The 57671-nt window shown below is 68.9% G+C and carries 52 protein-coding genes, 1 tRNA gene and 1 pseudogene (1 of these 54 running past the window's edge); 39 read left to right on the top strand and 15 right to left on the bottom strand.

All coding sequences use genetic code 11. The features are described 5' to 3' along the window. The 3 genes from KF709_00270 to KF709_00260 form a co-directional block, all read right to left on the bottom strand. On the bottom strand, positions 1-795 hold the 5' portion of the coding sequence (locus KF709_00270; protein ID MBX3172823.1) for a branched-chain amino acid transaminase. The gene continues 129 nt to the left of window position 1, outside the view; 795 of the gene's 924 nt are visible here — the first part of the coding sequence; it begins with the start codon at positions 793-795; the stop codon falls past the left edge of the window. Positions 796-863: 68 nt separating this feature from the next. Beyond that, positions 864-1652 (bottom strand): SDR family oxidoreductase, encoded by a 789-nt coding sequence (locus tag KF709_00265; protein MBX3172822.1) that lies wholly within the window; start codon positions 1650-1652, stop codon positions 864-866. A 2-nt stretch (positions 1653-1654) separates the two neighbouring features. Further along, positions 1655-2044 carry a cupin domain-containing protein gene (locus KF709_00260; GenBank protein MBX3172821.1) on the bottom strand — a complete coding sequence of 130 codons (390 nt, stop codon included), beginning with the start codon at positions 2042-2044 and terminating at the stop codon, positions 1655-1657. Between the two features lie 151 nt (positions 2045-2195). Between KF709_00260 and KF709_00255 the strand changes: the two genes are divergently transcribed. The 6 genes from KF709_00255 (at position 2196) to KF709_00230 (ending at position 8806) form a co-directional block, all read left to right on the top strand. Then, positions 2196-2624 carry a DoxX family protein gene (locus tag KF709_00255; GenBank protein MBX3172820.1) on the top strand — a complete coding sequence of 143 codons (429 nt, stop codon included), beginning with the start codon at positions 2196-2198 and terminating at the stop codon, positions 2622-2624. Between the two features lie 95 nt (positions 2625-2719). Continuing rightward, a complete protein-coding gene (locus KF709_00250) occupies positions 2720-3001 on the top strand; it encodes a hypothetical protein (protein MBX3172819.1) in 282 nt (93 codons plus the stop codon). A 96-nt stretch (positions 3002-3097) separates the two neighbouring features. Next, the gene (locus KF709_00245) at positions 3098-5632 is read left to right on the top strand and encodes a carbohydrate binding family 9 domain-containing protein (protein MBX3172818.1); all 2535 of its coding nucleotides are present in this window, start codon (positions 3098-3100) and stop codon (positions 5630-5632) included. Between the two features lie 56 nt (positions 5633-5688). After that, positions 5689-6102 carry a cobalamin B12-binding domain-containing protein gene (locus KF709_00240; protein MBX3172817.1) on the top strand — a complete coding sequence of 138 codons (414 nt, stop codon included), beginning with the start codon at positions 5689-5691 and terminating at the stop codon, positions 6100-6102. Between the two features lie 35 nt (positions 6103-6137). Beyond that, positions 6138-7751 (top strand): acyl-CoA carboxylase subunit beta, encoded by a 1614-nt coding sequence (locus KF709_00235; protein ID MBX3172816.1) that lies wholly within the window; start codon positions 6138-6140, stop codon positions 7749-7751. After that, positions 7748-8806 carry a saccharopine dehydrogenase NADP-binding domain-containing protein gene (locus KF709_00230; protein ID MBX3172815.1) on the top strand — a complete coding sequence of 353 codons (1059 nt, stop codon included), beginning with the start codon at positions 7748-7750 and terminating at the stop codon, positions 8804-8806. Before KF709_00235 ends, KF709_00230 begins: the two co-directional genes overlap by 4 nt. Before the next feature lie 156 nt (positions 8807-8962). Here the strand turns inward: KF709_00230 and KF709_00225 are convergent, their stop codons facing one another. Next, positions 8963-9250 carry a hypothetical protein gene (locus KF709_00225; protein ID MBX3172814.1) on the bottom strand — a complete coding sequence of 96 codons (288 nt, stop codon included), beginning with the start codon at positions 9248-9250 and terminating at the stop codon, positions 8963-8965. Positions 9251-9350: 100 nt separating this feature from the next. Here KF709_00225 and KF709_00220 point away from each other — a divergent pair, with 100 nt between their 5' ends. Both KF709_00220 and KF709_00215 read left to right on the top strand, forming a co-directional pair. Continuing rightward, positions 9351-9896: a DinB family protein gene (locus KF709_00220; protein ID MBX3172813.1), complete on the top strand. Its 546-nt coding sequence runs from the start codon at positions 9351-9353 to the stop codon at positions 9894-9896. A gap of 25 nt (positions 9897-9921) precedes the next feature. Next, positions 9922-12489 (top strand): U32 family peptidase, encoded by a 2568-nt coding sequence (locus KF709_00215; GenBank protein ID MBX3172812.1) that lies wholly within the window; start codon positions 9922-9924, stop codon positions 12487-12489. Here KF709_00215 and KF709_00210 read toward each other — a convergent pair. Next, on the bottom strand, positions 12409-15102 hold the full coding sequence (locus KF709_00210; GenBank protein MBX3172811.1) for a PAS domain-containing protein: 2694 nt from the start codon (positions 15100-15102) through the stop codon (positions 12409-12411). The genes KF709_00215 and KF709_00210 overlap by 81 nt on opposite strands. A gap of 67 nt (positions 15103-15169) precedes the next feature. Here KF709_00210 and KF709_00205 point away from each other — a divergent pair, with 67 nt between their 5' ends. Then, positions 15170-17299: an ATP-dependent DNA helicase RecQ gene (locus KF709_00205; GenBank protein ID MBX3172810.1), complete on the top strand. Its 2130-nt coding sequence runs from the start codon at positions 15170-15172 to the stop codon at positions 17297-17299. Between the two features lie 285 nt (positions 17300-17584). Here the strand turns inward: KF709_00205 and KF709_00200 are convergent, their stop codons facing one another. Both KF709_00200 and KF709_00195 read right to left on the bottom strand, forming a co-directional pair. Continuing rightward, positions 17585-18625, bottom strand: a complete 1041-nt coding sequence (locus KF709_00200) for a hypothetical protein (GenBank protein ID MBX3172809.1) — start codon at positions 18623-18625, stop codon at positions 17585-17587. Then, positions 18625-19647: a DUF4956 domain-containing protein gene (locus KF709_00195; protein MBX3172808.1), complete on the bottom strand. Its 1023-nt coding sequence runs from the start codon at positions 19645-19647 to the stop codon at positions 18625-18627. Before KF709_00195 ends, KF709_00200 begins: the two co-directional genes overlap by 1 nt. A gap of 121 nt (positions 19648-19768) precedes the next feature. Here KF709_00195 and KF709_00190 point away from each other — a divergent pair, with 121 nt between their 5' ends. The 6 genes from KF709_00190 to rpmA all read left to right on the top strand — a co-directional run bounded on the left by KF709_00190 (position 19769) and on the right by rpmA (position 26713). Continuing rightward, positions 19769-21376: an alkaline phosphatase family protein gene (locus tag KF709_00190; GenBank protein ID MBX3172807.1), complete on the top strand. Its 1608-nt coding sequence runs from the start codon at positions 19769-19771 to the stop codon at positions 21374-21376. 67 nt (positions 21377-21443) lie between these two features. After that, positions 21444-22664, top strand: coding sequence for an acyl-CoA dehydrogenase (locus KF709_00185; GenBank protein MBX3172806.1), 1221 nt, complete (start codon positions 21444-21446; stop codon positions 22662-22664). Positions 22665-22938: 274 nt separating this feature from the next. Then, positions 22939-24612, top strand: coding sequence for an Rne/Rng family ribonuclease (locus KF709_00180; protein MBX3172805.1), 1674 nt, complete (start codon positions 22939-22941; stop codon positions 24610-24612). A gap of 38 nt (positions 24613-24650) precedes the next feature. Beyond that, the gene (locus tag KF709_00175; GenBank protein ID MBX3172804.1) at positions 24651-26018 is read left to right on the top strand and encodes a hypothetical protein; all 1368 of its coding nucleotides are present in this window, start codon (positions 24651-24653) and stop codon (positions 26016-26018) included. A 101-nt stretch (positions 26019-26119) separates the two neighbouring features. Continuing rightward, complete coding sequence (gene rplU, locus KF709_00170; GenBank protein ID MBX3172803.1) at positions 26120-26437, top strand: 50S ribosomal protein L21; 318 nt, start codon at positions 26120-26122, stop codon at positions 26435-26437. A gap of 18 nt (positions 26438-26455) precedes the next feature. Beyond that, entirely contained in the window at positions 26456-26713 is a 258-nt protein-coding gene (gene rpmA, locus KF709_00165) for a 50S ribosomal protein L27 (GenBank protein MBX3172802.1), read from the top strand. Positions 26714-26927: 214 nt separating this feature from the next. Here rpmA and KF709_00160 read toward each other — a convergent pair whose 3' ends face one another. The 4 genes from KF709_00160 to KF709_00145 form a co-directional block, all read right to left on the bottom strand. Then, positions 26928-27290 (bottom strand): hypothetical protein, encoded by a 363-nt coding sequence (locus KF709_00160; protein ID MBX3172801.1) that lies wholly within the window; start codon positions 27288-27290, stop codon positions 26928-26930. Positions 27291-27512: 222 nt separating this feature from the next. Continuing rightward, entirely contained in the window at positions 27513-28814 is a 1302-nt protein-coding gene (locus tag KF709_00155) for an amidohydrolase family protein (GenBank protein ID MBX3172800.1), read from the bottom strand. Beyond that, positions 28814-30244 (bottom strand): amidohydrolase, encoded by a 1431-nt coding sequence (locus KF709_00150; protein ID MBX3172799.1) that lies wholly within the window; start codon positions 30242-30244, stop codon positions 28814-28816. Before KF709_00150 ends, KF709_00155 begins: the two co-directional genes overlap by 1 nt. Positions 30245-30335: 91 nt before the next feature. Then, positions 30336-31034: a glycerophosphodiester phosphodiesterase gene (locus KF709_00145; GenBank protein ID MBX3172798.1), complete on the bottom strand. Its 699-nt coding sequence runs from the start codon at positions 31032-31034 to the stop codon at positions 30336-30338. 4 nt (positions 31035-31038) lie between these two features. Between KF709_00145 and KF709_00140 the strand changes: the two genes are divergently transcribed. Genes KF709_00140 through KF709_00130 form a run of 3 tightly spaced genes read left to right on the top strand, consistent with a single transcriptional unit; the run spans position 31039 to position 32748 of the window. After that, a complete protein-coding gene (locus KF709_00140) occupies positions 31039-31593 on the top strand; it encodes an RNA polymerase sigma factor (GenBank protein ID MBX3172797.1) in 555 nt (184 codons plus the stop codon). Continuing rightward, positions 31586-32188: a zf-HC2 domain-containing protein gene (locus KF709_00135; protein MBX3172796.1), complete on the top strand. Its 603-nt coding sequence runs from the start codon at positions 31586-31588 to the stop codon at positions 32186-32188. Before KF709_00140 ends, KF709_00135 begins: the two co-directional genes overlap by 8 nt. Beyond that, complete coding sequence (locus KF709_00130; GenBank protein ID MBX3172795.1) at positions 32188-32748, top strand: hypothetical protein; 561 nt, start codon at positions 32188-32190, stop codon at positions 32746-32748. The genes KF709_00135 and KF709_00130 overlap by 1 nt, the downstream gene beginning before the upstream one ends. Here the strand turns inward: KF709_00130 and KF709_00125 are convergent. After that, entirely contained in the window at positions 32708-35335 is a 2628-nt protein-coding gene (locus KF709_00125; protein MBX3172794.1) for a PAS domain-containing protein, read from the bottom strand. The genes KF709_00130 and KF709_00125 overlap by 41 nt on opposite strands. Beyond that, positions 35332-36468, bottom strand: a complete 1137-nt coding sequence (locus KF709_00120; protein MBX3172793.1) for an ABC transporter substrate-binding protein — start codon at positions 36466-36468, stop codon at positions 35332-35334. The genes KF709_00125 and KF709_00120 overlap by 4 nt, the downstream gene beginning before the upstream one ends. Before the next feature lie 125 nt (positions 36469-36593). On the opposite strand from KF709_00120, the gene KF709_00115 reads away from it, so the two are divergent. Continuing rightward, a tRNA-Leu gene (locus KF709_00115) sits at positions 36594-36677 on the top strand. Further along, positions 36651-36764, top strand: a pseudogene (locus KF709_00110) (DUF2384 domain-containing protein). Before KF709_00115 ends, KF709_00110 begins: the two are co-directional and overlap by 27 nt. Here the strand turns inward: KF709_00110 and KF709_00105 are convergent. Continuing rightward, positions 36720-37109 (bottom strand): DUF983 domain-containing protein, encoded by a 390-nt coding sequence (locus tag KF709_00105; GenBank protein MBX3172792.1) that lies wholly within the window; start codon positions 37107-37109, stop codon positions 36720-36722. The pseudogene KF709_00110 and the gene KF709_00105 overlap by 45 nt on opposite strands. Positions 37110-37151: 42 nt before the next feature. Between KF709_00105 and KF709_00100 the strand changes: the two genes are divergently transcribed. The 19 genes from KF709_00100 (at position 37152) to KF709_00010 (ending at position 56661) form a co-directional block, all read left to right on the top strand. After that, positions 37152-38318 carry an aminotransferase class V-fold PLP-dependent enzyme gene (locus KF709_00100; GenBank protein ID MBX3172791.1) on the top strand — a complete coding sequence of 389 codons (1167 nt, stop codon included), beginning with the start codon at positions 37152-37154 and terminating at the stop codon, positions 38316-38318. 1 nt (position 38319) lies between these two features. Beyond that, a complete protein-coding gene (locus KF709_00095) occupies positions 38320-39285 on the top strand; it encodes a D-glycerate dehydrogenase (GenBank protein ID MBX3172790.1) in 966 nt (321 codons plus the stop codon). Between the two features lie 72 nt (positions 39286-39357). Continuing rightward, positions 39358-40602, top strand: coding sequence for an NADP-dependent isocitrate dehydrogenase (gene icd, locus KF709_00090; protein MBX3172789.1), 1245 nt, complete (start codon positions 39358-39360; stop codon positions 40600-40602). After that, a complete protein-coding gene (locus KF709_00085; GenBank protein MBX3172788.1) occupies positions 40602-42074 on the top strand; it encodes a leucyl aminopeptidase in 1473 nt (490 codons plus the stop codon). The genes icd and KF709_00085 overlap by 1 nt, the downstream gene beginning before the upstream one ends. Positions 42075-42103: 29 nt before the next feature. Beyond that, positions 42104-43924 carry a hypothetical protein gene (locus KF709_00080; protein MBX3172787.1) on the top strand — a complete coding sequence of 607 codons (1821 nt, stop codon included), beginning with the start codon at positions 42104-42106 and terminating at the stop codon, positions 43922-43924. Positions 43925-43974: 50 nt separating this feature from the next. Beyond that, on the top strand, positions 43975-44859 hold the full coding sequence (locus KF709_00075) for a YicC family protein (protein MBX3172786.1): 885 nt from the start codon (positions 43975-43977) through the stop codon (positions 44857-44859). Next, on the top strand, positions 44856-45536 hold the full coding sequence (gene gmk, locus KF709_00070) for a guanylate kinase (GenBank protein ID MBX3172785.1): 681 nt from the start codon (positions 44856-44858) through the stop codon (positions 45534-45536). The genes KF709_00075 and gmk overlap by 4 nt, the downstream gene beginning before the upstream one ends. 92 nt (positions 45537-45628) lie before the next feature. Further along, the gene (locus KF709_00065; GenBank protein MBX3172784.1) at positions 45629-45844 is read left to right on the top strand and encodes a DNA-directed RNA polymerase subunit omega; all 216 of its coding nucleotides are present in this window, start codon (positions 45629-45631) and stop codon (positions 45842-45844) included. A 27-nt stretch (positions 45845-45871) separates the two neighbouring features. Continuing rightward, positions 45872-47071 carry a bifunctional phosphopantothenoylcysteine decarboxylase/phosphopantothenate--cysteine ligase CoaBC gene (gene coaBC, locus KF709_00060; protein MBX3172783.1) on the top strand — a complete coding sequence of 400 codons (1200 nt, stop codon included), beginning with the start codon at positions 45872-45874 and terminating at the stop codon, positions 47069-47071. After that, positions 47068-48090 (top strand): hypothetical protein, encoded by a 1023-nt coding sequence (locus KF709_00055; protein MBX3172782.1) that lies wholly within the window; start codon positions 47068-47070, stop codon positions 48088-48090. The genes coaBC and KF709_00055 overlap by 4 nt, the downstream gene beginning before the upstream one ends. Beyond that, complete coding sequence (gene dnaB, locus KF709_00050) at positions 48053-49489, top strand: replicative DNA helicase (protein MBX3172781.1); 1437 nt, start codon at positions 48053-48055, stop codon at positions 49487-49489. The genes KF709_00055 and dnaB overlap by 38 nt, the downstream gene beginning before the upstream one ends. A gap of 4 nt (positions 49490-49493) precedes the next feature. After that, positions 49494-50903, top strand: coding sequence for a DNA repair protein RadA (gene radA, locus KF709_00045; GenBank protein ID MBX3172780.1), 1410 nt, complete (start codon positions 49494-49496; stop codon positions 50901-50903). Next, complete coding sequence (gene ispD / locus KF709_00040) at positions 50900-51604, top strand: 2-C-methyl-D-erythritol 4-phosphate cytidylyltransferase (protein ID MBX3172779.1); 705 nt, start codon at positions 50900-50902, stop codon at positions 51602-51604. Before radA ends, ispD begins: the two co-directional genes overlap by 4 nt. 53 nt (positions 51605-51657) lie before the next feature. Then, positions 51658-52326, top strand: coding sequence for a threonylcarbamoyl-AMP synthase (locus KF709_00035; GenBank protein MBX3172778.1), 669 nt, complete (start codon positions 51658-51660; stop codon positions 52324-52326). A gap of 8 nt (positions 52327-52334) precedes the next feature. Continuing rightward, complete coding sequence (locus tag KF709_00030) at positions 52335-52805, top strand: low molecular weight protein arginine phosphatase (protein ID MBX3172777.1); 471 nt, start codon at positions 52335-52337, stop codon at positions 52803-52805. A gap of 1 nt (position 52806) precedes the next feature. Further along, positions 52807-53643 carry a shikimate dehydrogenase gene (locus KF709_00025; GenBank protein ID MBX3172776.1) on the top strand — a complete coding sequence of 279 codons (837 nt, stop codon included), beginning with the start codon at positions 52807-52809 and terminating at the stop codon, positions 53641-53643. Next, positions 53622-54383: a ComF family protein gene (locus KF709_00020; GenBank protein ID MBX3172775.1), complete on the top strand. Its 762-nt coding sequence runs from the start codon at positions 53622-53624 to the stop codon at positions 54381-54383. Before KF709_00025 ends, KF709_00020 begins: the two co-directional genes overlap by 22 nt. A 57-nt stretch (positions 54384-54440) precedes the next feature. Continuing rightward, positions 54441-55454, top strand: a complete 1014-nt coding sequence (gene gap / locus KF709_00015; protein MBX3172774.1) for a type I glyceraldehyde-3-phosphate dehydrogenase — start codon at positions 54441-54443, stop codon at positions 55452-55454. Positions 55455-55464: 10 nt separating this feature from the next. Next, on the top strand, positions 55465-56661 hold the full coding sequence (locus KF709_00010; protein ID MBX3172773.1) for a phosphoglycerate kinase: 1197 nt from the start codon (positions 55465-55467) through the stop codon (positions 56659-56661). Positions 56662-56735: 74 nt separating this feature from the next. Here the strand turns inward: KF709_00010 and KF709_00005 are convergent, their stop codons facing one another. Further along, entirely contained in the window at positions 56736-57659 is a 924-nt protein-coding gene (locus tag KF709_00005) for an IS110 family transposase (protein MBX3172772.1), read from the bottom strand. Between the last annotated feature and the right edge of the window lie 12 nt (positions 57660-57671).

The raw sequence follows: 57671 nt of genomic DNA, 5'->3' as shown, positions 1-57671 counted from the left end.
GATCGGCGTCACTTCGCTGGCCGTCCCACAGACGAACAGCTCGTCGCAGGTATAGAGCACCTCGCGCGCCAGCGGTTGCACCACGACGCGAATCCCCAACTCCTCGGCCAGCGCGATCACCGCGCTGCGTGTGATGCCCGGCAACAGCGTGCCGTCGATCGGTGGCGTGTAGAGCACACCACCTTCCACCGCGAACACGTTCTGTCCCGAGCCTTCGCTGATCATGCCGTCCGGGCCCAGCGCGATGGCTTCGTCGAAGCCATTGGCCAAGGCTTCCATCTTGATGAGCTGGCCACCGAGGTAGTTGCCGGCGATCTTGGCGGCGGCGGGGATCGTGTTCGGCGCCACGCGATTCCACGTGGACACGCAGGCGTCGACGCCCTGCTCGAGGGCCTTCGGCCCGAGATACGCACCCCAGGGCCAGCAGGGCAGATAGACCTCGACCGGGCTGTCGAAGGGCACCATGCCCGCCGCGCCGTAGCCTCGCAGCACCATCGGGCGCAGGTAGCACTCGGTCATCTGGTTCTTGCGGATCACCGCGCGACTCGCCTCGACCAGCTCATCCACGGTGTACTTGAGCGGCATTCGGTAGATCTTGCAGCTCGTCACCATACGCTGGAGGTGCTCGCGCAGCCGAAAGATGGCTGGGCCTTTCGGCGTGGCGTAACAGCGCACGCCCTCGAACACCGCGGAGCCGAACTGCACGGAGTGCGCCAGCAGGTGCACCTGTGCGTCCTGCCACTTGATGAACTCGCCGTCGCGCCAAATGAACTGGGTCTCGCTGAGCTTTGCCACGCTAGGGATGAAGTCAAAGGTGGAAGGACAAGGGCGACGTGGGATACGTGTCGTCGCGGGAGACGGTGCTAGAGCAAGGACCGGATCCAGCCGCCATCGACGGCAATGCTCTGCGCCGTGATGTAGCTGGCGCGCTCGCTGGCCAGGAAGGCCGCGAGTGCGGCGAACTCGGACGGCTCGCCCACGCGACCCATCGGAATCTGCTGTTCCCAGCGCGCGAACTCCTCCTCGCGCGTGCTGCGGCGGGCGCCGGCGTTGGCATCGGCGAGCTGCTCGAGTCGCTCCGTGCGCGTGTAGCCGGGCATCAGGTTGTTCACCGTGATGCCGCTGCCTGCGACTTCATTCGCCAGCGTCCGCGCAAACCCCGTGACGGCGGCCCGCACGCTGTTCGAGAGGATCAAGCCATCCACGGGCTGCTTGACGGCGATGGACGTGACGTTGAGGATGCGTCCCCAGCGTCGCTCCCGCATGCCCGGCAGCACCGCGCGCGTGAGGTTCACCACGCTTTCGAGGTTGAGCGCGATCGCCTTCTGCCAGGCCGCGGCGTCGTGCGACTCGAAGGGGCCGGGGGGCGGCCCACCCGCGTTGGTGACGAGGATGTCCACGGCCCCGAATCGCTCGACGGCCGCGCCCACGGCGCGCGTCACATCGTCCGGCACGGCGACGTCCGCGACGATGCCGAGCGCGTCCACGCCGTGCTGCTGGCTGAGTTCTCCCGCACGGCCGTAGACCGATTCCGAACGCGCGCAGCAGGCGATGTTCACGCCCTCGGCGGCCAACGCGTCCGCGATGGCGAAGCCCAGCCCGCGGCTCGCCGCGGCGACGAAGGCCGTGCGGCCCCGAATCCCGAGGTCCACGGCTATTTCTGGTGGAAGTAGCTGTCCGTGTGGTTCAGCCAGTCCTCGCGCGGCGGATTGAACACGTCCACGTCCAGCGTGTCCTCCAGCGCCTCGGCCTTGTGCCACACGTTCGACGGGATATGCAGCACCTCGCCGGCGTGCACGTCCATCGTCTCCTCGCCGTGCTCCCCGATCCAGAAGCGCAGCGCGCCTTCGAGGATGTACGTCAGCTGCTCGTTATGGTGCTGGTGCTTCGGCACCACCGCACCCTTCGCGAGATAGACGTGGGCGAGCATCATGCCCTGTCCGGTGACAAGGCGGCGCGAGATCTGGTCCGTGACGGGTTCCTTCGGCATGTCGGACCAGCGATGGAAGGTGACCGTGGTCTTGCTTGTGTTGATGGCTGACATCGCAGGGCAGGGCACGTGGTGGGACGACGCGCGGGGTGCGCACGGGAGAATCTGTGGCGGAATCTACGGCGACCCGCCCGTGCCCGCGATTTCAGCGCTCGATGTCGCTGCGACGTAGGTAAGTGACACCCACCACGAGCGAGGCCACGCGATGTCCCCCATTCCGGAACGATTCGCCCCGTACACGCACGCTGCCCTACGGATCTTCGCCGGCGCTGCGTTCTTCTCGCACGGTGCCCAGAAGCTGCTCGGCTGGTTCGGTGGGTTCGGGCCCGACGGCGGAACGGCGGAGTTGATGTCGCGCTTCGGCGCCGCGGGGACCATCGAGACGCTGGCGGGGGCCTGCATCCTGCTCGGATTCGGCACGCGCTGGGCCGCGTTTCTCGCCTCGGGCGAGATGGCCGTGACCTACTTCTGGATGCATAGCGCCCGCGTCGGCAGCATCTGGTGGTGGGAGAATCGCGGCGAGGTCGTGATGCTGTTCTGCTTCATCTTCCTGATGCTCTCGGCGGCGGGCTCGGGACCGTGGAGCATCGATGCCGCGCGGGCTGGCGGATCGCCGCAAAAAACCGCAGATTAGGACTCCGGACGCAGGTAGTCGCGCCCGCTTTCCCGTTCGTCGCCCCGCCGGCCTTGCGCCGACCCGGCATTACGACTTGCGACAGGAGGAAGCGAATGCTGCTGAACGAGGCCTCGTTGAAGTCCATCCAACGCTACTGTGTGCATAATCGCGCGCTGCTCGACGAATCGTCGGCAGCGCGCTGTGTGCATTGTGGCGCATCCTTCGCCCCGACGGACATCGCCGAGTACACGGCCGTGGAGCACGAGCAGACCCGCGATACGGCGCGCTGTCCGAAGTGTGGTGATCGGTCCGTGCTGCCGTCCGCTGCGCCGATCATGCTCGATGCGCGTACGCTCGAGGCCCTGCAGCGCTACTGGTTCTCGGGCAAGCGTTGAGCGCTTGACCGCGCCGCGCGGGTCCACTTCGCCCGCGCGCTGCGGTCCAGCCACGCAACTGCAAAACGAAACGTCGCCGTCAATCGTATTGGTGACGTGAAATCTCCGATTCTGCTCGCGACGGCCGCGCTCTTGACGTTGGCCGCGTCGCCCGATTTGTCCGCGCTTGCCCAGCAGGCAGGCCCCGCCTCGAGTGCCAGCGCATCGGCGACCGTCCCCACCGCACGCGCCGTCCGGACCGACGGCCCCATGACGCTCGATGGCCTGGACCGCGAGCCCGTGTGGCGGGACGCACCGATCACCGACGAGTTCTACCAGTTCGTGCCCGCGGAGGCCGGACCGGCGCGCTACCGCACGGCATTCCGCGTGGCCTACGACGACCGCACGCTCTACGTGTTCGTGCGCGCCTACGACCCGCAGCCGGACTCGATCATGGCGCTGCTCAGCCGCCGCGACGTCCGCACGGAGTCGGAGTGGATCAAAGTTGTGGTGGACGGATTCCACGACCGCCGCAGTGCGCTGCAGTTCATGGTGAATCCGGTCGGCGTGAAGCGCGACGCCACCGTCTATGGCGACGTGAACGAGGACTCTGCCTGGGATGGCGTCTGGGACGCCGCGGCGCAGATCGACGCCGAGGGCTGGACCGCCGAGTTCGCCATTCCGCTCAGCCAGCTCCGCTTCACGCCCAAGGACTCGCACGTGTTCGGCTTCGGCGTCTGGCGCGACGTGCAGCGGCACGGGGAACGCGATGCCTGGCCGGCGTACCGTCCCTCGCATCGTACCTTCGCCTCGCAGCTGGGCGACCTGGTCGGTATCGAGGGCATCGGGCGCAACCGCCGCCTCGAAGTGATGCCATACGTGGTGAGCAAGAATGTCACCGAGCGTCGGCCTGACGGTTGGGCGCACCCGCAGGAACAGGCTCTCGGCCTCGACCTGAAGGCTGGACTCGGCAGCAACATCACCGTCGACGCCACCATCAACCCGGACTTCGGCCAGGTCGAGGCGGATCCGGCCGTCCTGAACCTCAGTGCCTTCGAGATCCGCTTTGACGAGCGGCGTCCGTTCTTCCAGGAAGGCGTGAACCTCTTCCGCTGCGCCGGCCCCTGCGAGGGCATCTTCTACACGCGCCGGGTCGGGCGCTCGCCACAGCTGCGCAGCGCCTCGACGGATCCGCGATTCAGCCGCATCCAGGCCGCTGCCAAGATCACGGGCCGGCTCGAGGGTGGCGCGCAGTTCGGCTTGGTGGCCGTGTCGTCGGCGCGCGAGGGTGGCAGCACGGGCCAGACCATCGAACCGCAGACGACGACCGTGGTGGGGCGATTCGTACAGGACTTTCGGCAGGGTCGCTCACAGCTTGGCACGATGGTCACTGGTCTCATCCGCGACCTCGATGCGACGACGACACCGTTGCTGCGCCGCGACTCGTACACGCTGTTGCTCCAGGGCCACCACCGGTTCGCCGAGCGCTGGGAGCTGTCGGGCTACTCGGGGCGATCGATCGCGCGGGGCTCCGCGGAAGCGATGGCCCGCACGCAGCTCTCCAGCGTGCACTTTCATCAGCGTCCAGACCACGAGATCGCCTTTGATCCGACGCGGACCTCGATGGTCGGCGGCGTCTCCTCGTTGATCCTGCGGCGCTACGCCGGTCGCGTGCGCTGGGAAACCGTCACGCGCTACGCCGAGCCCAACACGGAGCTCAACGACCTCGGTTTCGTCACGCTGATCAACGACGTGATGCTGCGCAACAGCCTGACGCTCGCGGCGCTGCGGCCCGGTGGCTGGCACCGGCGCGTGAATGCCACGCTCTCGTCCGAGCAGCACTGGACCACCGGCGGATTGCCCTCGGGCAACGTGGCGCAGGTCAGCGGGTTTGCGGAGTTCACGAATTTCTGGAACAGCTCGTTCAACTATGCCGTGTCGCAGGCGGGAAACGCCCATTGCGTCTCCTGCGCCCGCGGCGGGCCGGCGTTGCGCCTCTCGCCGGAGCACAGTTTCCGACTGCGGGGCAACACGGATCCACGCAAGCCGCTGATTCTCGCGCTGGAAGGCGCGGTCAGCCGTGCGGACGAGGGCCGAAGCTGGTCTCGGCAGCTGGAGGCAGGCCTTGATGCGCGCGCCGGCACACGCACCTCGTTCTCGCTGTACGGCAGCTATGAACGCCGCGTGCGTGACGCCCAGTGGGTGCAGAACTTCGGCGCCACGTTGTCCGACACGACGCACTTCACCTTCGCGCGACTCACGCAGGACGTGGTCGGCATCACGGGCCGTGCGAACGTCACGCTCACGCCGACGCTGAGCCTGCAGCTCTACGCCCAGCCGTTCCTCGCGACGGGTTCGTTTGCGGATTGGCGGGAGCTCGACGACGCGCGTGCGGCGGACTACGCGGCACGCTTCCAGCCCTACGGTGGCGGCGCCACGCCGGGTGGCTTCAACGAGAAGCTGTTCAACTCGAACCTCGTGCTGCGCTGGGAGTACCGGCCGGGCTCGGTGTTCTTCGTCGTCTGGCAGCAGGGGCGCAGCGACGGCCGTGACCCCGGCAGCTTCGAGCCGCGACGGGACTTCGGGAATCTGTTCGCCACGCACCCGGACAACACGATCCTTGTGAAGCTGAGCTACTGGTTCAATCCGTAGGCGCGGCGCCGGCGCCGGCGCTTGGCCGCGTTGCCACGCGGCGGTAGCTTCCAGCGATGCCCAGACCTATCCGCGTGCTTGTTGCCAAGCCCGGCCTCGACGGCCACGACCGCGGGGCCAAGGTGGTCGCCGCCGCGCTGCGTGACGCCGGGATGGAAGTCATCTACACGGGGCTGCACCAGACGCCCGAGATGATTGCCGCTGCGGCCGTGCAGGAAGACGTCGACGTCGTGGGATTGAGCATCCTGTCCGGTGCGCACATGACGCTGTTCCCGCGCGTGCTCGAGCTGTTGCGGGAGCAGGGCCGTGCGGATGTCCTCATCACCGGCGGCGGCGTCATCCCCAAGGAAGACGTGCTCGCGCTCGAGGCGCAGGGCATCGGCAAGCTCTTCGGCCCCGGGACCTCCACCGGTGACTTGGTCGAGTACATCAAGGGCTGGTTCGCCGCCCGCGAAGCCCCGCAGGCGTGAGCGCCGCCGGCTCCAGCGATTCCGGCGCGACCGCGGTGGGACGCCTTCGCGAACTCGCCGACGCCTGCCGCGCACTCGAAGCCAAGCTGCGCCAGGGCGGCGGGGCCAAGCGCATCGCCAAGCAGCACGATCAAGGGAAGCTCACGGCACGCGAGCGCATCGAGGCCCTGCGTGATCCGGGAACTCCGTTCCTCGAGTTTGGCCTGCTCGTGGCCTACGACCAGTACGAGGGCGAGGCGCCGGCGGCCGGTGTGCTCACGGGGATCATCGTCGTCGAGGGGCGCGAGTGCGTCGTCGTCGCGAATGACGCCACGGTCAAGGCTGGCTCCTGGTGGCCGGAGACGATCCCGAAGATCCTGCGGGCGCAGGAATGCGCGATGCGCTGCCGCATTCCGATCCTCTATCTCGTCGACTCGGCCGGCGTGAACCTCCCGTACCAGGGTGGCGTCTTCCCGGGACAGTACGGGGCCGCACGCATCTTCTATTACAACTCGCTGATGCGGCGCTTCCTGCGGATTCCGCAGTTGGCGGCCGTGATGGGGCAATGCGTGGCGGGTGGCGCCTACCTGCCGGCGCTCAGCGATGTGATCCTGATGGTGAAGGGCACGTCCTTCATGGGCCTCGGCGGGCCGAACCTCGTGAAGGGCGCCACCGGCCAGACGGTGGACGGCGAGACGCTCGGTGGTGCCACGATGCACACCGAGGTCAGTGGCGTGGCGCACTACGCCGCCGAGAACGACGAGGACTGTCTGCGAATGCTGCGCGCGCAGGTGGCGCGGCTGGCGCCGCCCCCGCGCCGCGCGCCGCACGATCCCGCGCAATCGGCCGCCGCTCCCGCGGATGCGTTGTACGACTTGCTGCCGCAGGACCATCGGATGTCCTATGACATGCACGCGTTGCTGGGCGCGGTGCTCGACGCTGGCTCGCTCGACGAGTTCCAGCCGAACCTCGCGCGCGAGATGCTCTGCGCCGATGCGCGCATCGAGGGAATCCCTGTCGGTGTCATCGCCAACAACCGCGGGCTGATCAAGGGTCGTCCGGGCGAAGTACCGCGCTTTGGCGGAATCATCTACGCGGAGAGCGCGGAAAAGGTCGCGTTCTTCATCGAGCGCTGCGACCGCCAGGGCATCCCGCTGCTCTTCGTACAGGACGTCTCCGGCTTCATGGTCGGCAAGGAAGCCGAGCAGGAGGGCATCATCCGCGCCGGGGCCCGCTGGGTCGAGGCGATGGCCACCGCCACCGTCCCGAAGCTGGTCCTCACGGTGAATCACGCCAGTGGCGCCGGCTACTATGCGATGGCGGGGCAGGGCTTCGACCCGGACTTCATCCTCTCGTGGCCGACGGGGCGCATGGCCGTGATGGAAGGCGAGTCCGCCGTGGCGGCCGTCCACGGTCCGGCGCTTGCGAAGGCCAAGCAGGCCGGCGGCGAGCCGAGTGCGGCGCTACAGTCGGCCGTCGACGAGATGCGCGAGGACTACGAGCACCAGCTCGACGCCCGCTTTGCCGCCGCGCGCGGATACGTCGACGCCATCGTGTATCCCGAGGAGACTCGCGCGCATCTCGCACTGGCCCTGCGCGCCGCGTGGCAGAATCCCGGACCGCACCTCGGCCCCTACGTCATCCCGCCCACCGTCGGCCCCACGCGTTGAGCGATCCACTGCTGCTCTACGGAGCGACGGGCTACACCGGACGATTGATTCTCGCCGAGGCCCTGACACAGGGCCTGCGCCCGATTCTTTCGGGCCGCAATGCAGACGAAGTGACGGCGCTGGCGAACGCCCACGGGCTCGAGGCGCGGTCGGTCGGACTCCAGCACGCGACGGCGCTGGACGCCGCACTGGACGGCGTGCGCGTCGTGCTGCATTGCGCCGGCCCCTTCGCCCGCCTCGGACCACCAATGATCGCGGCCTGCTTCAGGCGCGGGGTCCACTACCTCGACATCTCCGGCGAGATTGAGCTCTTCGAGCACTGTGCCACGGCCGGGCCCAAGGCGCGTGCCGCCGGACTCGTGCTGCTTCCCGGTGTGGGCTTCGACGTCGTGCCCAGCGATTGTCTCGCCGCGCATCTCAAGCGGCGACTGCCTAATGCAGACACGCTGAACCTGGCCTTCACTGGCGGGACCGGCCTCTCGCGGGGCACGGCGACGACGATGATCGAGAACATCGGGTCGGGCGGCGCCGTGCGGCGCGACGGACGGATCCGCCGCGTCCCGACGGCGTGGAAGACGCGCGACGTGGATTTCGGGGACCGCCGTCGCCGCTGCGTCAGCATTCCCTGGGGCGACGTGTCCACCGCGTTTCACTCAACAGGCATCCCGAACATCACGGTCTACACGGCGATGTCCCGCCGGCTGCTGCGCGTCGTACGGCTGGCTCGTCCGCTGCTCCCATTGCTCGCGACGGCGCCGCTGCAGCGGCTCCTCAAGGATCGCATCGACGCGCGAGGGCTCGGACCCAGCGAGGCACGTCGGGCCGGGGCGGTGAGTCGGATGGTTGGCGAGGCCCGTGATGCCGCTGGCAGTACGGTGCGCTCGCGGCTTGTCGCACCCGACGGTTACACACTGACGGCGCGCACCGCCGTGGCGGCGGCCAGTCGCGTGCTCGCCGGTGCCGTGCCGCCCGGCTTCCACACCCCCTCGACCGCCTTCGGGGCGGACTTCATCCTCGAGTTCGCGGACGTCACCCGGGAGGACCTCGCGGAATGAATCTCGTCACGCTCAAGCTGCTGCTCGCGCTCGGCGGCATCCTCGCGTTCTTCAGCGGGGTCCGCGTCGGCTCGGAGCTCCTCCGATGGATCGGGATCGGCCTTGTGGTCTCCGCGTATCTACTGCGGTTCCTCCAACGCCGACAGCGTCAGGAGCCTACTGACCGCTCGCCAGATAGTGGCCGTGCTTGATGTCGGCGCCGCCGGCGCGCGCGCCGAGCGCCACGGCGACGCCAAACGTCAGCGCGGTCCCACCGCCAATCAGCGGCAGTAGCCAAGCCACCGGCCAGGCGACGATGGCGGCACCAAGTCCGGCCGCCAGGGCTGCGCCGAGCGACGTTGCACCGTCGACGTAGCGCAGCCGATCGCGCACGAAGCGGCGTGCCGTGCCGTATCCGAACCAGGCCGCACCCAGTGTGATGGCCAACGATAGCAGTCCAAGCATAGACTCCTCCTTGCAAGGCCCTACGCCCATCCGCCCGCCGAGGTTTCGCCGCCTCACGGTCCCCCTTGTCGTCAGGGCCCTCCGGCAGGAGATTCTCGCCATGCGTGAAGGTGACAAGCGAGTCCAGGTCTTGGAGGAGGAACTCGCCCGGGTTCGGGCCGAGTTTGAGGCCGCCTTGGCGGCCGTGCCGGAGGCCCAGCTGCACCGGACGCCGGCCGACGACCAGTGGACACCCGCGCAGATCATCTGGCACGTGGCCAAGGTCGAGCGCGGCGTGGCCCGGCTGATCGAGCGCAAGGTCGCCGAACTGGGCCCGATGGCTACGGTGCCGCCCGGACCGTCCTCGCGGATGGTGCTCTCGATGCTCGATCGCTATCCCTTCCACGATCGCAGCCAGAAAATTCGCGCCATCGAGGGCCTCCGGCCGCCCGGGGACGTGGACCTCGTCGCCGAGCGCGGGCGCTGGGCCGACGGGCGCGTGCAGTTGCTGGATGCGGCCTATGACGCCGGTCCTCGCCTCTCGCTGGTGCGCCACGACCATCCGGTCTTCGGCCCGTTCGATGGCTGGCAATGGGTCCTGATGATCGCGCGGCACGAGCAGCGACATCTGATGCAACTGCACGAAGTGGTGGCCGCCACGGCCTGACGCCCGGGGGCGTTAGATTGCCCCCGTGACCCGCGTCCCGATTCCCGAACTGCTGGCGCCCGCCGGCTCGCTCGATGCCGTGCGCGCCGCCGTGGCCAACGGCGCGAATGCCGTCTACCTCGGGGCCTCCAAGTTCAATGCGCGCGATGAAGGCGCCCAGCTCACGCTCGATGAACTGGAGCAGGCTTGCCTGATAGCGCACGAACGCGGCGCGCGCGTCTACCTGACCTTCAACATCCTGGTCAAGCCGGCCGAGATGGCAGAAGCGATGGAGTATCTCGGCGATTGCATCGATCGTGGCATCGACGCCGCCATCGTGCAGGACCTCGGACTGATCCGGATGATCCAGCGCGTGTATCCCGGCTTCGAGATCCACGGGTCCACGCAACTCACCGTGCACGATGCCTCCGGCGCCCGCGTGATGGAGCGCCTCGGCGTGGACCGCGTGGTGCTCGCCCGCGAGAACACGATCGAGGACGTGCGCGCCATCCGGGCGGCCGTGCCGACCTTGGGTCTCGAGACCTTCGTGCACGGGGCGCTCTGCATCTCCTACAGTGGCCAGTGCTTCATGTCGGGGATGATCTCCGAGCGCAGCGCCAACCGCGGCTCCTGTGCGCAGTCCTGTCGCAAGGACTACGTGCTCCGCGATGCCGATAGCGGTGAGGAACTGGACCGCGGGTATCTCATCTCCGCCAAGGACCTCGGCGCCTGGGAACACCTGCCGGAGATTGCTGCGGCGGGCGTCGGCTGCCTGAAGATCGAGGGCCGCAAGAAGAAGCCCGAGTTCGTCGCCACGGTGACGAAGGGCTATCGCGAGTTCCTCTCGCGCGTGGAGCGCGGGACCTTCGCCGCGCCGAGCTTCGAGGAAGTCCAGCCGCTCGTCCAGATCTTCTCGCGCGGCTTCACGGGCGGGATGTACGGTGGCCGCGCGGGACGCGACTACATCACGCGCACGCAGCCGGACAACCGCGGCCTGGAGCTGGGCGTCGTGGTTGGCTTCGAGAAGGGCGAGGTGATTGTTGAGGTGCGCGCGCCGATTGCCGAGCGCGACGGGCTTGGCTTTGAGCCGCCAGCGGGCGGGCACCTCGAGAGCACGGGCTTCCAGGCGGGACCCGTACGGACCCTCGCGCAGCGCGACGGCTTGTGGCGCCAGGCCATCAAGGCGCGCCGGCCGGTGCCCGTGGGTTGGACGGTCGTGCGCAACGCGCAGGTGGCGTTGCTGGAAGAGGCACGCGAGAGTTTCGCGCAGGTGGGGCAGGGTGCGCGCCGTCGGCGTAGCGGGCTCAGCGTGCGTTGCTTTGGCGCCGCGGGCGGTCCGCTCAAGGCCATCTTCACCGCAGGTGGCGATGCGGTCGAACTGCGCAGCGAGATGGCACTCGCGCCGGCCAGCAAGCGCGCGCTCGACGCCGCGCAGCTGCGCGAGCAGTTCGGGCGACTCGGGGAGTCGTCGTTCGTGCTCGGCGACTGCGACGTGTCTGGCCTCGCCGCCGGGCTGTTCCTGCCCGTGTCCGAGTTGAATCGGATGCGCCAGGCGGCCGTGGAGGAGTTGGAGCAGCGGCGTGGCTGGGCGCGCGAGGCGGATCTCGCCGCGCGCCGAGAGCGCATTGCCGAGGCGGCGGTCACGCTGCTGCGCGACGCCATACCGTCCGCACGGCTGCCCGTGGCTGCGCCGTCCCCCGAGGCTGCGCCGTTCCCCGAGGCCGCGGCGTCCCCCGAGGTCGCACCGCATCGCGAGACTGCCCCCCTGCTGATCGCCGAGGTCTGGCGTATCGCCGACGCCGACGCCGCCTTGGCCGCCGGCGCCGATGAGATCGTGTTCGACCCCTTCCTCCGCCACCCATTCCCACCGGTCTCGCAGGTGCAGGCTCTCGTTGCTCGCACCGCGGCGGCAGGCAAGCGGTTCCGCCTGCGGCTGCCCAGCGTCGTGCGGCCCGAGGAACGCAAGCGACTCGACAAGTGGCTGGCGCTCGGGACGCCGGTGCTCTCTGGCCACCTTGGCTTGCTTGCGGAACTCGCCACCACGGGGCGCGACGTGCGCGGTGACTACGCGACCAACGTGTTCAACGCGCAGACGGCGGCCGCGCAGTTCGGACTTGGGGCGAGCGGGCTCACGCTCTCCGTCGAACTCACCACCGAGGAAATCGCGCAGGTCGTGGCGCCGTGGCAGGGCGCGGGCTTCGAGGTGTTCCTGTTCGGTCGCCCCGAAGGTATGACCCTGGAGCACTGCGTGCTCAGCGCGGCCTTCGACCGCACGCCGACCCACTGCCGCGATCTCTGCACGAAGCAGCACACGGACACACGGCTCACGGACCCGGCCGGCTACGTGTTCCCGGTCGCCACCGACTATGCCTGCCGCAATCGTCTGCTGCACTCGCGCCCGGTGGAGGGCAGCGAATTCCTGCCGCGGCTCCTGGCGGCAGGCGTCCGGCGATTCCGCCTGGTCTTCAACCTGCCGGGTGACGATGTCGCGGCAACGGTCGCCGCGTACCGCGTCGCGCTGGACGCCGCCGCGTCAGGAGGCCGCCTGTCCCGCCGGCCCCGCGACGTTGTTGGCAACGAGATCACGCGCGGTCACTTCGCGAGGGCGGTCTAACTCCTCTCGGATCCGCGTGGCAAGTTCGCCGATGGCGAACGGCTTTGCTACGAGCGGCCCCGGCGCGGACTCGCGCTCCTGCCACCGCGCGGCCTCGGCGTTGTAGCCGGAGATGAATACGGCAGGCAGTCCCGGCCGTTGCTCACGAATCAGCGCGACGGCTTCCAGCCCGCCGAGGCCAGGCATCACCACATCACTCACGACCACGTCGATCCGCTGGTCGCGCACGGATGCCTGGGCCAGTCCCTCGCGCCCGTCCTCCGCCACGAGTACCGTGTAGCCGATGCGCCGGAGCAGCTTGGCCGTGACATCGCGCACCGCGCGATCATCGTCGATCAGCAGCACCACCTCACCCTCCGCGCCCCGATCCAACTGCGTCGCCTCCGGCGTGCGGGCCCGCACCGGCAGCTCGCGCGAGCGCGGCAGGTAGATCGAGAAGCTGCTCCCAGCCCCGACTGTCGAGCGCACGCGGATGTGGCCGCCGGCCTGCGCGACACTGCCATACGTCGTGGCGAGCCCGAGGCCCGTGCCGCCGCTCCGCTCCTTGGTGGTGAAGAAGGGCTCGAAGACATGATCGAGCACGGTTTCGTCCATGCCGGCGCCACTGTCCGCGACGTCGATGCGCACCCAATCGCCAACATCCATACGGAGCGCCGCCGCCGGCCCAGCCGTGAGCGCGAGGTTCTCCACCGTGATGCGCACGCGGTCCCCGTCGGCCGTTGCATCGCGCGCGTTCGTGACGAGGTTCACGATGGCCTGTTCGAACGCTCCGGCGTCCACGAGCACGGGCCACGTCGCCGGATCGCTCTCGAGCACGAACGTTCGCTCGTTGCCGAGCAGCCGACGCAGCAGCGGCGCGAGGTCGCGGAAGAAGGCGTCGAGCGAGGTCGGTCGCGGCTCGACGTTGCGCTGCCGCGCAAAGGCCAGCAGGCGCTTGGTGAGCTCGGACCCGCGCGACACGGCGCGCGCCAACTCCTCGACGTGGCCCGCCTGCGCCTCCGGTCCATCCTCGCCTGCCTTGAGCACGGCGACGTTCCCCAGCATCGCCGTGAGCAAGTTGTTGAAGTCGTGGGCCACGCCGCCCGCCAGCCGGCCGATACTCTCCAGCCGTCGCGCGGCCATCAGGGCGGCCTCGAGGCGATGCCGCTCGCTCACGTCGCGCGCCGTGAGGATCAGGTGCGGCGTGCCGTCTGGCTCCTGGAAAGGTCGCGCCGAGGCCTCGAGCTGTACGTAACTGCCGTCCGCGTGCTGCGTCCGGAACGGGACCGTGGCCGGCGCGTCCGGATCCTCCGCAAAGAAGCGTGCCAAGGCAACGCGCACGCGCTCGGCGTCCTCGGTGTGGACGATGGACAGCAGGCTGGTGCCCGGCAACAGCTCGGCGCTCCGCGCCAGAATCCGCTCGACCGCCGGCGAGGCGTAGTCGATCGAGAGGTCGGGCGAGATCTCGAGCAGAATGTCGCTGGCGTTCTCGATCAGCGAGCGGAACCACCGGTCGCGCCGCGCGAGCACGGACCGCAGCCGCTCCTCCTCCGTCGCATCGTGGGCGACGACCAAGGCGGCGACCGCGGCGCCGTCACGCAGCACCGGCGTCACGCGGATGGCGAACATCCGGGGCGCATCCGACGGCCGCAGCACCAACGGTTCGATTCGGTGCTGCGCCTCGCCGCAGAGCGCGCGCGAAAAGGCCTCGTGCCAAAAGCCCGGCGCGTTGCCGCCAAACAGCGTGTCTAGGGGTGTCCCCGCCTGCGGCTCCACGCCGAGCACGGCAACCACGATCTCACGGAAACGCGCGTTGAACGTCAGGAGCTTGCCGTCCGGTGCGACCACGAACACGGGGTCGGCGCTGCCAGCCAGGGCGGTGGCCAACAGGGCCTCCGCCTCGGACGCACTGCGCTCCGCCGTGGCCGATGCCTCGATGGCGTGGATGGCCCGCTCGTGTTCGACCTCCAAGAGCACCATCAGCGTGCCGGCACCAAGGCCGACGAGCAGCGGCAGCCCGCCGAAGCTGAGCACCTGCGCCAGGATCGGGGACGGCCCGACGAAATGCATCGCCGGCTCGATGAGCCGCAGTGCGCCGTAGGAGAGGAGCGAGATGGCCAAGGTGGCGCGGCTGATCCCGGCCTGCGGCGCCAGCCGTCGCAGAATGAGCACCCCCGCCGCCGCATACGCCACCGCCCAGGCGATCGCAACCAGCACGATGCGCGCGAGGTACATCTGCATCGACGAAAGGCCGAGGGCGCCGTCCGGAAGCAGCACGAGCAGCAGGGCAATGCCGAACGCGACGCCGAGGAGCAGCGACTGCCAGCGCGGGAGCTTCTCTCCGGGAACCGCCAGGTCCCAGGTGCCCTCCGCCAATGCGTGTAGATGCACCGCGGCGGCGATGAGCGAGGTGGCGGAGAACAGCTCGCGCAACGGCGTCAGCGCCGGAACGTTCACCGCCAGCAAGGCGAGGCCTGCCGTTGCGGCGTAGACTGCGAGCCCGAGCCATGCCCGGTACCACGCGCGTACATAACGGCGCTCGAAGGTGCCGGCCAACACACGCAGGCCCACGGCAAAGCCGAGCGCCACGACGACAAGGATGCCGGAGGCCGACACGAACAACGGGATCCGCATCGCGAAAAGGTACCGCTGGCGCGAATCCGCTGCCGAGCGACGTGCGACAGCGACTATCCTTCCTCCCGTGCCGACCTCGCTCCCTCCCGACACGCGGCTCGAGGCCGCGCGGCGCGTGCTGGCCGAGCGCTTTGGCTATCCGGACTTCCGGCCGGGGCAGACGCAGGCCGTCGACTCCGTGCTCGCGGGTCGCGATACCCTGGTGATTCTGCCCACCGGCGGCGGCAAGTCGCTGTGCTACCAGGTGCCGGCGCTCGTGTTGGACGGCCTGACGGTCGTGATCTCGCCACTCATCTCGTTGATGAAGGACCAGGTCGACGCCTTGGTGGCGCGCGGGATCCCGGCCACCTACGTAAACAGCACGCTGTCGGCCTCGGAGGTCAGCGCGCGGATGGCGGCCGTGCAGCGCGGCGAGATCCGCATGCTCTACGTGGCGCCGGAGCGTTTTGACCTCGGGCGCAGCGCCGAACGGCTGCGCGAGGTCGGGGTGACGCTGCTGGCGGTGGATGAGGCGCACTGCATCAGTGAATGGGGCCACGACTTCCGCCCCAGTTACCTGCGGGTGCGCGACGTGCGCGCACGGCTCGGCGACCCGCCGACCGTGGCCCTCACGGCCACGGCCACGCCGGAGGTGCGCGAGGACATTGCGCGGCAGTTGGCGCTGCGGGATCCCGAGGTCGTCATCACCGGATTCGACCGCACGAACCTCTCCTACCACGTCATCCCTGCCAAGAACGACGCGGCCAAGGACGAAGCCCTCGTGGACCTGCTCGGCGACCACCTGCGCTCGCAGCCCGAGGGCGTGGCCATCGTGTATGCCAGCACGCGCAAGACGGTGGAGCGCATTGCGGGCGTACTGACCAAGGCCAAGCTCCCGGCCCTGGCGTATCACGCCGGGCTCGACGATGCGCACCGCGCGGACGTGCAGGACGCGTTCATGAAGGAGCGCGTGCGCATCATCGTCGCCACCAACGCCTTCGGGATGGGCATCGACAAGCCCAACGTGCGCTTGGTCGTCCACCATGCGATGCCCGGCACCTTGGAGGCCTACTACCAAGAGGCGGGGCGGGGCGGGCGCGACCGACAGCCGGCGACGGCCATCCTGCTGCACGCGTTTCCTGATCGCTTCACCCACGAGTTCTTCATCAAGGGCGCGTTGCCGGAGCGCGAGACCGTGACGGCGGTGTTCGACGCGCTGGTGAAGCTGGCGGATGCCCGTGGGCTCGTCTCGGCCGAGGCGCCCGAGATTGCGGCTACCGCGCGTGGGAAGGTCAGCGACCGCGAGGCCGAATCGGCAATGCGTATCCTCGCGCGCGCGGGGGTGCTGGCGCGCGCGGACGCGTCACGCACGCAGGCGCAGGTGCGACTGCTGGCGACGCCCGAGCGCATCAAGGCGGAGCTGTCGGAGGGCGAGCACGGGCTTGAGCTGGCGTTGCTGCGTTCGCTGTGGAAACGCGCGCGTGGAGCCTTCGAGTCTGGGATCGTTGCTGATCTGGATGCGCTGCCCCCAGGCATTGGTGGCGCACAGGCGGCGATGGGGCTGCTCGACGCGCTCCAGGATCGCCAGATGGTCCTGTGGTCACGACTCGGCGAAGGCATCACGATGACGGACCTGGCGCGTCCGCTCGCGCAGTGGCCAGTCGACTGGACTGGCCTTGAGCGCCGGCGCGTCGGCGAACTACGCAAGCTTGAGATGGTGCAGCGCTACGCCTACGCCAAGACCTGCCGCCGCGAGTTCGTCCTGCGCTACTTCGGCGACCCGGCGGCGCGCCCGCGCTGCGACAACTGCGATGTCTGCCTGGGCATCCGCCACGAGCAACGGGTCGCGTCCACGCCATCGGTGCGAGGGAAGCGGACGCGTGCGGCCGCTCAGGGGGATCGGGATGCGGGCGGACGCGGCGCTGGCGGCAGCCGTGGCAGCAGCGGAGTCCGTGGCGGAGCGAGCCAGGCCGGCGCAGCCAGCACGCCGCTCTCACGTGATGAAATCGCGCGCCTCGACGCGCTCAAGGCCCTACGCTCGCGGCTCGCGAAGGACGAGTCGGTGCCGGCGTATGTGATCTTCCCCGACCGCGCACTGCGGGAGATCGCCCGCGCGCAGCCTACCTCACTTGCCCAGCTTGCCGACGTACACGGCGTCGGCCCGGCGCGCCTTGAGCGCTACGGTCGCGCGGTGCTCGAGGCGCTGTCCCAGGGCTGACGGGTTCGGGGTGCGGGATGCGGGGGGATTGCCACAGAGGCACAGAGACGCAGAGAAGTGCGGATGCGGGGAATACTGGCGAATGCGGGCAACCCCGAACGGCGGTGCGGGAACGGCAGCCTCAACGAGAAATGCCTTAAAGGTGGTCTCTCGCGCAGATCGCTGCGGCGCGGACCCCCAAAGAACGCGGTTGCAGGCTCCGCATCGTCTTTCGCAGTTGTCCCGCACCCGCGATGGCTCCCGGATCCGCAGGTCTCTGCGTCTCTGTGCCTCTGTGGCATATAGTCAGTTGCCTTCACGCTGACACTTATCGATGATCTCCCGCTTGAACGCCCGCGGATCATCCAGCATCGGCCACAGCTCGTCGAGATACCGCTTGGCCCGCGACATCTCCCGCTCGTCATAGTCGGGGATCGGCGTCGTCCACAGCGCGTCGATCGCCGCGCGCTGCGACTTGAAGAACGCCACCGTCGGCGCCCATTGCTCCGCCGTGCGGCAGGGCCCCCGGTGCAGGCGCTGGCGGGTCGAGGTCAGCCCCAACTGCGTGTTGGGCCGGGCGTACCGCGTGCCGACAAGCCCAGTCCAGTCGAAGTCGTACGCCACCGGACGGTAGACCATCGGCTCTGACCGAAACATCACCATGTTGTGCAGGCCAGCCACCGACCAGTCGGTGTTCGCGACCCAGTACTGGAACAGGGAGATGCGGTCGATCACCGGCGCCGGGATGTACTCCCAGGTCACGCCCGTCTGCTCCGTGAACTCAAGCTTGTGCTCGTCCGCCACTTCCTCTGCCGTCTCGAGGAAGAAAGCCGTGACCTCCACCGGCTTCATGCGGCCGGTGGAATCGACGTAGGTCACCTTGGCCAGGCGCGTGCGATGGTTCACCGAGTCGATCAGCGCGTAGGTCCGGTACGCCAGGTACTCGGTAAAGATGTAGTTCTGGTACTCGCGCGAGTTCGTGCGACAGGGCGTCACCAGCTTCACCCGCGGATTGCCCTGCAGGATGCTGCCATCGCGCGCCTCGCGCTCGGCGCGCACGAACAATGGGGGGAAGCTGCAGTTCCGGCTTTGGCGGCGGAAATGCCCACGGGCCCGGAGTTCCACCGCCATCGTGCCTTCGCTGCCGTCGGCGTCCTTCCACTTCATCTCGGCGCCGTACCACTCCAGCAACGTCGAGTCGCGCTCCGCGATCAGTTCGCGGAGGTTCGTCGTCAGCGTGACTTCGATCGGGGCATCATTGCGGAACAGGGCCTGTGCCGGCGCGTTCGAGGCCACCGTGGCCAGTGCGGCGACGCTGCAGAGGACCCGCAGAATGTTGAGACGCATCATCGCAACTCCACGCCGCGCAGCGGCGACTCCGGAATGGCGCCGAGGTCGTCGCTGACGACGCCGGCCGTCACGGTCTTGGCGAAGTTCACGCCGTACTCCAGCACGCGGATCTCGTTCTCCTTGACGGTGCCGAGGAACTTCCACGAGGAGAACAGGCCCTCGAAGCGCGGTTCGCAGAGCGCGCGCGCCTGATCCACGTCCGCCGTCTTTATGCGCAGCATCCGCTCGAAGCGCGGCCGCGGGGCATCCGACTCCTCCTCATCCGCGAGGTCGGGGTCGTTGCGCTTGCGGCGACGCCAGGCACGGTCGGCCAACGCTTCCAGTTGCTCCGGCGACATCGCTTTGAGGACCTGGTCATCGATGCGGGAGAGAAACATCCCCGTGCGATTGGCCGTGGCCAGCGCCTTCTCTAGGCGGCGCTCCGCGGTGCGGCCCTCGAGCGCGACGGGGCGGCCGAAGTCGGTGTACCAGAGGAACACCATCAAGAGGTTGAAGCCGAGGGAAATCACCCAGGACACCGACGGCGCGACGGCCGCCGCCATGCCAAGGCCGATCACGACGAAGATGCCCGCCGCATCCTTGGAGTCGTCGAGCGAGGTGCGGAAGCGCACCGCCGCGACGATGCCGCCCAGTGAGAACGCCAGCGCCAGAGAGTGCTTCACGAGCACCACGATTCCGGCCGCGACCACGGGCAGGATGAGGTACGTCTGCACCACCGACTGGTTGAAGCCCTTCTTGCGCCGCGTCAGCGTGTAGATCCAGGTCACCGGCAGGGCGCTGGCGAAGGCCGTCAGCATCGCGATGGCGGCGGCGAGCGCGGTCGGGGTGCTTGCCGGCGCCCCTTCCACCAGCGGTGGCGCGCCGCCGACGATGTCGCGCAGCGACTCGTTCCCCAACGCGCCCCAGCTCGGGGGCGCGTACTCCCGCACGCTCCAGGCCAGCGCACCAATGAGCAGGTAGTACAGCAGCGTGCGCAGGACGACATTCGTCCAGACAACCGATCGAGACAGTGCGGGCATATCCTGACGTGGGAGTGGGCGCAGGGAAACTGCGGCCATTGAATCGCGGCGGCAATGGCAACGGCGCGTCACGGCGGTGCGTTCCTGGGGTATCTTGCGTCGACCTCTCACCAGCGAAGCGATGCCATTCCTGCGATTCCCCGTCCTGATGCTGCTCTGCGTGGCCCCTGCCTTGGCCGTGCAGGGACAGGCTGCCGAGAACGCCCAGCGGCCCCGCTTGGTCGTGTTCCTGACCGTGGACCAGCTGCGGCCGGATTATCTCACGCGCTGGCGCGACCAGCTCTCCGGCGGCTTGCGTCGGCTCGTGGATGAGGGCGCGTTCTTCGAGCGCGGACTGCAGGACCACGGCATCACCGAGACGGCGCCGGGACACGCGTCAACGCTCTCCGGCCGCTTCCCCTACAGCACCGGCATCTCCAGCAACTCAGCCGGCGTCAACACGAACGACGTCTCGCTGGTGGAGGCCGAGGGGGTGGGAGCCTCACCCGCTCGCTTTCAGGGCACGACGCTGGCCGACTGGATGACCACCGCCGACCCACGCACCAAGGTGCTCTCGGTGTCGCGCAAGGATCGCGGTGCCATCCTGCCGGTGGGACGCGGCCAGCACACGGTGTTGTGGTACGCGCAGCGCTCCGGGCGTTTTACGACCTCCACCTGGTACGGCGACACGCTGCCTGCCTGGGTGCGTGCATTCAACGATGAACGGCCCGTCTTCTCGCGCTACGCCGGCAAGACCTGGACGCTGCTGCTGCCGGATTCGATGTATCCCGAGCCGGACTCCGTGCCCGCCGAGAGCGGGGGACAGGGCTTCCTCTTCCCACACCTGATGGCCACCTCGGAGGAGATCGCCAACCAGATGGTGATTGGGATGCCGTGGATGGACGAGCTGACCCTGGACCTGGCCTGGCGCGGCGTGAACGCAATGCAGCTCGGCAGCGGCCCGCAGACCGACCTGCTCGCGGTCTCGCTCTCTACGATGGATGCCGTCGGGCATCGCTTCGGTCCGGACTCACGTGAGGTACACGACTTCGTGCTGCGTCTCGATCAGATGCTGGCACCGTTCCTCGACTCGCTCGTGGCGCGCTACGGGGAGGGCGGGGTCGCCCTCGCGCTGACCGCAGACCACGCTGTCGCCCCCGCGCTCGGTGTGAAGTCCACCTTCGGGGACAACAGCAAGGCGATTCGCCTTGCCCGTGACGCGCTGACGCCGGCGTTTGATCGCCTCGTGCCGATCCTCCGGCGCGGCGACCTGCCCTACGATGCGTTCGGCTTCGACGCGCCCGAGTTTACCGTGGACCGCTCGCGCACCGTGGGGAAGAACGACGCGGTGCTCGCCGTGGCGCGCGCGTTCAAGCGTGAAGCGGAGCGCGTGCGCGGCGTCCTCCGCGTCGACGTCATCGATGACCTCGTCCGCGCGGACACGGTGAAGGACGATATCGCGCGGCGGTGGTTGCATATGTTCCGGCCCGGTGGGAGCACCATCGCCGTCGTCACGCTGGACCCGTACAGCTACTACGGGACTGCCATCGCCTCGCACGGTACGCCGCACGACTACGACGCCACCGTGCCCATCATCTTCTGGGGCCGCCCCTTCCGCCAGCTCCGCGACGACGGCAAGGCGCGTGTGGTGGATATCGCGCCCACACTGGCGGCGATGCTCGGCGTCACGCCGACGGAAGAGTTGGACGGCGTCGTCCTGCAACGGGCATTGCGCGCGCCACCCCGCTAGTTTCCGGACATCTCTGCGCCGGCCCTCGTTCGGGCCGGCGCGCCCACGTCCGGACCAGTCGCCCGCGATGCACGACGCGCTCTATTTCCAGGAGCACCACCTCGCCACGCGCGAGATGGTGCGTGAGTTTGCCCAGACCGAGGTCGCGCCCGTGGCGCGGCACTTCGACGACACCCAGGAGTTCCCCTGGGAGAACGTGAAGAAGATGGCCGAGCTCGGCCTGCTCGGCATTCCGTGGTCCGAGGAGCTCGGCGGCGCCGGCCTCGACACGCTGAGCTTCATGATCGCCATCGAGGAGCTCGCCCGCGTCTGCGCCTCGCACTCGATCACCATATCCGCGCACACGACGCTCGGCACCTCGCCCATCGTGAACTTCGGTTCAAAGGAGCAAGTGGCGCGCTATGTGCCGCACCTCGCCGCCGGTCGCGTGCTCGGCGGCTTCGGGCTCACAGAGCCCAATGCGGGCTCCGACGCGGGCGGTACGCAGACAACCGCCGTGAAGAAGGGTGCCAAGTACGTGCTCAACGGCAGCAAGCGCTTCATCACGCACGCCGGGGTCGGCGAGGTCTTTGTCGTGACCGCGGTGACAGACCCGGCGCAGGGCACCAAAGGCATCTCCAGCTTCATCCTCACCAAGGACACCTGCGATCTTGAGTCGGCGGCGCGGGTCGGCATGGGACACGAGACCTCCCTCGGCGCGATGCCCGGATTCCGCGCCGGCAAGAAGGAGGACAAGCTCGGCTGGCGGGCCAGCGATACCCGCGAGTTGATCTTCGAAGACGTCGAGGTGCCCGCCGAGAACCTGCTTGGCGAGGAGGGTAGGGGCTTCATCAACTTCATGAAGACGCTCGATGCCGGTCGCGTCGGCATCGCGGCACTCTCGCTGGGCGTGGCGCAGGGCGCGTTCGAGGAGGCGCTCAAGTACACGACCGAGCGCAAGCAGTTTGGGAAGCGCATCGCCGAGTTTCAGGGGGTGCACTTCCAGCTCTCCGACATGGCGACCGAGCTCGAGGCGGCGCGACACCTCGTGTACCACGCCGCCTGGCTCAGCCAGAACGGACATCCGTTCAGCAAGGAAGCGGCGATGGCCAAACTCTTCGCCTCCGAGCTCGCCATGCGGAACACGATCAAGGCCATCCAGCTGCACGGTGGCTACGGCTACACCAAGGACTATCCCGTCGAGCGGATGATGCGCGACGCCAAGATCGGCGAGATCGGGGAGGGGACGTCCGAGGTGCAGCGGATGGTGATCGCGCGGCAGCTGATCGCTGACCTAGGCCGGCACTAGGCGTCCGCTTGCGGCAGGCGGCGCAAACCGGTAACAATAGAGGCACCAAGCGTGTGTAGCGCCCCGCCTCGGCGGGGCGCGTTCTGTACCGGGCGGGTTCGTTGCCGCCCGGGCCTCCCGAGCCTCGCACATCCCCTGATGCTGGATCGTACGATGTCCCGACCCATCCCGACCGCGCCGTCTGCCCCCCGTGGGCAGGCCGGAATCGCGCGTCGGGCGGTGACCTCGTGGCCGATCCTGTGCGTGGTCGGGTGCAATCCCCTCCGACCCTCCCATGAAGCGCGAGATCCTGATTTCGGCGACGCAACGCGAAGTGCGCGTCGCAATCCTCGAGGACGAACAGCTCGTTGAACTGCAGGTCGACCGTCCGGAGAACAAGCGGATGGTCGGCGATATCTATCTCGGCAAGGTCGAAGCGGTGCAGCCCGGGCTGCAAGCCGCCTTCGTGGCCATCGGCACCGAGAAGAGCGCGTTCCTCCACAACTCCGACCTCGCCTACGATGAGGACGGGGACGACGACGAGGACGACGACGCCGTCGACGAGGCGGCCACCGCCGAGGCCGAGGTCGCGGAGGCCGTGGCCAGCGGCGAGGGCGTCGAGGCCGACGACAAGGATGAGAAGGAGGGGAAGGACGGCGCCGGCAAGCCCAAGGGCGGGAGGGGCCGTGGGCGTGGTGGCCGCCGCCGACGCAAGGAGCCGCCGCAGATCCAGGACGTCCTCAAGCGCGGCCAGAGCGTCGTGGTGCAGGTGAGCAAGGAGCCCATCTCCACCAAGGGCCCGCGCGTCACGGCGCAGGTGTCGCTGGCCGGACGCTTCCTCGTCTACATGCCCTTCGCCTCGCGTCGCGTCGGCGTCAGCCGCAAGATCGGCGAGCGGGCCCAGCGCCAGAAGCTGCGCGAGCAGGTGGAGTCGGTGCTGCCCAAGGATGCGGGCGGCGTCATCGTGCGCACCGTGTCCGAGGGCGTCACGCAGGAGACCTTCAAGCGCGAGCTCGACACCTTGATCGGGCAGTGGAACCGCATCAACAAGAAGCAGAAGTTCGTGGGCAACCCGCCCAAGCTCCTGCACCGCGAGACCTCGCTCACGCGCGGCATCATCCGTGACCTGTTCTCCGCCAAGGTCGACCGCCTCACGGTGGACTCCAAGCAGGTCTACAATGAGATCGTCGAGTACCTCAGCGGCATCGCGCCGGAGCTGGTGGAGCGGGTGCACCTCCACGAGGAGAAGCAGGGCCTGTTCGACAAGGAAGGCATCGAGACGGAGATCCGAGACCTCTTCAAGCGCCGCTGCGACCTGCCGAGCGGTGGCTATCTCATCATCGAGCCGACGGAGGCCTTGGTCTCGATCGATGTGAACTCGGGCCGCTTCACGGGCAAGAAGGATCCCGAGAAGACGGTCACCAAGACCAACATCGAGGCCGCCCGCGAGATCGCCCGCCAGCTGCGCCTGCGCGACGTGGGCGGCATCATCGTCTGTGACTTCATCGATATGGAGTCCAAGGCCAATCGCGACCGCGTGCTGCAGGAGCTGCGTACGCATCTGGGCCGCGACCGCGCGCGTACCAAGGCCTACGCGGTCAGTGACCTCGGCTTGATTGAGATGACGCGCCAGCGCGTGCGGCAGAGTCATTTCCACGCCATGACCGAGGCCTGCCCGATCTGCAACGGCACGGGCCGCGTGTTCACGGCGGAGACGATCGTGCGGCGGATGGAGCGGGCGGTGAAGCGACTCGCCAGCGAGGGCCGGCGCGAGGGCATCGTCGTGAAGTTCTATCCCGACACGGCGATGTACGTGCTCGAGGAGGAGAAGGAGCTCATCAAGCGCCTCGAGAAGTCGGTGGGCTTTACGGTCGAGATGCGCGACGACCCGCTGCTCAAGCCTGATGAGTTCAAGCTGGTCGTGAAGGGCGCCGGCCGGGACATCACCAGCCAGTACGCGGTGGCCTAGCCATGGAACGCCGCGGCGGGTCGGGCCGTAGCATCCCCATGCGCACTCCCCCCATCTGGCTGGCCGCCGCCACCCTCATCGCCCTCGCGAGCCCGATTGACGCGCAGGGCCGCATCCGCGGCACCCTGGTCGACTCCCTGCGTGGGGCCGATCCCATCGCCGACGCGATGATTGAGTTGGTCGGCACCGACCGACTCGAGCGCACGGATCGCCGCGGGCGATTCGAGTTCTCGAATGTCCCGGCCGGCACGCACGTGGTCCGCTACGCCTCGCCGCGGCTGGACAGTCTTGGAATTCGCGCCCTGCTGGACAGCACGGTGGTGGATGGCCGGAGTCGCGTCGAGGTATCGCTCGCCGTTCCATCAGCGGGCTGGTTCCAACAGCGCTACTGCGCCGCCGATCTCGGGACGTCAGGGATCCTGCGCGGGTCGGTGACCGACGCGGCCGGAAGCACCAGGCCGGGGACACCGGTTGCAGCGATCTGGGACGAAGCCGTGTTGCGGGTCGGACAGTTGTTGATGGAGACGCGCGCCACCGTCGATACGACGAACGCGGAGGGGGAGTACACCCTCTGCGGCGTGCCCCCGACCGGGCAGTTCGTGCTCCGGGCGGGCAACGCAGACCTCGGCTCCGGCGACCTTGTCTTGGCGTCTGCCGGGGCCGTCTCGCGTCACGACCTCCGCGTGGCGGAGCGTTCGCTGACGACCGTGGTGACGGGCTTCGTGTTCGCGCGGCGCGGCGGCTCGTCGATCCGCGTGGAAGTCTGGGGCGACAGCATGCGCAGCACGCAGGTCGGCGCGGATGGCAGCTTCCGGCTGTCCGGAGTCCCGAGGCGCACGGGGCAGCTCTACCTGCGGGCGGTCGGCCAAATGCCGCGGGTCGTGACGATCGAGCCCACTGGGCCGAGCTTCGACATCGGCGAGATCCAGATGGAGAACGCGGCGGTGGCGCTGCAGCCGATGACGATCCAGGAGCGCCAGCTGACGCGCGAACGGCTCTCCTTCCTGGAGCGCAGCAAGGGTGCGGTTGGTGTGTTCTTTGACTCCACGTTCCTGGCGGGGTTGCCACGCGTGACGGCGGGGGCGCTGGCGAGCAAGAACACGTTGATTCGGGTCGGACCCGTGAGGACGTCCACCGGCATCTCCGGTGAGACCATCATGCTCCGGTACAACAACGCCTTGCAGGGCATCAACGGCTGCTATCCGCGCGTGTACATCAACGGTCTCAGTTCATCCACCCAGCGTCCGCCGCGGGACCCCAGCGGGATCCAAGGCACCATCACGCCGGACTACATGAAGGAGCTGCTCCGGACGGCCAAGCGGATTGAGGTCTATACCGCGGCGGAGGCCCCGGCAGAGTTCTTCGATCCTGACGGCTGCGGGTCCCTGGTCATCTGGACCCGCTAGGGGCTCCAAGTCCCGTAACCCCAGCCACTTGACCGCGTTTTGGAGTCTGGCTATTATTTCAGGCTCGCATAAACCCCGCATTTTCCATTCGAGTCGTTTCCATGTCGTACGCCATCTTCCGCTCCGGCGGTAAGCAGTTCCGCGCCGAGAAGGGCAGCACGCTGCGCCTTCCCACCCTTCCGGGTGATGCCGGCGCCACGGTCGAGTTCAACGATGTCCTCCTGGGCTCCGACGGCAACGCCGTGAAGGTCGGCGTGCCGACGCTCAAGGGCGCCTCGGTCACCGCCGAGATCGTCAAGCACGGGCTCGGCGACAAGATCATCGTCTTCAAGTTCAAGCGCCGCAAGAACTACGCGCGCAAGCAGGGTCATCGGCAGGGCTTCACCGAAGTCCGCATCCGCGACATCCACCTCGGCTAATCGGGGAGCTCCACTACCATGGCACACAAGAAGGGCGTAGGCTCCTCGCGCAACGGGCGCGACTCGAACCCGCAGTACCGCGGCGTGAAGAAGTTCGGCGGCGAGCAGGTCATCGCCGGCAACATCATCATCCGTCAGTGCGGCACCAAGTACCACCCCGGCAACAACGTCGGGATGGGCACGGACTACACGATCTACTCGCTGATCGACGGCGTGGTGAAGTTCGAGCACAAGTCCAAGAGCCGCTACAAGGTCTCGGTCTACGCGGCGTCGTAAGCCGTTTCGATCCTGAAGATTCGAGAGCCCGTCCGCGATTCGTTCGCGGACGGGCTCTTCTAGTTTTGTGCGCCGAATTCTGATGCCACAGAGGCACAGAGGCACAGAGGAACTGCAACTGCTCTCTGGGGGGTCCGCCTCGCAGGGGTCTGCCCGTAAGTCCCCTTGAAAGGCAGTTGTCGTTGCAGTTCTCCGTGTCTCTGTGCCTCTGTGGCTAACTAGCAGAACTGTCCGGGCCGCCGGAGCCCGTCGACGAGTCGCCCGCGGAAGCTGGCTCAGGCTCGGCAGCCGGAGCTGGCGCGTCCTTGTGGAGCACCTTGGCCAGCTGCTCCTCCAACGACTTCGCCTCGGCCTCGCGTTCCTTCAGGTTGCCGTGCAGGCGTTCGAAGGTGGCCTCGTCCAGGTCCTTGCCGTCGCGCTTGGCGCGGTGGACGGCGTAGCCCAGGGCCTGCGCCGCCTTGTCGGCGTTCTGCCGCACGCGAAACAGTTCGATCCGCAGCTTGCCTTCATCGAGCGCGTCCTTGGCAGCGTTGCCGGCGCGGTCGATTTCCTTTTGCACCTTGTCCCAGAGTCCCATGGGCGGACCTCCTTGGTCTGTGCACCCTTACGGCTTCCGGACGGCGATGGTTTCTGAACTGCGTTGCCAACGAGGCACAGAGACACAGAGGACTGCAACCGCTCCCTAGGAGGGCCGCCTCGCAGGAATCCGCCCGCGAGTCCCCTTCAAAGGCAGTTGTCGTTGGAGTTCTCTGTGTCTCTGTGCCTCTGAGGCAATGTCGTTCCCAGCTAGAACACCGAACTACGGCCGATACGGCCCTCCCGGCAGCGTCCGATACCGCTCAAAGAGTTGCTGCTGCCGCGATGGCTGCGTGGCTTCCTTGCCCTGGACCCACACGCGCTCCGCCACCGAGCTGAACTCGAACGGATCACCCGACCAGATCACCAGATTCGCATCCCGGCCAGCGGCGATCGAGCCAATGCGGTCGGCGACGCCCATCACCTCGGCGGGGACCAAGGTGATCGCACGCAGGGCATCCTCCCAGCTCATGCCGTAGGCCACCGCGTTGCCCGCCTCCTGGCGGATGTTGCGGACGTTGAACGAGTTCGGGTCACCGGGGCCGTTCCCAATCAGGATCACGGTCGCGCCGGCCTGGCGGAGCAGGGCCGCGTTCTCCTGGCGGCTGCCGAGCGAGGAGAAGTCGCCGGGGATGTTGTTCATCGCCCCGACGAAGACCGGCACGCGCGCCGCGGCGATCTCCGGCGCGACCATCCAGCCCTCGGCGGCGCCGCCAAGCCAGAGTCGGATGCCGAACTCGCGGGCAAAGGCCAGCGCCTCGAGGATGTCCGAGGAACGATCCACCTCGAGCACCAGGGGAAGCTCACCGGCGAGCACCGGAATCAGCGCCTCCATGTCCTGCTGGCGGGCCATGAACTCGCGCGTGCCGCCATTCTCGTACGCGGCCCGCCGCGACTGGTATGCACGCACGTCGTTCATCAGGCTGCGCCAGCGGGCCCAGAACTCACCGCGCGAGTTCGTGTTGCCGCTGCCGGGATTTGCGAACGTGCCCAGCATCGCGTTCGGTGCCTTGCGGACCATCTCGCCGACCTGGCGAGCCTCGACCAGGTCCAGCAGCGCCGACTTGCCACTCAGCATCCCGCCATTGCCAAACACGACGACGCTGGTCACGCCCTCGGCGCGAGACGGTCCGATGTACGTGTTGGCGGGATTGATGCCGCGCCAGGCCTCGAACGACGCGGCGATGCCGTGCTCTCCGCGCGCCCCCACATCGTTGTAGCCGCCCGAGAACTGCGGACTGCCCGCCTCGGAGAGGCCGAGCGTGGTGGCGCTGTTGATAAATCCGGGCGTCACCCACTTGCCCCGCGCGTCCACGCGTTGCGCGTCGGAGGGGATCTGCACATTGGCCCCGACAGCCACCACGCGTCCGTCGCGGATGAGTACGGTGCCGTTGTCGATCTTCGGGCCGCTGACCGGATACACGGTGCCGCCGGTGATGGCGACTGTCTGGGCCCCCATCGCCACGGGGGCGGTGGCGGCGAGGAACGTGAGCGCCGCACGGCGCCACTTCGAGTGGGCGCGCATCAGCGGTTCCCCCCGGCGGTCGGCACGTAGCCGAGTTCGAAGTCCGTGCGCCACTGCTGGCGCGGATCGTTGCGGTCGTACATCTGCGCGCCATCGATCCACACGCGCTCGGCGCGCGAATACACGCTCAACGGGTGGCCGCTCCAAAGCACGACATCCGCATTCTTGCCGACTTCCAGCGAGCCGACCTTGTCGTCGATGCCCAGCGCCCAGGCCGGATTCAGCGTGATCCAGCGGATGGCGTCCTCGTCGCTGATCTGCAGCCCGACGCGCCGGCCGGCGGCCAGCGACTTCGCGGCCTCCTGATTCAGGCGCTGCGAGTACGAGGGGTCGTCCGAGTGCACCACGGCGCGCACGCCGGCGAGGTGCGTCAACGCGACGTTCTCCTTGATGCCGTCGAGGGCCTCCATCTTGAATCCGCCCCAGTCGGACCAGATGCTGGCCGAGATTCCCTCGCGCGCCAGCACGTCGGCGATCTTGTACGCCTCCACCCCGTGATGGAAGGAGCGGATCTGATAGCCGAACTCCTTGGCGATGCCGATCATCACCAGCATCTCGTCGGCCTGGTAGCAGTGATTGTTGACCAGGATGTTGCCGCGCAGCACCTCGGCGAGCGTCTCGAGGTTGAGGTCACGCGGCGGTGGATCGCCTTCCTGCTTCTCCAACCACTTGTCCCAGGTCCGGCGGTAGCGGTCGGCGGCGATCCAGGCGTTGCGGTAACCGGCGACGTTGCCCATCCGCGTGGCCGGCCCGCGGCTGGCGTAGACGCGCTTGGGATTCTCGCCGCAGGCCATCTTGAGCCCGTACGGCGCGCCCGGGAACTTCTGGTCCTGCACCGAGCGGCCCGGCACCACCTTGAGCGTGACGCTGCGGCCGCCGATGAGATTGCCGGAGCCCGGCAGCACCTGGATCGTGGTGGTGCCGCCCGCGAGCACACGCGGGAACTGCGGGTCCTGCGGCCAGACCGAGTGTTCGGCCCAGACGTAGCCCGTCACCGGATTCGTGAGTTCGTTGCCATCGTCGTGGGCCGGCCCCCCGGGCGCCGGATACACACCCAGATGCGAGTGCGTGTCGATCAGCCCTGGGGTGACGTACTTGCCCTGTCCGTCGATCACCACGGCGTCCGTCGGGGCGGTCACGTTGCTGCCGATGGCCGCGACCTTGCCATCCTGCAGCAGGATGGACGCGTTGCGCATCAGCGGGCCGACGCCGGTGAAGATGTGCACGTTGCGGATCAGCGTCGTCCGCGAGGCGAACGGCCGGTACGTGCTGGGGAAGGGGTCCGCGTTCGGGCGCGAGTAGGCGCCCGGCGGGGTCGTAGTCGCGGCGGTGGCAGAAGGCGCGGCGCCGCTCGGTGTTGGGCGTTGGGCGGCGGGCGCCGTGGCACATCCTGCGACCACGAGTGCCAGCGCTGATCGAACGAATCGCATCGGAAGCACCATCCTCTGATGGAACGGGTGGAGAGGCGGGGCGCGACGGGCGCGCCCGCGAGCGATGACTGTCGAAGTGGGGAAGGAGAGTTTACGGCCCCAGCACCTGGATGGCGAGCGCGGGATCGTCCGTGCAGATCGCGTCCACGCCGATGTCGGCGAAGCCGCGCATCACTGCGGGGTCGTTGACCGTCCAGGCGACCACCCGGCAGCCCGCGGCGTGCGCCGCCTGAACCAACGCTGCGTCGACAAAGGGCCACTGGCGCCAGAGGTCACGGCCTTCGACGGCGCTCAGCGCCTGCAGCGGATGGATCGGGTAGCTCACCTCGAGCACCCCACGCGGCACCTCGGGGGCGTGGCCGCGCGCCTCGGCAATCTTCCGGTGGTCGAACGCGTGGACGGCCGCGGGGCCGCCAGCGCGGCGGATGAGCTCAAGCGTCGGAATCGCCGTGTGCGGCCCCTTGAGCTCACAGTAGGCCGTGAGGCCGGCGTCGCGCAGCAGGGTCAAGGCCTCGTCGAGCGTCGGTGGAGCAGGGGCTCGGAGGCCGTCAGGGGAGGCGTGCTCCGAGAGGACGTCCTCGGCGATGGGGTCGTGGTGCACGCGCAGCACGCCGTCCGGATGCAGGTAGACATCCAATTCGACGCCGTCGGCCCCCAGGTCGGCGGCACGCTGGAATGCCGCGAGGGAGTTCTCCGGGGCCTCGCGGGAGGCGCCGCGGTGGGCAATGATTTCGGGACGTGGCACGGGCCATATCTTAACGTCCGTCCCTTCCATCCGTCCCACGGACACGAGGATGCCCTTGCCCGACCCCAGCCACGAAGCGACCGACGCGGAGTTGATCGCCCGATGGCAGTCGGGGGACCAGCGGGCCGCGGCTGTGCTCGTAGAGCGTCACGCGACGCCGCTGGCCCGTTTTGCGGCCAGCCTCGGCGTCCGGGACGAAGTCGATGAGTTGGTGCAGGACACGTTCGTGCGGGCCTTCCAGTCGCTGGACAGTTTTCGGGCCGACAGTTCATTGCGGACCTGGCTCTTCACGATCTGCAAGCGCCTGATGCTGGACCGGCGTCGGGCCGAGCGACGACGACGCGACGTGGTCGAGGTGGACGAGCGGGATGCGGCAACGGAGTACGACGCGCTGGATGCGCTGGTGGGAGACGAGATGGCGCGGCGGGTGCAGGACGCGGTGAATGCACTGACGCCGCTGCAACGTGAGGTGTTTGGTTTGCGGGTGAATGAAGGCTTGGCCTACGCGGAGATCGCGGAGGTGGTGGGCAGTACGGAAGGGTCCTGTCGGGTGCATTACCACAATGCGATCCGGGCCATCAAGGAGCATCTAGGCAATGACTGAGTGCACGAACGAAACCCTGCGGGACCGACTGCCCGCCCTGGCGCAGGATGCGCTTGGGGCGGCGGACGCGGCGGCGGTTCGCGCGCACATCGCCGACTGCCCCGCCTGTGCCGCGGAGTTCTCCGTGATTGGCGCGGCCCGCGCGGTCTATGCCGCGGCGACGCCGACGGTGGATTCCGCCGCCATCCTGCGGGCCCTGCCGGCGCCTCCTCGTGGTGAGCTGCGCGTGCTGCGCCCCGCCGCCGCGCGACCGCGCTGGCGGCCCTCGCGCTCCTTCCTTGCCGCGGCCGCGTCGCTCACGCTGGTGGCGACGCTCTCGCTGACCGTCTTGCGTCCGATCTTCGACACGGCACCGGGCGTCTCGCCGACCGCAGGTCTCGACAGCGGGGCGGTGGATGCACCGGTGGCCGTGGCGACGCTGGCCGCCTCCGTGGCGACGGCGCCGAGCGTGCTGGCCGGCGGCACCGACCTGTCGGAACTCGGCGTGGATGAACTCACGGCGCTGTTGGCCGAGCTCGAGGAGATGGAGGCAACCATTGCCGCCGATCCCGTCACCTGGCGGGAGCCAGTGGCGAACCTCCCGGGAGGAAACTGATGCGGCCCGCTTCCGTGTACCGCGCCCTCCTGCTGCTTGGGCTCGCGGTCTTGCCGGCTGCGGCCGTGGGCGCCCAGCAGCGCCAGCCACGCCAGGAGCAGTCGCCGCAGCGCGACTCATTGGAGGCGCGCGTGCGCCAGCGGATGGGCGAGGTGCTGCGCCGCCAGCTTGGCCTGAACAACGAGCAGCTGCGCCGCCTGCAGCAGACCAACCGTCGCTTCGAGGGACAGCGCCGCCAGCTGTTTGAGCAGGAGCGCGAGACGCGCGGGCAGCTCCGACGTGCGCTCGCGGAACCGGATAGCGGCTCGCAGGAGCAGGTTGGCGCCTTGCTCGACCGCACCCTGGTGCTGCAGCGGCAGCGTTTGGAATTGATCGAGGCCGAGCAGAAGGAACTGGCGACGTTCCTCACGCCGGTGCAGCGCGCGCGGTTGTTCGGGCTCGAGGAGCAGATGCGCCGCCGCGCCGAGGAACTGCGCGAGCAGGGTCCGCCGCCACCGGCCGCGGGCCGCCGGCCCGGCGTTAGGCCAGGAGCTGGGAGACGGCCTCCCGCAGCGCACTGACGCCGAAGGGCTTCTGCAGGAAGCGGCGATTCGGGTCGTCGTCCGTGAAGTTTGCGTTGGTGGCGCGGTCGTAGCCGCTCGCAATCAACACGGGCAACTCCGGGAAGCTCTGCCGCAGCTCCTCCAGGACTTCCAGCCCGCTCTTGCGTGGCATCGTGAGGTCGAGCATCACGAACGTGAGGTCGTCGCCGAGTTCCTTGGCGCGGTCGAGGCCTTCGACGCCGTCTGCGGCCTCGACGACTTCGAAGCCCATGCCTTCGAGCGTGCGGCGTGACACGCGGCGCAGGGCCTCCTCGTCGTCGATGACCAGCGCCAGGCCGCGCATCTGCGGGCCGGCGACGACGGCGTGCTCGCCGCTACGCCGCAGCTCCGCGCTTGAGGCCGGCAGGTAGATGTCGAACCGCGTGCCCACGCCGGTGGTCGACTCCACGTGCAGAACGCCACCCAAGGAGCGTACGATGCCGCGGACCGCGCTGAGCCCGAGGCCACGGCCCGACGACTTCGTCGAGAAGAACGGATCGAACATCCGCGCACGCACCTTGTCCGGAATGCCGGCGCCGGTGTCGTCCACCGAGAAGCGCACCCATCCAGCAATCGGGGTCGCCTCGGCAGCGCCCGGTGGCGGCGCCTCGCGGCCGGCCGTGAGCCGCACGGACCCCTCGTTGTCCCTGATGGCCTCGGCGGCGTTGGTGAGCAGGTTGAGCACCACCTGCGAGAGCTGCGAGGGGTCCAGCTCGACGTAGAGTGGGTCCGGCAGCGGGCCGAGCTCGAAGCGCACCTTCTTCGAGTGCGCGGCGCGTACCAAGGGCAGGAGATCGCTGAAGACCGATCGTGCGTCGACGACTTCGCGACGCAGGCTGGCACGGCCCGCGTAGGCGAGCATCTGCCGCGTCAGCTCGGAGGCACGGCGCGACGCCCGCGCGATCTGCTCGAGGGCCTCCTGGATCTCGTGCGGATCGTCGAGCGAACCCAACGCGAGGTCCACGTTCCCGAGGATGGCGCTGAGCAGGTTGTTGAAGTCGTGCGCGATGCCGCCGGCCATGATCCCGAGGCTTTCGAGCTTCTGCGCTTGCTGCACGCTGGCGTCCCGTTCGCGGCGGTCCGACTCGGCGCGCGCGCGCTCGGTCAGGTCGGTGGCGATGAGGCCGATGCCGTAGAGCGACTGGTCGTCGTGGCGCAGCGGGAAGGCCAGCGCCTGCCACACGTGGCGATTGCCGCTGGGGCCGAGCTCAAGCTCGCGTTCCACTGGCGCGTCGGCGTCTCGCGCGGCCGACATCATCGCGGCGAGGGCGCGCTCGCGTGGGTTGGTGAGCAGGGAACCCAGGTCGCGGCCTGTCGCCTCGCTCGCCGTGCCGCCGGTGAGGTCGGCAAAGCGCTTGTTCACCAGCCGGACACTGCCGTCGAGGTCCGTCACGATGACCAGTGTACTGCCGCTGTTCACGACGTCCTGCAGCACGGCGCGATTCGTCTGCGCGTCGTCGAGCGCCGCGCGCGTGGCGCGCACCTGCGACGCCAACTCACCGTAGAGGGCGCGCAGGCGCGAGGTCATCGAGTTGAACGCGACGGCGAGCTCGGCGACCTCGTCGCTGCCGCGGGGCGCGGTCTCGACCGTGAAGTCGCCGGCGGCCACCGCCGTCGCGGCCTGCGCCACGTCCATCACAGGCCGCGTGAAGCGCCGCGTGATGAGCACGATGCCGAACGACAGCAGGCTGGCGGCCAGCACGCCGACCAAGAGTGAACTCAGCAACAGTTGGCGCGCAGGGGCAAAGGCGGCGGCCTGCGGCGACTCGATCAACAGTGCCAGCTCGAGCTCCGGAATCCAGCGGAACGCACCGGCCACGGGGACGCCACGGTAGTCCGCATACAGGCCCGTGTTGTTCACACCGGCCAGCGCCCGCGTGATGCCCTCGGAGTCGACGCCGCGCCGGTACGCATCGTCGCCGAAGCGCGCGGCCGACACGAAGGCCTTGTTGCGGTTGACGAGATATGCCTCGATCGGCACCTCGCTCTGGCGCGTGAAGATGGCGCGTTCCAGTTCGGCGATGTCGAGATGGGCCGCAAGCACCGCCACCAGCCGCCCTTCCGGATCGCGAATGGGCGAGGCAATCGTCATCGTCGGCTTGCCGTCCTGCCCCGACGGATACGCGGGCTGCAGGTGGGTCTGCTGCTGTCCGCGTTGGTAGTACTCCTGGTCCACGGCGTAGCTGTCCAGCGCTTCCGCGCGCGAGGAGCGCAGGACGCGCCCGCCCGGATAGCTCAGCACGAAGATCTCCGAGGCGGCGAACAGCGACGGCGGGAACGGCGCGATGGCGCGGTTCCGCGGGTGCTCGCCATCGGCGATGGTCTGCGGGGCATAGCTGCGGGCGAGCACCTCGATCGCGTCACGTTGGCGGTCGACCCAGGCGTCCAGTGACGTGGCGTCCTGGTCGGCAAAGGCATCGAGGCGTTCCAACAGGCGGTCCTCGAGCGCCGCTGCCGCGCGCTGGTACGACAGCGTGGCCACGAGGCCGATGGCCGCGAGGCTGAGCGCCAGCACGGCCGCCGAGAGACGCGCCGCCAAGCTCTGCCGCAGCAGGCGCCGGATCATCGTCGCGGATCCGCCTGGGAGCGCACGCGCGTGGAGTCGCGCAACACCTCGAGTAGCACGGCGCCGCGTCTGGGATCACCGGTGCCGTTGAACTCGTACGAGGTCAGCGCGCCCTCGTATCGCCCGTGGCGGCGCAGGGAATCCATCACCGCACCACCGCTGCGCCGACCGGCGCGGTGCACGGCCAGCGCCAGCAAATGCACCGCGTCGTACGTGGCAGCACCGGTCGCGCGCGGCAGTTCGCCGTAGGTGTCCAACCAGAGATTCGTGAACTCGCGTGCCGCGTCTCGCTGCGTGCGCCGGTCCCAATTGGCGACCACGACACTGCCGAGGGCGTCGTCGCGCCGCATCATCGGCAGCAGGTCCCAGGAGTCCGTGCCGAGGAATCGCCCGCGGAAGCCGAGGCTCCGGGCAATGCGGATCTGCGCGGAGTCATAGACCACGAAGCTGGGTAGCAGGATGGCTTCGGGCCCTCCGGCAAGGATGCGTCTCAGCTGCGGCGAATGGTCGCGCGGTGCGTCGGCGTCGAAGGTCTCCATGGCGACGATCTGGCCGCCACGCCGGGTGAACGTCGACGCGAAGAGTTCGCTGATCTCGCGCCCGTAGGGACTCGCGGCATCGTGCAGCACCGCCGCGCGGCGGATGCCAAGCGAGTCGTACGCGAAGCCGGCCAGGACAGCGCCCTGGAAGGCGTCGACGAAGGCCAGCCGCGTGACGAATCGCCTCCCTGCCGTCACCATCGCGTTGGAGGCCATCGGTGCGATCATCGGCACACCCGCCGCCTCGGCGACGGCGCCCGCGGGAATGGCCAGCGCGCTCGTCTGCGGCCCGATGATGGCGTCGACGGAGTCGAGGTTGATCAACGACTGCACCACGGAGGCCGCGGCGTCGGGGCGGGGTGGCGTCTCGCGCTCGATCAACACGATGGTGTGCGGGCGCCCGTTGATCGTGACGCCGCCGGCAGCGTTGATCTCCGCGACCGCAAGGTCGGCGCCCATCTTCGCCGGGATGCCACTGGAGCCCGCCATCGTGCCTTCGTAGATCCCCACGAGGCCGATGCGGAGCTCCGGCGGGCGCGTCTCACCGCAGCCGGCTGCCCACAGCAGGGCCAACGCCGCGAGCGTCCCGCCCATGCCGCGGGCGAGGGTCGACTGAGGGTGGGGAATGCGCGCGGACATACGTGGGCGGGGTCTCCTGAAGATATATCGGCCTAGGGAGGTGAACGGTTGACCTGCCCCCATTAGGTTTCGGCGTCGTCGCCCGGATGGCGGAACTGGCAGACGCACGGGACTCAAAATCCCGCGAGGGCAACCTCATGTGGGTTCGATCCCCACTCCGGGCACTGCAGGCAGTACAACCAGCCGACGTTTGTAGGGGAAATGCCCTAGCGATCGCTGGCCTTCGGCGGGTCGAAGATCAAGTCCGCCGCGAGCCACACCGTGCGCGTGAACGGATAGACGACCAGCGGCGCGAGCAGCATCGCGACGACGGCGACGACCTCGATGCGGTCCCAGGGAACTTCGGGCCACACCGCGAGCAGCCAGAGCCCGAAGCCGATGGCGAACAGCAACTCCGCGGCAATCAAGTTTACGAGGTAAGCGCCCACGAAATGGTCCGGATTGGCCCGGTCGAGGCGCAGGGCGCAGGACGGGCAGCGCGGCTGCAGGAACAGCCAGCGGCGAAACAATCCTCCGGACCCGCACTCGGGGCAGTGCAGGGCCAGCGCCCGCGCGATGCGGCGACCGGGTGACGGCGGTGTGGTGGGCAGGGCCATACGTGGAAGCTACATTGCTCCGACCCGTACCCCTACCCTCAGATGCCTGGTCGTCACCACCTCTTCGTCCCCGGACCTTCGAACGTCCCCGACCGCGTGTTGCGGGCGATGCACCGCGCGCAGGAAGACCACCGGTCGAGCGCGTTCCCAGACCTGACCGCCGGACTGCTGCACGACATCAAGCCGGTGTTCGGCACCGTCGAAGGACGGCCCTTCCTCTTCGCCGCCACGGGCACGGGGATGTGGGAAGCGGCCATCACGAACACGCTGTCTCCCGGTGACCGCGTGCTGGCCGTGCGGTTGGGACAGTTCTCGCACCTGTTCATCGACACGGCGGAGAAGCTCGGGCTCAAGGTGGACGTGATGGACCTCGAGTGGGGTGAGGCCTTCGACCCGTCGGCGATCGGCGAGCGCTTGGAGGCCGACGCGGCGCACACGTACAAGGCCGTGCTCGTCGTGCACAACGAGACCGCGACGGGCGTGACCAACGACATCGCCGGCCTGCGCGAGGCGATGGATGCGGCCAAGCATCCGGCCCTGCTGCTGGTGGATGGCGTGAGCTCCATCGGTTCGCTCGAGTTCCAGCAGGATGCCTGGGGCGTGGATGTGGCAATCACGGGCTCCCAGAAGGGGTTCATGATGCCCGCAGGGCTGGGTATGGTCTCGCTGTCGCCGCGGGCCATGGAGCGCATCGAGTCGGCAGGCTTCGCGCGGCACTACTTCGACCTGCGGCCGCAGGTGTTGCACAACGACCAGGGCTATTTCCCGTACACGCCGCCGCTGGCGCACCTCTTTGGGCTACGCGAGGCGCTGGACATGATGGCCGAAGAGGGCCTGCCGGCGATCCACGCGCGGCACGCGCGACTCGGGGAGGGCGTGCGGCGCGCCGTGGCAGCCTGGGAGCTGCGCATCTGCGCGCGCGATCCAGAGCGCCGCTCGAACACGGTGACGGCGATTGTCGTGCCCGAGGGCAAGGATGCGCGGCAGGTGATCGACCGCGCCTACTCGCGCTGGGACATGGCGCTGGGCTCCGGCCTCGGCCGCCTGAACGGGAAGGTGTTCCGCATCGGCCATCTGGGCGACTGCAACGAAGGGATGTTGCTGGGTGCGCTTGCGCTGGCCGAGTTGGCGATGCACGACGCCGGCATCGCGGTGCCGCTCGGCGCGGGCGTCGCCGCGGCGCAGCGCTGGTATCGCGAGTCGGCCTGAGGTGCGGCCCGTGGTGTGGGTGACGCGTCGACTTCCTGCGGCGGTCGAAGCGGCCATCGATGCGCGCTTCGAGCGACGACAGTTGGCCGACGATCGCCCGCTCACCGCGGAGGAACTGGCGCGTGCCTTCCGCGAGGCGGACGCGGTGCTCTGCACGGTGACGGACCGCGTGGGCGCCGAGTGTTTCGCGCAGGCAGGCCGCCGTGCGCGCGTCGTGGCGAACTTCGGCGTGGGCGTGAATCACATCGACCTCGCGGCTGCGCGCGAAGCCGGCGTGCTGGTGACCAACACGCCGGACGTGCTCACCGACGACACCGCCGACCTGGCGCTGCTCTTGATGCTGGCTGTCCTACGACGGGCCGGGGAAGGCGAGCGCGAACTGCGCGCGGGACGATGGAGCGGTTGGCGACCGACGCATCTGCTCGGCGCGCGACTCAGTGGGAAGACACTCGGGATTGTCGGACTGGGCCGTATCGGGCGCGCCGTGGCACAACGCGCGCGGGACGGGTTTGGGATGCGCGTCCTGGCCACGACGCGGCGCGGGGCGACTGCGCCGGCCACCTCCGACAGCGTGACTCTTGTCCCCTCGCTCGCGGAGCTCCTTCCGCAGGTCGACGTCCTCTCGCTGCACTGTCCGGCAACCCCTGACACGCGGCACTTGATCGACGCTGCGGCCTTGGCCCTGATGCCGCACCACGCGGTGCTGATCAACCCGGCGCGCGGCGACGTCGTGGACGAGGCGGCGCTGGTGGCTGCCTTGAATGCCGGCACCATCGCCGGCGCCGGGCTCGACGTATACGAGCGCGAACCCCACGTGCATCCCGGACTGCTCGGACGCGAGGACGTCGTTCTGCTGCCGCACCTTGGCAGCGCCACGCGCGAGACCCGCGACGCGATGGGCCTACGCGCGCTGGCCAATCTCAGCGCGTTCTTTGATGGAGCCGCGCCGAGCGACCGCGTCGCGTAGCGGTCAAGTTCGCTTGCTCGTCCAGCGTCCCCTCTCCTAGCTTTTGGCAACTCATACTTCGCCTCCCAACACATGGCCACGTACAAGCACGCCACCGTCCCCTCCAAGGGTGAGCGCATCGAAGCCTCCGGCGGCACGTTCAAGGTGCCCGACCAGCCGATCATCCCGTTCATTGAGGGCGATGGCACCGGCCCCGACATCTGGCGGGCGAGCGTGCGCGTGTTCGACGCGGCCGTGGAGCGTGCCTACGCTGGCAAGCGCAAGATCCACTGGATGGAGATCCTCGCCGGCGAGAAGGCCTTCAACACGGCGGGCGAATGGATGCCCGCGGAATCGTTGGAGGCCGTGCGCGAGTTCAAGATCGCCATCAAGGGTCCGCTGACGACGCCGGTGGGTGGCGGCATCCGCTCGCTGAACGTCGCGTTGCGGCAGGAGCTCGACCTCTACGCCTGCATCCGCCCGGTGCGGTACTTCCAGGGCGTGGGTGCGCCGGTGAAGGAACCGCAGAAGGTGAACATGGTCATCTTCCGCGAGAACATCGAGGACGTCTACAGCGGTATCGAGTTCAAGGCCGGCACGCCGGAGGCGACGAAGCTCCGGGACTTCCTCGAGAAGGAGTTCGGCAAGAAGGTGCGGCCGGAATCCGCGATCGGCATCAAGCCGATGTCGGCGTTCGGCTCCAAGCGCCTTATCGAGATGGCCATCCGCTACGCCCTTCGCACGCACCGCCCGTCGGTGACGATGATGCACAAGGGCAACATCATGAAGTTCACCGAAGGCGCCTTCCGCGACTGGGGTTACGAGCTCGCGCGCGAGAAGTTCGCCGGGCAGGTGGTGGCGGAGTCTGACCTGAGCACCGCCGGCGGAAAGGCGCGCGCCGATGCCGTCATCCTCAAGGACCGCATCGCCGACTCGATGTTCCAACAGATCCTGCTGCGCCCGGACGAGTATTCGGTGGTCGCCACGCCAAACCTCAACGGCGACTACATCTCCGACGCGCTGGCCGCCGAGGTGGGCGGGCTCGGCATCGCGCCGGGCGGCAACGTTGGCGATGAGGCCGCGGTGTTCGAGGCCACGCACGGCACGGCGCCCAAGTACGCCGGGCTCGACAAGATCAACCCGGGCAGCGTGATCCTCTCGGGCGTGATGATGCTCGAGCAGATGGGCTGGGACGAGGCCGGCAAGCTGATCATCAACGGCCTCGAGAAGGCCATCGCCGCGAAGACGGTCACGTATGACCTGGCGCGGCAGATGCAGGGCGCCACCGAGGTGAGCACCTCGGGCTTTGGCGATGCCATCATCAAGGGGATGGCCTGATGTCCGTCGCGTTTTCCGCGAAGCGCGGTGATCCCTCGCGCGGGGCAACGCCGTTGCTGGCCATCCTGCTCGCACAGGACGCGCCGTTGCCAGCGGCGCTGCGGCCGCTCGACAAGTCACTCGATGGCGCGCTCTCCCTTGCGCTGCGACGCGGTGACTTCTCCGGCGCCAAGGATGAATCGCTGCTTCTGCTGAACGATGGCAACGGTCCGCAGCGCGTGCTGCTCGTGGGCGCCGCTGTTGGCGACACGCGGGGGCTCGCGCGCGCCGCCACGCTGGCCGGCCGCAAGGCGAACGGCCTGAACGTCGGCAAGATGTCGCTGTGGGCCGAGGACCTGCAGGGCGAGCGCCTCGAGGGCGTCGTCATCGGCATCTCGCAGGGCAGTTGGGAGTTCCGCGAGCTGCACTCGAAGACGCCGGCTCCGCGCAAGAAGAAGCCGCTCTCGGCGGCGACGATCCACGTGGAGAACTTGGCGGCCACGAAGGCGCCGTTGGCGGCAGGCGTTGCCATCGCTGAGGGCCAGCGGCTCGCGCGTCGCCTGGCGATGCTGCCGGGCAACATCTGCACGCCCGACTTTCTCGCCCGCACGGCCCGCGACATGGCCAAGCGCCACAAGCTGGGCGTGAAGGTGCTCGGCCGCGCCGAGATGAAGCGGCTCAAGATGGGTTCGTTCCTGGCCGTGGCGCAGGGCACCACGCAGGATCCAAAGCTCATCGTGCTCGAGTACAAGGGCGGTCGTCGCGGGGACGCGCCTGTGGCCTTGGTCGGCAAGGGCCTCTGCTTCGACACGGGTGGCGTGAGCATCAAGCCCGCGCCCGGTATGGAACTGATGAAGTTCGATATGTCCGGTGCCGCCGGCGTGATCGGCGCGATGGAAGCCATTGCGCGGCTCAAGCCGAAGGCGAACGTCGTGGCACTCGTCGGCTCCACGACCAACGTCGTCGACGGCGATGCCATCCGTCCCGGCGACGTCGTGCGCGCGGGCGACGGTACCAGCATCGAGATCCAGAACACGGACGCCGAAGGGCGGCTCGTGCTCGCCGACGTGCTGCACTACGCCAAGCGCTTCAAGCCACAGGCGGTTATCGACGCCGCGACCCTCACCGGCGCGGTGGTCATTGCGCTGGGCAACACCACCGTCGGCGTGATGGGCAACGACCAGTCCGTGGTGGACGAGGTCCTCGCCGCCGGCAAGCGCGGCAACGAGGCCTCGTGGCAACTCCCGCTCTTCGACGAGTACAAGGAGCTGCTCAAGTCGGACGTCGCCGACCTGCGCAACATCGGGGGGCGCGCCGCCGGCACCATCACGGCGGGCTGCTTCCTCGCGCATTTCGCCGAGGGCATGCCGTGGGTGCATTTGGACGTGGCGGGCACGGCGTATTCGGAGACGGACCTCACGGTGATGCCCAAGGGCCCCACCGGCACACCGGTGCGCACGTTCGTCGAGTTCGTGCGCGGGAGAGCGCGCTGAGGCACTGGCTCCTGGCCGGCGTCGCCCTGTTGGGCACGCCGGCCCTGCTCGTTGCACAGCAGCCCGCGCCGCGACGCGAACCGCCGCCGGCACCCGCGCCCGTTCGCACGGATACGGCGCCACCGGCCCCTGACACGCTGCGCCGACCCGCCGTTCCGCTTCCGGCCGCGGCCGACTCCACGCCGAAGGACACGACCAAGGCGCCGTTCGCCGTGGCCGAGCGGCCGCGGCAGCCGGAGTTCGATGGGGCGCGCGTGCACTGGGACCGCCGCGCGATGTTCGCCAGCGGTGCACTGACGCTCGCCGAACTGTTGGCCACGGTTCCGGGCCTTCGCGTCGGCGCAGCGGGCTTCATCAACGTGCCGACGGCGGCGCACTGGTACGGCCAGCCAGGACGAGTCCGCGTCTACGTCGACGGCGTCGAGTGGGACGTGCTGGATCCGCGCGCAGGCGGCAGCATCGATCTCTCCACCATCGCCATCTGGCCGATGGAGGACGTGGTCGCAGAGCGCGTGGCGGGTGAGCTGCGCGTGCACCTTCGCTCCTGGCGCGTCGAGCGCACGACAGCGGACACCCGCACGGACGTGCTCACGGGGTCGGAGAACAGCAATCTGTATCGCGGCTTCTACGGCAAGCGGCTCCAGGCCGGGCTCGGCCTGCAGCTTGCGGCGCAGCAGTACTCCACGACGAACTTCAACACCGGCGGCAATGGCGATGCGCTGGGTGCCTTCGCGCGCATCGGCTTCGCGCGGGCGAGTTGGAGCGTGGACGCGACCGCGCTGCGCCTCGCGCGCAATCGCGCGGACACGCGACGATTCATCACCGCCGCCTCGCCAGTGAACGACGCGATTGGGCGTTTCCGCGGGCGCGACGTGGCGGCCTACGTACGTGCGGCGTACCGCAACGCCGATTCCACGGGCGTCTGGGGCACGCTGACCGCGGCCACACTGCAGTACGTGGAAGACGACTCGGCCGCGCGCGTGGCCACTGCAGCCGACGCGGACTCGGTGGTGTCGCAGTCCCAATGGATTGCCACGCTCGGCTACACGCAGGGTGCATTGCGCCTCTCCGGCACGGCGCGACTGCGCGCACAAGCGGGGGAGACGCGCGTTGCGCCGGCGCTGCGCGCCTCGTGGAGCGTTCCGCGCGCGGCGGCTGCGTTGTTCGCCGAGTCGGGCGGACCGGACTCTACCACGCGTTTTGACGCCTCCGCTCGTCTCCAGTTGCTGCGGTGGCTGCACCTCGGTGCCTCGGCATCGCAGTACTCACCGCAGGACGAGGCCGCCGAGGGGCCGGCGCGCTTGACGACGCGCGCCCAGCTCGGGTTCGTCGTCGCCGATCGCTGGCTCACGGTCGGAGCTGTGCAGCGAGGGGAAGCGCGCGTGCTCGGCCTCGCGGCGTTCGACACGGCCTACGTTCCGACCGTGCTGGCCGCCGCATCAGGCATCGAGGTTGGTCTCCACGGCCCGCTTATCGGACCACTCTCGCTGCGTTGGTCCGCGATCTCCTGGGGCAGCGAGGAAGCGCTGTATCGCTCGAGCCTGGAGTCGCACGCAGAGCTCCGCATCGAGACCGCATTGCGCAAGCAGCTGCCGCGGGCTGACTTCAATCTCACGTTCGCGGCGACGCATGACTACCAGAACGACTATCTCGCGCCCGACGGCAGCGGCGGCGTGATGCGCGCCAAGGGTGCCAGCGCCATCGGCACGCTGCTCGACATCCGCATCAAGGACGCCCACGTCTTCTGGTACAACCGCAACTTCACGGGCAAGGTCTACGAGACCGTGCCGGGCTACCTGATGCCGCGCTTGGTCCAGATGTACGGCATCCGCTGGCAGTTCTGGAACTGAGCGCCGCGCCGCTTGCCCAGCGGACCCGGTCGCCACTAGTTATCGCGCATATGATCCGAAGCATGACGGGGTTCGGCTCGGCCGAGGGGCCGGTGGGCGGCGTGCGCGTCAGCATCGAGCTGCGCTCCGTCAACCACCGCTTCTTCAATCCGAGTCTCAAGCTGCCCTCGGTGCTCTCGCGCTGGGAAGGCGACGTGCGAGAGCTGCTACGCCAGCGGGTGGTGCGCGGCCACGTGACCGTGTCGGCGCGCATCGCCTACGACGACAAGCCGGGCGCGGTCATCGATGCGACGCGATTCGCCGAAGCCGCTGCCGTGCTGAAGGCCCTGCAGACGGAGCACGGCCTCGGCGGTGACGTGGACGTCGGCACCGTGCTGCGAATGCCGGATGTCCTGCGGATGCAGCGCGAGGAAGACGGCGCGCTGGACACAGCGACGGTTGAGGAGTTGCTCGCCGTGGTCGCGCAGGCGGCGCAGGCGCTCGAGGAGATGCGCTCGGCAGAGGGCGCTCGGCTGGCCGACGTGATCGGCGAACGCATCGGCATCGTCGAGTCGGCGGTGGCGCGCATCGCGGCGCGGGCGCCCGCGCGCCTGACCGAGCAGCACCAACGGCTGCGTGAGAATGTCGAGAAGCTCGCTGCCGGCGTTGCCGTGGATCCGCAGCGGCTGGCGCAGGAAGTGGCCATCCTCGCCGATCGCCTCGACGTCGGCGAGGAGCTCGACCGTTTCGGCAGCCACATCGCCGCCTTCCGGGAGGCGCTGCGCTCGCGCAGCCCTGAAGGGGTGGGGAAGCGGCTCGGCTTCCTGCTTCAGGAACTGCTGCGCGAGGCGAACACCACCGGCAGCAAGGCCAACGACGCGGCGATGCTGCAGGACGTGGTGTCCATCAAGGAAGAGCTGGAGCGCATCCGCGAGCAGGTCGAGAACGTCGAGTGAGCCGCACGCCGTTTCCCATCGTGCTCTCGGCGCCGTCGGGGGCGGGCAAGACGACCATCGCGCGGATCCTGCTGGGGCGTCGCGAGGACGTCGGCTACTCCATCTCCTGCACGACCCGGGCGCCGCGCACGGGCGAGTCGGATGGTGTGGACTACCACTTCCTGAGCGCCGAGGCCTTCGAGGCCGCCGTCGCGAACGGCGAGTTCGCGGAGTGGGCCGAGGTGCACGGGCGGCGCTACGGCACGCTGAACCGCGAGATCGAGCGGGTGATGGCCACCGGTCGCCACGTGATGCTCGACATCGACGTGCAGGGTGCGCGGCAGGTCGTGCAGCGCTTCCCGGATGCGCTGACCATCTTCGTGCTGCCACCCTCGGCCGAGGCCCTCGTGTCGCGTCTTACAGGGCGTAAGACAGAGAGCGCCGAGGCAATGGCCCTGCGGCTCCGGAATGCCCAGATGGAGCTGGCCGAGGCCGAGCGCTACCAGCACGTGGTGGTGAACGACAGCCTCGACGAGGCCGTGGCGCGGGTCAGCGCCATCATCGACGAGGAGGAGACCAAGCGGGAGCGGTTGCCGGCGCTCGGGCGGCAGGTGGATGCCGTGGTGGGCCGTTTGTTGGGGGAGCTTCGAAACCACGCCGGAGCGAACGGGGCGGCGGGGAGCAGCGGGGCGGCTTGAGCGGCCTGGGCCGGCCCAGCCGACCCCTGCCTTTCGCCGCGTAACCCGTTTACCTTTCACCGTTTACCGTTCCATCCTCCAGAGGCAGCCCAATGCAGGTATTCACGCCCAAGGACATCACCGAGCACGCCACGAACAAGTACCTCGCGGTGCTGGTCGCGGCGAAGTATGCGCGCGTGCTGAACGAGTTCCCGCGCGACCGCTCGAAGTCCGGTGAGAAGAAGCTCTCCACCCGCGCGCTCGAGGATCTCTCTGGCGGAGATATCGAGTACCGCGTGGTGCCGCGCCGTCGCGCCAAGGGCGCGTAAGCGCCGAGCGCGCGCCGGAGCGCGGGCATGCGCCCCTTCGACGGCCGCCGCATCCTCCTCGGCGTCACCGGGGGGATTGCCAGTTACAAGTCGGCGTGGCTCGCCCGACAGCTGACCCAGGCCGGGGCGCAGGTGGACGTGATCCTCACCCGCTCGGCCCGCGAGTTCATCGGTAGCGTCACCTTTGAGGCGCTCACAGGGCGTCCCGTCCACACCGTGTTGATCGGTGACGGGCACGCCCTCGATCACATCCGGCTGGCTCGCGAGGCCGAACTCGTCATCGTCGCGCCGGCCACCGCCGACTTCCTGGCGCGCGCCGCGCACGGGCACGCCGATGAACTGCTCTCCGCCACGCTGCTGGCCGCCGACTGCCCGGTGCTCATCGCTCCGGCGATGAACGACCGGATGTGGGCCAATGCCTCGGTGCAGCAGAACTGCCAGACGTTGCGCACGCAGGGCCGCGTGCTGCTTGAGCCCGGGGTGGGGCCGCTCGCCTCGCCCGACGAAGGCGCGGGGCAGGGCAGGATGCAGGAACCCGAGACCATCGTGCAGCACGCCGCGCGGCTGCTGGAGGCGCCCGGCAAGCTGCGAGGGAAACGCGTCATCGTCACGGCCGGTCCGACGCGCGAGGCGCTCGATCCCGTGCGCTACCTCTCGAACCACAGCACCGGCAAGATGGGTGTCGCCCTGGCAGAGGCGGCCTGGCGACGCGGCGCGGAAGTCGTGCTCGTGCACGGCCCACTCAGCGTTCCAGTGCCCGATGGCCTCTGCGCCACGCCGGTCGAGAGCACGCAGGAGATGGCGGACGCCGTGGCCAAGGAAATCACGGATGCGGATGTCTTGGTGATGGCCGCCGCCCCCGCCGACTTCCGGCCCGCGCAGGTCGCCAGCGCAAAGATCAAGAAGACCGGCAAGGCGCCCACCGTGGAGATGCAGGAGACGCCCGACATCCTCAAGTCCACGGCCAAGCAGCGTAAGAAGGGAATGCTCGCGGTTGGCTTTGCGCTCGAGACGGACGACCTGATGGAGAACGCGGCGAAGAAGCTCGCCGCGAAGGGCCTGCAGCTGATTGTCGCCAACTCGGCGCGCGAGGCCGGTGCGGGGTTCGGCTACGACACCAACCGCGTGACGATCGTCGGCGATGACGGCGCGAGCGATGCCTTGCCGCTGATGTCCAAGCGCGACGTCGCGGATGCCATCCTCGACCGCATCGAGGCGAGGCTGTGAGCGATTCGCACGAGCGGCTGCGGCAGTATCTCGAGCAGCGGCGGGAACTGGGCGAGAGTGAGTTTGTGCTCGACTCGCTGAGTGTCGAGGAGGCGCTCAAGGTGCTGACGCGCGGGGCGCCGGCACCGGCCCGCGGCGCCGGCGGCCGCGACTCCAGCGCCGCTAGCACGAGTCGCAGTGCGGAGCGTGCCGCCCCCGTGCGTCCCGACTCCGAGATGCGTCGGACGGCCGAGGCCGCGGCGGCCAGTGGGGATTGGCGGGAGGCCCTGCGCGCGGTGGACGCGGACACGCCATCGCAAAAGCCGGCTACGCCCGAACGGTCCGCCGAGCCGCCCGCAGACCTCAAGGTGCCGCCGCCGAAGCCCGGCGAGGCCGAGCCCCCCGCGGGCGACGGCACACGCGCGCCCTCAGCCACCGGCAAGCCGCTGGTCGTGGGCGCCGACGCCAAGCCCTCAGGCCTGGATCACCTCGGCGATCTCGATGCGGTCGCCGCTGCAATCGCGGCCTGCGGTGCCTGTGAGCTTGCCAAGTCCGCCACCAACCACGTGCCCGGCGAGGGCAATCCGCAGGCGCGTTTCGTGGTTGTGGGCGAAGCGCCTGGCCAGACCGAAGACGAACTCGGCCGCCCGTTCGTCGGCAAGAGCGGCGACCTGCTCACCAAGATCCTCGGTGCCATCGGCTTCAAGCGCGAGGACGTCTTCATCTGCAATGTCCTCAAGCATCGGCCGCCGGGAAATCGCAATCCGTCACCGGCGGAGATCGTGGCCTGCCGGCCCTTCCTGTTGCGGCAGTTGGAGTTGCTGCAACCCAAGGTGATTCTGGCATTGGGCACATTTGCCGCGCAGACGCTCTTGGAGACAGATTCCCCCGTCGGCAAGCTCCGCGGCCTGGAGCATCGGTACCACGGCATCCCGCTCGTGGCGACGTACCACCCCGCCGCGCTGCTGCGGAACCCCAACTGGAAGCGCCCTGCCTGGGAAGATGTCCAGCTCGCCCGTCGAATTTTCGATCGCCCGTAAGGGCCCGCCTGATGCGTTCGCCGACCGCCGGCCCCCGTGGTCGGAGGATGCCGAGCGCGCGGTATTGGCGGCGATGATGCTCTCCGGTGACGCCATCGTCACCGCGATGGAGCTCGTCACCGAGGACATGTTCTACCGTGAGGGGCATCGCCGGCTGTTCCGGGCGATGGCCGCGATCCACAACGCCGGTGCGGTGGTGGATCCGCTCACGCTCACGAATGAACTCGAGCAGCGCGGCGACCTCGCCGCGGCCGGCGGCAAGGAGTACATCGGACCGCTCTACGACGAGATCCCCACCGCAGCCAACATCGAGCACCACTGCCGCATCGTGCGCGACAAGGCGCTGCGGCGGCGGCTGATCGAGACCGCCACCTCGCTGGTGCGGGAAGGGCACGAGTCGCCCGCCGATGTGGCCGAGCTGCTGGACCTGGCCGAGCACAAGATCCTCGAGCTCAACGACAGCCGCGGCAACGAAGGCTTCATCCGCATCAAGTCGCTGCTCTGGTCAGCGATGGAACGCATCGAGGTGCTGCGCACGGCGGGCGGCAACCTGACGGGCGTGCCGTCGGGCTTCGTGGACCTCGACAAGATGACGCTGGGCTTCCAGCCCTCGGACTTGGTCATCGTCGCGGCGCGTCCGTCGATGGGAAAGACGGCCTTCGTGCTCAACGTCGCGCAATTTGCCGCCATCGAGAGCAATGTCCCGACGGCGATCTTCTCGCTGGAAATGAGTACTCAATCCCTCCTGCTGCGTATGCTGGCCTCGGAGGGCTATGTGGATGCTCAACGCCTGCGGTCTGGTGCGCTGACCGCGCAGGACGCCTCGAACCTCGCCAAGGCGGCGGCCCTCTTGGGCCAGGCGCCCATTTGGATTGACGACACGCCGGGCCTCTCGGTGCTGGAACTGCGCTCGCGCGCACGCCGGCTCAAGACGCAGGCGGACATCAAGCTGCTCATCGTCGACTACCTGCAGCTCGTGTCCGGTCCGCCGAACTCCGAGAGCCGCCAGCAGGAAGTCTCGGCCATCTCCCGGTCGTTAAAGGCGTTGGCCAAGGAATTGGAGATCCCGGTGCTGGCGCTCTCGCAGCTCTCGCGTGCCTCTGAGCAACGCGGTGCTGAGGGCAAGCGGCCGCAGCTGTCCGACCTTCGCGACTCCGGCGCCATCGAACAGGACGCCGACGTCGTGCTGTTCATCTATCGTCCCGAGATGAACGAGCGTCCCTATGACGACCAGGGCAATCCGCGCATGGTGACCGGCACGACGGACATCCCGCTCGACGGTTACGCCGAGGTGATCGTCGGCAAGCAGCGTAACGGGCCCACGGGGCACATCCGGCTGCACTACCGCAAGCAGCACACGCGCTTCGAGAACTGGACCAGCCGGCAGCCGGAGCAATAGGGCCGTGGCGGTAAAGGCCAAGTCCGTCTACCGCTGCACCGAGTGCGGCGCTGAGTCCCTCAAGTGGCAAGGCCGCTGCGACACCTGCGGCGAGTGGAACACGCTCGCCGAGGAGCCCGTCGCGCCGAAGCTGTCCGCCGCCTCAAAGGGGGCGGGCGCGCAGCGCCGACTCGGCGGCGCAAAGGCCTTCGGTGAGGGCGGCCAGGTCGTCGAGACGCCGCGTCTCCGCGAGGTCGTGGGGACCGAGGAGCATCGGCTGGCCACCGGCATCGCCGAGTTTGATTTCGTGCTCGGCGGTGGCGTGGTGCCCGGCGCGATGGTCCTGGTCGGCGGCGAGCCGGGCATCGGCAAGAGCACCATCCTGCTGCAGGTCGCGGCGCGGCTCGAGGCCGCCGGGCATCGCGCGCTCTACGTGAGCGGCGAGGAATCACCGCTGCAGGTCAAGCTGCGCGCCGACCGCTTGGACAAGAGCGCCGGCGATGTCGCGCTGATGGGCGAGACGAACCTCGAGACCATCCTCGCCACGGCCGCGAGCGCGCGGCCCACGGTGATGATCGTGGACTCCATCCAAACGGTCTTCACCGGCGATCTCGAAGGCGCGCCGGGCAACGTGGGCCAGGTGCGCGAGTGCGCGGCACGGCTAATGCGCTTCGCCAAGGAGACCGGCACGGCGGTGTTCGTCGTGGGTCACGTGACCAAGGGCGGCGGCATCGCCGGCCCGAAGACGCTCGAACACATCGTGGACACGGTGCTGTACTTCGAAGGCGAGGGCTCGGCGGACCACCGCGTGCTGCGCGCCACGAAGAATCGCTTCGGCAGTGTGGACGAGATCGGCGTCTTCCGGATGACGGTTCAGGGACTTGAAGCCGTCGAGAACCCTTCGGCGCTCTTTCTCGGCGAGCGCGCCGAGTCGCCGGCGTCAGGCTCGGCGGTCACCTGCTTGATGGAAGGCTCGCGGCCGATGCTGCTGGAGATCCAGGGCTTGGCCGCCAAGGCGGGTTTCGGCACGCCGCAGCGCGTGAGCACGGGCTACGATGCGCGACGTCTCGCGCTGCTGCTCGCCGTGCTCGACAAGCGCGCGGGCCTCTCCTTCGCGCAACTCGACGTGTTCATCAACGTGGTCGGCGGTGTGCGCGTGCAGGAGCCGGCGGGCGATCTCGCGGTCGCCGCGGCGCTAGCGAGCAGCTTCTACGACAAGCCGCTGCCCGGCGACGCCATCTTCCTCGGCGAGGTCGGGCTGGGCGGCGAGATTCGCGGCATCTCGCAGGCCGAGCGACGCCTGCTCGAGGCCGAGAAGATGGGCATGCGCCGCGCCTTCGTGAGTGAGCGCTCGGTGCCCAAGCGCGCGCCGAAGCAGATGAAGGTCGAGGCCGTGCCCGATCTCGTCGCGCTGTTCCGGGCGCTGTTCCGATGAGCGCGCGCGACGTCGGGGTGGTCATCGTCGCGGGCGGGACGGGCAGTCGCGTCGGTGGCAGCGAGCTTAAGCAACTGCGATGGGTCGCCGGCAAGCCGATGCTGCTGCATTCGCTGCAGACCTTCCAGGCCGTGGCAGACGTCGCGATGGTCGTCTGCGTGCTGCCCAAGCAGTACGCCGGTGATCCGCCGCCATGGATCTTCCAATGCGACGTGGACCGGATGCTCATCTCGGTGGGCGGCCGCACACGCGCGGAGTCCGTGGCCAACGGGCTCGAGGACCTGCACGCGGAGTGCAAGACCGTCTTGATCCACGATGCTGCGCGTCCGCTAGTGGACGAGGCGATGATCGGCCGCGTGATTGCCGAGGCACGGAAAGGGCACGGCGCCGTCGCCGCGTTGCCCGTCGTCGACACACTCAAGCGTGTGAATGGCGATGGCAGTATCGCCGAGACCGTGAGCCGCGCGGGACTCTGGCGCGCGCAGACGCCGCAGGGATTCCCGCGTGAGTTGATCGAGCGCGCGCATCGCGAGGCCAAGGCCGGCGGCTGGCACGCCGAGGCCACGGACGATGCGGCGCTCTGCGAGCGGCTCGGGATTCCGGTGCACGTGGTGCAGGGCTCCGAACGCGCGCTCAAGGTCACCGAGGCCGGCGACTTCGCTCGGGCAGAGGCCCTAGCCGCGTGGCGCGATGAGACCTGAGCTGCTCGCGCGGCCGCGTGCAGGTTGGTCGGCGTCCACGGTAGCCTGCGCCCATGCCTGAGACCCGCGGCCTCCCGTTCTGGTCGCCCGAGGAGGTCGAGGCCGCGCTGCGGCGCACGCTCGAGCACCTGCAGTCCAACAAGGTGCTCGCGTACCCCACCGAGACGCTCTACGGCTTCGGCACGATGATCAACGACGAGGCCGTCGCGCGACTCGTCGAACTCAAGCGCCGCCCGCCCGCGAAGCCCTTCCTGCTGCTGATCTCCGACACGCCGATGCTGAAGCGCATCGGCCTGCATCTCACGCAGCCGGCCTCGATGCTCGCTGCGCGGCACTGGCCTGGTCCGCTGACTCTGGTGCTGCCAGGTGGCGAGCGACGCATCCCTGACCGGCTGCGTGGCCCCGAGGGCGGCGTGGCCGTGCGCTGGACACCGCATCCGGGCATGCAGCGCCTCATCGCCTCGCTCGGCGACCCCATCACGAGCACGTCAGCAAACAGGCCCGGCCAGCCGGCCGCGACCTCCGCGCGCGAGGTGATCCAGGCCTTCGGCCCGCAGGTGTCGAGCGGCGAGGTGCTGCTGCTCGACGGCGGACAGCTACCGACCGATACTCCCAGTACTGTGGTCGACTGCACCGGACGCCTTCCGCGGGTCATCCGGCCGGGCGCGATCCCGGCCGCCGTGCTGCGCGAGAGTGTCCCCGATCTCGTTGGGGATCGGTAGCTTTCGGTATGCACCTGCTCTTCGTGTGCACGGGCAACACCTGCCGCTCGCCGATGGCCGAGGTCATCGCTCAGCGGCTGGCGGAGTCGCGCGGGCTCGATGACCTGCGCGTCTCCAGCGCCGGCACCTCGGCCTGGGAAGGCGCGCCGGCCTCAGACGCCTCGCTGCTGGTGGCGATGGAGCAGGGCCTCGACCTCAACGGCCACCGCGCCCGCGTGCTCTCGCGCGAGATTCTCGCGGCGACGGACCTGGTGCTTGCGATGGGCCCGCACCACCTCGAGCGCGTCGCGGCACTCGGCGCTGAGGGAAAGGCGCATCTCATCACGGACTTCGCCTCGCACGGGGCGCAGGCAGGGCCGGTGGCCGACCCCTTCGGCGGTGACCTCGACGTGTACCGCGCGACCTTCACCGAACTGACGGCGATCATCGAGCGGGTGCTGGACCGTGTGGCCGCCGAGCGCGGCCCGGCCGGGAGCTAGGGTGGAGGCCGAGCGCCTCGTCGTCATCGGGCATCCGGTCGCGCACTCGCTCTCGCCGGTATTCCAGGCCGCCGCGCTGCAGGCCGCGGGCATCGACGCGACCTACGAAGCCGTTGACGTGGCCCCTGCCGATCTCCCGGCGATGATCGCCCGCATACGCGCCGAACGCTTGCTGGGCAACGTCACTGTGCCGCACAAGGAAGCGTTCCATTCCCACTGCGACATCATCTGGGATGTGGCCAAGCGCGTCGGGGCGGTGAACTGCTTCTGGTGCGACAGCGCGGGCCAGCTGCACGGAGAGAACACCGATGTGGGAGGATTCGATGCCGCCGCGCGACGTGTGCTGGCGCACCTTCCGGCCCATGCCCTGGACCTGCTCCCCTCGCCGACGGGTCAGACGGTTGCGTTGCTCGGCGCCGGCGGCGCGGCGGCGGCGGTGTGCGAGGCCGTGTCCGCCTGGCCTGGCGCGCGAGTGCGCATCCACGCCCGCACGGCAGCGCGCGCGAAAAAGCTCGCCGCACGCTACGCGGCGACGGCCGAGGTCGTGCCGAGCGTCGAGGATGCGGTGCGCGGCGCCACGTTGGTGGTGAATGCCACGCCCGTCGGCCTGCACGATGACGCCCTGCCTGTCGTCCCCGAGGCGCTGGAGAATGGCGCGGCGGTGCTGGACCTCGTGTATCGCCGGCAGCGGACGCCCTGGGTGCAAGCCTGCCGGTCCCGCGGCCTGCGCGCGCACGATGGGTTGGGGATGCTGCTGGAGCAGGGCGCGCTCTCGTTCGAGCGCTGGTTCGGCCTCGTGCCCGATCGCGAGGCGATGTGGGAGAGCGTAATCGGTTAGGCCGAGCGCTCGGCGCGCTCGCACAACTGGTCTATCCCCGCGTCTGCGCTGCCTGCGAGGCGGCGCTCGACGACGCGGACCTCGGCATCGTCTGTGGCCGCTGTTGGGCCCGGGCGCCCCGCCTGCGCCACCCGCAGTGTGATCGCTGCGGCCATCCGCGCGCGGCGCGCGGCGACTGTCCCGGCTGCGCCCTGTTGCCGCCGTTCATCCGCAGTGCGCGCTCGTGGTGTTGGGTGCCGCACGACACCAGCAGCCGCATCCTCTCGGCGCTCAAGTACTACGGCTGGTACGCCGTCGCGGAGGCGATGGGCGAGCGACTGGCGCGGCTGGAGTTCCCGCCCGACGTGGTCGCCGAACGCTCCGCGTTGATCGCTGTGCCGCTGGCCCGCGAGAAGCGGCGCGCCCGCGGCTACAACCAGGCGGACGCCATCGCCGCCGCCGTGGCGCGGCGCTGGGCGCTGCCGCACTGGGATGACGTCCTGCTCCGCACGCGGGACACGCCCAGCCAAACGCGATTGACTCCCGGGGAGCGGTTGGCGAACGTTCACCGCGCGTTCTCGCTCGGGGCAGGCGCCGAGGAGCGCATCCGCGGCCGGCATCTCGTGTTGGTTGACGACGTGCTCACAACCGGTGCCACCCTCAACGCCTGCGCTACCGTCCTGTTCGAGGCGGGCGCGCGTACCCTCAGTTACCTGACCTTCGGCCGGGCCCGCAGCGGAGCGTCCGCGGACCGGCTGTAGTGCCAGGGCTTCACTCGCCGATCAAGACAATCAAACTCTCCCCGAGGATCACGGGTTATGGCCAAGAAGCTTCGTGTCGGTATCAATGGGTTCGGGCGCATCGGGCGCCAGGTCGTGCGCGCCGCGATGGAGCGCAAGGCCAACTTCGACATCGTCGCGGTGAACGATCTCACCGACACCAAGACCCTGGCGCACCTGTTCACCTACGATTCCGTGCACGGCAAGTTCAGTGGCACGGTGTCGTACGACGCGGAGTCGATCACCATCAACGGTGACAAGATCAAGGTCTTGAAGGAGAAGGATCCGGCGCTGCTGCCGTGGAAGGACCTGGGCGCCGACATCGTGCTGGAGAGCACGGGGCGCTTCACCAAGGCCGACGACGCCAAGAAGCACATGGCCGGTGGCGCGAAGAAGGTCATCATCTCCGCGCCCGCCACGGGCGAGGACATCACCGTGGTGCTCGGCGTGAACTCCGACAAGTACGACGCGGCCAAGCACTTCGTCATCTCGAATGCCAGCTGCACGACCAACTGCGTGGCCCCGATGGTGAAGGTCGTCCGTGACGCGTTGGGCATGAAGCACGCCTCGATGGTGACCATCCACAGCTACACCAACGACCAGAACATCCTGGACCTGCCGCACAAGGACCTGCGCCGCGCCCGCGCGGCCGCGATCTCGATGATTCCCACGTCGACGGGTGCCGCCAAGGCCACGGCGCTGGTGATCCCCGAGGTGAAGGGCAAGATCGACGGCACCTCAATCCGCGTCCCCACGCCGGACGTGTCCATCACCGAGCTCACGGTGGAGGTCGAGAAGGCGACCTCGATCGCCGAGGTGAACGCCGCCTTCAAGGCCGCCGCAGAGGGCGCGCTCAAGGGCATCGTCGGCTACTCCGAGGAGGAGTTGGTGAGCTGTGACTACATCGGCAACCCGCACTCGGTGGTGCTCGACGCCAAGAGCACGAATGTCATCGACGGCACGCTGGTGAAGCTCTCCGGCTGGTACGACAACGAGTGGGGCTACTCCTCGCGCTGCGTGGATCTCATCGAGCTCGTCGGCAAGAGCCTCTAAGGCGCGGGCCATGACGACGAAGACGATCAAGGACCTCAAGGGCGCCGAGCTCAAGGGGAAGCGCGCGCTCGTGCGCGTGGACTTCAACGTCCCGCTCACGGATGACGGGCAGGTCGCGGACGACACACGCATCCGCGCGGCCGTGCCGACCATCCTCACGCTGACCAAGGCCGGCGCGCGCGTGGTGCTCTGTTCGCACCTGGGGCGCCCGAAGGGCAAGCCGGACCCCAAGTACACGCTCGCACCGGTGGCGCCGAAACTCGCCGAACTGCTGAAGCAGCCGGTGAGCTTCGTGCCGCACGTGGTGGGTGCGGAGGCGGAGAAGGCGACGAACGCGCTCAAGGATGGCGAGGTCTGCCTGCTTGAGAACACGCGCTACGAGGCCGGCGAGGAGAAGAACGACGAGGTGCTGGCGAAAGCCTTCGCGAAGCTCGGCGATCTCTACGTGAACGACGCCTTCGGCGCCGCGCACCGCGCGCACGCCAGCACGGAGGGCGTGGCCAAGCATCTCAAGCCTGCCGTTGCGGGCCTCCTGATGCAGAAGGAACTCGACTACCTCGGCGGCGCGCTCGACAAGCCGAAGCGTCCGTTCATCGCGATCCTCGGAGGCAGCAAGATCTCGGGCAAGATCGATGTGATCGAGGCGCTGCTGCCGAAGGTGGACGGCATCCTGATCGGCGGCGCGATGGCCTGCACCTTCTACAAGGCGATGGAGCTCGAGACGGGCAAGTCGCTGGTGGAGCCGGACCGACTGGACATGGCCGCGGACCTGATGGAGCGCGCGGGCTTCCGCCTCACGCTGCCGCACGACGCGATGGTCGCGCCGGCGATCGCCGAGGGCAAGAAGGCGCACGCCGTGAAGCGCGACGAGATCCCCGCTGACGAGGCGATGCTCGACATCGGCCCCGACTCAGCGGCGAGCTACACGCGGGCGATTCTCACGGCGAAGACGATTGTTTGGAACGGCCCGATGGGAGTGTTCGAGACGCCGCCCTTCGACAAAGGCACCTCGGCGATCGCGCAGGCGATGGTCGAGGCCACGAAGAACGGTGCGACGACGATTGTCGGTGGCGGAGACTCGGCGGCCGCGGTTGAAGCGGCCGGCCTGGCCTCTTCGATGTCGCACGTGAGCACCGGCGGCGGGGCGTCGCTGGAATTCCTTGAGGGCAAGGTCCTACCCGGCGTGGCGGCGCTCGACACTCGGTAGTGCCGTTTGGCATTCGGCGCTAGGACAAGTCTCAACGGCTTTGCCACAGAGGCACAGAGTGGCTGTGTTGAAGTTCAAGCGGTGGTGGGCGTCACGGACGCCTGCCACCGCGTGTTCGTTCTGACCATGGCGTTGACGATGACGAGCAGGTGCCGGAGGCAGGCGGTGAGCGCGACCTTCTTCGGCTTGCCGGCGGCGACCAGCCGCTGGTAGTGGGCGCTGAGCACCGGGTTCTTGTGCGCGGCGGTCAGCGCCGCCATGTACAGCCCGGTGCGCACGTCCGCACGCCCGCCGCGGATGCGCCGCTGGCCGCGCCAGCGCCCCGACTCCTGCGCGAAGGGCGCGACGCCGACGAGCGCGGCGATCTCCTTCCCCGAGAGCGCGCCCAGCTCGCCGAGCCGCGCGATGAGCAGCCGCGCCGTCTGCGGCCCGATGCCCGGCACCGTGCGCAGCAGGTCCTCCTTCGCCCGCCACGCCGGCGAGTCCTGGATCCAGCGGTCCGTCTCGTCCTCCAGCGCATCGAGCGCCCGCCGGAGCGCGCGGATCGTCTGCTTCACGCTCGGGAGCACGCTGCGCCGCGCCACGGTGAGCCGGTTCTGCTCCATCGTCAGCATCTCCACCAGCTGCTGCCGCCGCAGCACCAGCGCGCCGAGCTCCTGCGTCGCCCCATCCGGCAGGGGCCGCGGCTCCGGCCGGACCGCCGCCGCGAAGCGCGCCAGCAGCGCCGCGTCCAGCCGGTCCGTCTTCGCCAGCTGGCCCACGCTCTCCGCGAAGCGCCGCACCTGCCGCGGGTTCACGACGGCCACCGGCAGCCCTGCCGCCACGAGCGCGCTCGTCACGCTCCCGTGGTAGGCGCCCGTCGCCTCGAGCACGACCAGCGTCGGCCCGAGGGCCGCGAGCCGCGCCACCGTCGCGGCGATGCCCGCCGCGTCGTTCGCCGCAGCCCACGTCGCGCCGCCGTCCGTCGCCCCGTCGAGCGCCGTGGAGCTCACATCGATCCCGACATACGT

The organism is Gemmatimonadaceae bacterium (genome assembly GCA_019637445.1).
Classification (GTDB): Bacteria; Gemmatimonadota; Gemmatimonadetes; order Gemmatimonadales; family Gemmatimonadaceae; genus Pseudogemmatithrix.
Note: the sequence above shows the minus strand (reverse complement) of the source record. Positions and strands in the feature narration are given on the sequence as shown.

Bases quoted from the DNA above. Each gene is read 5' to 3' on its own strand.
- KF709_00260 (MBX3172821.1), bottom strand. From the start codon at position 2,044: ATGTCAGCCATCAACACAAGCAAGACCACGGTCACCTTCCATCGCTGG.
- KF709_00255 (MBX3172820.1), top strand. From the start codon at position 2,196: ATGTCCCCCATTCCGGAACGATTCGCCCCGTACACGCACGCTGCCCTA.
- KF709_00250 (MBX3172819.1), top strand. From the start codon at position 2,720: ATGCTGCTGAACGAGGCCTCGTTGAAGTCCATCCAACGCTACTGTGTG.
- KF709_00240 (MBX3172817.1), top strand. From the start codon at position 5,689: ATGCCCAGACCTATCCGCGTGCTTGTTGCCAAGCCCGGCCTCGACGGC.
- KF709_00225 (MBX3172814.1), bottom strand. From the start codon at position 9,250: ATGCTTGGACTGCTATCGTTGGCCATCACACTGGGTGCGGCCTGGTTC.
- KF709_00220 (MBX3172813.1), top strand. From the start codon at position 9,351: ATGCGTGAAGGTGACAAGCGAGTCCAGGTCTTGGAGGAGGAACTCGCC.
- KF709_00210 (MBX3172811.1), bottom strand. From the start codon at position 15,102: ATGCGGATCCCGTTGTTCGTGTCGGCCTCCGGCATCCTTGTCGTCGTG.
- KF709_00200 (MBX3172809.1), bottom strand. From the start codon at position 18,625: ATGCGTCTCAACATTCTGCGGGTCCTCTGCAGCGTCGCCGCACTGGCC.
- KF709_00195 (MBX3172808.1), bottom strand. From the start codon at position 19,647: ATGCCCGCACTGTCTCGATCGGTTGTCTGGACGAATGTCGTCCTGCGC.
- KF709_00190 (MBX3172807.1), top strand. From the start codon at position 19,769: ATGCCATTCCTGCGATTCCCCGTCCTGATGCTGCTCTGCGTGGCCCCT.
- KF709_00185 (MBX3172806.1), top strand. From the start codon at position 21,444: ATGCACGACGCGCTCTATTTCCAGGAGCACCACCTCGCCACGCGCGAG.
- KF709_00180 (MBX3172805.1), top strand. From the start codon at position 22,939: ATGAAGCGCGAGATCCTGATTTCGGCGACGCAACGCGAAGTGCGCGTC.
- KF709_00175 (MBX3172804.1), top strand. From the start codon at position 24,651: ATGCGCACTCCCCCCATCTGGCTGGCCGCCGCCACCCTCATCGCCCTC.
- rplU (MBX3172803.1), top strand. From the start codon at position 26,120: ATGTCGTACGCCATCTTCCGCTCCGGCGGTAAGCAGTTCCGCGCCGAG.
- rpmA (MBX3172802.1), top strand. From the start codon at position 26,456: ATGGCACACAAGAAGGGCGTAGGCTCCTCGCGCAACGGGCGCGACTCG.
- KF709_00160 (MBX3172801.1), bottom strand. From the start codon at position 27,290: ATGGGACTCTGGGACAAGGTGCAAAAGGAAATCGACCGCGCCGGCAAC.
- KF709_00155 (MBX3172800.1), bottom strand. From the start codon at position 28,814: ATGCGCGCCCACTCGAAGTGGCGCCGTGCGGCGCTCACGTTCCTCGCC.
- KF709_00150 (MBX3172799.1), bottom strand. From the start codon at position 30,244: ATGCGATTCGTTCGATCAGCGCTGGCACTCGTGGTCGCAGGATGTGCC.
- KF709_00140 (MBX3172797.1), top strand. From the start codon at position 31,039: ATGCCCTTGCCCGACCCCAGCCACGAAGCGACCGACGCGGAGTTGATC.
- KF709_00135 (MBX3172796.1), top strand. From the start codon at position 31,586: ATGACTGAGTGCACGAACGAAACCCTGCGGGACCGACTGCCCGCCCTG.
- KF709_00130 (MBX3172795.1), top strand. From the start codon at position 32,188: ATGCGGCCCGCTTCCGTGTACCGCGCCCTCCTGCTGCTTGGGCTCGCG.
- KF709_00125 (MBX3172794.1), bottom strand. From the start codon at position 35,335: ATGATCCGGCGCCTGCTGCGGCAGAGCTTGGCGGCGCGTCTCTCGGCG.
- KF709_00120 (MBX3172793.1), bottom strand. From the start codon at position 36,468: ATGGGCGGGACGCTCGCGGCGTTGGCCCTGCTGTGGGCAGCCGGCTGC.
- KF709_00105 (MBX3172792.1), bottom strand. From the start codon at position 37,109: ATGGCCCTGCCCACCACACCGCCGTCACCCGGTCGCCGCATCGCGCGG.
- KF709_00100 (MBX3172791.1), top strand. From the start codon at position 37,152: ATGCCTGGTCGTCACCACCTCTTCGTCCCCGGACCTTCGAACGTCCCC.
- icd (MBX3172789.1), top strand. From the start codon at position 39,358: ATGGCCACGTACAAGCACGCCACCGTCCCCTCCAAGGGTGAGCGCATC.
- KF709_00085 (MBX3172788.1), top strand. From the start codon at position 40,602: ATGTCCGTCGCGTTTTCCGCGAAGCGCGGTGATCCCTCGCGCGGGGCA.
- KF709_00075 (MBX3172786.1), top strand. From the start codon at position 43,975: ATGATCCGAAGCATGACGGGGTTCGGCTCGGCCGAGGGGCCGGTGGGC.
- KF709_00065 (MBX3172784.1), top strand. From the start codon at position 45,629: ATGCAGGTATTCACGCCCAAGGACATCACCGAGCACGCCACGAACAAG.
- coaBC (MBX3172783.1), top strand. From the start codon at position 45,872: ATGCGCCCCTTCGACGGCCGCCGCATCCTCCTCGGCGTCACCGGGGGG.
- dnaB (MBX3172781.1), top strand. From the start codon at position 48,053: ATGTCCAGCTCGCCCGTCGAATTTTCGATCGCCCGTAAGGGCCCGCCT.
- ispD (MBX3172779.1), top strand. From the start codon at position 50,900: ATGAGCGCGCGCGACGTCGGGGTGGTCATCGTCGCGGGCGGGACGGGC.
- KF709_00035 (MBX3172778.1), top strand. From the start codon at position 51,658: ATGCCTGAGACCCGCGGCCTCCCGTTCTGGTCGCCCGAGGAGGTCGAG.
- KF709_00030 (MBX3172777.1), top strand. From the start codon at position 52,335: ATGCACCTGCTCTTCGTGTGCACGGGCAACACCTGCCGCTCGCCGATG.
- gap (MBX3172774.1), top strand. From the start codon at position 54,441: ATGGCCAAGAAGCTTCGTGTCGGTATCAATGGGTTCGGGCGCATCGGG.
- KF709_00010 (MBX3172773.1), top strand. From the start codon at position 55,465: ATGACGACGAAGACGATCAAGGACCTCAAGGGCGCCGAGCTCAAGGGG.